Below are 57671 nucleotides of genomic sequence, written 5' to 3' on the forward strand. Positions count from 1 at the left end.
TGTTTTATAAAACCCTATTAAATATCACATCACCGTCGTTTTTTAATAGATGGAACTTGGATATCACCTGGATTTAGCAAACACTTTAAATGAATTGCTTATCTGATGACAAAGATCTATGGTTATATCACTGCGTTCCTTAAGAAACATAGGGAATTTAAATATTGATTTTGTGGATGTCGCATTCCATACTACATATTATCTACATAAGGAATTCCTTTCACCCTATGCACCTTAACCAATTAGAAAATTTATTTTGAACGAATGGTGTGGGTCTTAAATTATTGGGACTCCCGTTAATTCCTCTAGAGTATTGAACTCTGATGGTGAATAGCCCGAGATCATTGCAATCTTACTTACCGTTTCGGATAATCAATTGATTAAAATGAAAATCTAATCTTAATTTACTTATGAGTGCATATTTTCTATAGGATGGTGACGTAGTATTGCAGTGTCATTGTTACCTGTCAGCTAGGATTAGTAATGATCACCGTAAACAGCTTATCTTGGCATTAACCTCGACAATATAGAAAGCAGATACCCATATTCAAATACCGGATATTGGCATTTTTTCTTACGTGGCGCATTATTATTTTGCGTCACGAGGTATGGCGTTCTATATTCTCGGTGGAAATTACTCCGGTAGTCACTCTCGGTATTTTGTTACCACAGTAGGGGCGTGTACTAGATATTATCATGAAGTCATGAAGCCAAGACTTATTGGCTTTTATAAAATCTCCCTACGCGTAGATGATATATCTTAATTTTAAGAAATTACAAATCGAGATCTTGAAAACATTTCAAAGCGTTATCCAAAGGATGATTCTGAAATAATCTAATTTCCAGGGGGTTGATGTCAATTATAGTCGATGCCGAAGAAACTGAACTCCTCTGATTACAGTTTTGAATTCGCCGAACCAACTAAGAAAATTAGTATTGATTGTTACGTCTTTGTCTCCCTGGTCATATGCCTCAGAAGGCGAAGTACTGCACACCTACCTTGTGAGTGACTTTAGCTTTATCTTTCGCTGTATGAAAAAATAGAACGCTGTATTTTACCGATGAATCTTTTTATATTTCAATGACATTATTTGCGAAATGCAAAGCTTGCTTCTTTCCCATCACTCAATCGTCAGAACATCGTCAAACTCTTCGTAACAATTTCGTAGACATCCGTCGAGAGTTTCGGTGCTCTGGCAATACGAGTAAGTTCCGATTTCATTAATGTTTGGCGTTTTTCATCCATGATTTGCCAACGCGTCAGCGGTTGCAGAATTCTTGCTGCGACTTGTGGATTTACAGGATCGATTTTCAAGACATAATCTACGATTAAACGATAACCCTCCCCATTGGCATCATGGAAACAAACAACATTTGCGCCAAAAACGGCTAGCAAAGAATAGATGTTATTGGGATTTTTAATGTCGAAAGCAGGATGTTGAGTGAGTTTTCTCACCGTCTCGAAGGTCGATGGCAAAGTTGATGAAGCCTGTAAGGAAAACCATTTATTAACAATAAGCGGTTGATTTTTCCATTTCTGATAAAATTCCTTCAATGCTTGGTCACGTTCCTCGCAATCGTGATCGATCAATGCTGATAAAGCACCTACCGAATCTGTCATATTGTCACTATTTTTAAACTGCTCATAAGCCAATCGATAGTACAGTTTATCGTTAATTTCCGTTAAATAACTTAGACAACGATTTTTAAAAGCACGCTTGCCTATATCAGCACAGTGATATTCATACCCTACCAGTTGATTATTTCTATAACTTCTATTTAAATCATCGACAAGCGCCGTAGCTAAAGCTTTTTTACAAACTGACGAACCTTAAAAAGTACTTCAATATCCATTTTTTTAATAAATTGCATTAGATAAGATTCACTAGGTAGCAAAAGTAAAGTCGCTTTATACCAAAGATCTTGATGAGATCCTTGAATAATTTTCTGAAAGCTTTTTATAAAACGATCATCCATTTTTAACGGTTTTTTTTCGTAATAATCATCCACTAGCTTAAACATGAGTCGTTTCGCAAAGAGTTGTCCTGCCTCCCAACGGGAAAAAGGATCACTATCACACTGTAACAAAAACAATAATTCCTCATCTGTATAAGGATAACTTAATAGTACGGGTGCGGAAAAATTACGGAGTAGTGATAAAATCGGTTTATGTTCTACGTTAATAAATAGAAATACGGTTTCTAACTTTTTAATTTCAAGTACTCGCGTGCCCGTCACCGCTCCGTCTTCTCCTTCTAATTGCGTGGGCATATCTTCGCATTTAGGCCCTATAAAACCCATAGATAAAGGAATATGAAACGGTAATTTTTCAGGCTGACCGGGCGTAGGTGGGCACGTTTGCTTTACCGTTAACGTCAGAATTTTTTCTTTTTCATCATAATCGCTATTAACCTCAAGAAAAGGAGTCCCGGCCTGATCGTACCACCGCTTAAACTGTTCAAAGTTTTTTCCGGAAGCGTTTTCTACCACTTGAATAAAATCTTCCGTTGTTACCGCCTGTTCATCATAAAGCGAAAAATAAAGATCTATCGCTTTGTGGAAAGTCTTCGACCCTAATAAAGTCTGTACCATGCGAACGATTTCGGCGCCTTTGTTATAGACTGTAGCTGTATAAAAATTATTGATTTCGATATAAGAACGTAGGCGAACAGGATGCGCCATTGGACCTGCATCTTCTAGAAATTGCACATTACGCAAAAGATTAACAACGTTAATTCGTGCCACGCCTTTGGAAGTGACATCCTCGTTGAAAGATTGCTCTCTAAATACCGTTAACCCCTCTTTTAAAGTAATTTGGAACCAGTCACGACAAGTCACTCGATTCCCAGACCAATTGTGAAAATATTCATGTCCAATTACTTCTTCAATGCGAATATAATCATCATCGGTTGCTGTGTTTGGATTAGCTAACACATTTTTAGTATTGAAAATATTGAGTCCCTTATTTTCCATTGCTCCCATATTGAAATCGCTAACCGCTACGATCATGTAAATATCGAGATCATACTCACGACCAAATTTCTCTTCATCCCAGCGCATGGATTTTTTCAATGCTGTTAATGCGAACGCTCCTTGGTCTTTAAACCCTTTTTCTAGATAAAGTTGTAGTATCACTTCTTTACCTGAACGTGTGACAAAGCTGTCTTCTAAAACATCAAAATCCCCAGCTACGAGAGCAAATAAATAAGAAGATTTTTTTGAAGGATCTTCCCAGTGTCTCCACTGTCGCTTATGGTCCAATGTTTTTGTTTCAATTAAATTTCCGTTCGATAATAAATAAGGATATTTAGTTTTATCGGCCGTAATAGTAGTGGTATACTTCGCCATGATATCAGGACGATCTAGAAAATACGTAATTCGTCGGAAACCTTCTGCTTCGCACTGCGTGAGAAAATTACCACGTGATTTATAAAGTCCACTGAGTTGGGTATTTTCCTGCGGTTTAATAACAACCTCGGTTTCTAATGAGAATTGATCAGGAACAGCGGGAATAGTTAATGAAAATTTATCGACCGTGTAATTCAATGGTGATAGTTTATCCCCATTGATAATCACATTTTTCAATACCATATCTTCACCATCGAGCGTTAATGGTGCCCTCGTTCTATTCGAGTCTGGATTACGTTGAAGATTAAGAATAGTTTTGACGTATGTTTCTTCTTCGTAAAGGTCAACATAAAGATGAACGGTATCAATCAAAAAATCAGATGGGCGATAATCTTTTAGATGAACGGGTTGCGGCTTTCTCTCACTCATTGTCAAATCTCCAAACGGAAGTTAGTATTCTAGCTCTTGCAAGTTAAACACATCAAGTCCACCTAACTTCTTGTTAATTTCATTCCGTTTTAAACTCCGTTTCCTCGATATTTTTACTTACTCTATCACTTCTTCCTTCTTGAGCTTAAAAATTTTGGTGTTATAATGAACAAATACAGTTTGGTAGAAATTGTTTTTCCACACTACCTACGTTTACACCAAACCAACTAGGAGTACAGACTTGGAAGGAATTGCAACTATGGAAGCTGATATGTCAGTTCCAGAACCTAAAGTTAGACTCGTCAGCACTGATCAGTCCTTTGCATCCAGTATACAACGATCGCTGCAAAATTACTTTGCACAATTAGATGGTGAAGAGCCTGCGGATCTCTACAATATGGTCTTAGCTGAAATGGAAGCACCTCTTTTAAGAGCAGTTATGCGCTATACTAATTGGAATCAAAGTAGGGCAGCTAAGCTTTTAGGAATTAGTCGAGGTACGTTACGAAAAAAACTGGCTACCTATCAAATTGAAGATGCATCCCGCCGGCGGTGATGACATCAAATTTCCGGTTAAACGTGCATTAATTAGCACTTCTGACAAAACCGGCATTGTTGAGTTTGCTTCGCAACTCGCAAAGCGTGGTATTGAGATAATAGCCACCCGAGCTACAGCTGCGTTACTTACAAAACATCAAATCCCGGTTATAGATGTCTCGCAGTATACTGGTTTCCCTGAAATTATGGATGGACGCGTAAAAACGCTACATCCAAAAATATATGGTGGTCTATTAGCCTGGAGAGACCTCGATAACGAAGTTCTTCATCAACATGAAATTAAAGTCATCGACCTGCTGGTTGTTAATCTTTACCCTTTTCTAAAAACCATAATGATGCCCTATTGCACGATTGAGCAAGCTGTTAAACAAATCGATGTGGGTGGTCCAAGTATGTTACGAGCTGGCGCAAAAAACTTTGCGGTAGTGACCGTCGTTATCGATCGCGATGATTATTCATTAATTTTAAAAGAGATGGCAATGAATGAAGGATCAACCTTGCTTTCTACTCGCAAGAAACTCGCACAAAAAACATTTGAGCATCTTTCTCATTATGACGCTCAGATTGCGGCTTATCTTTCAGAGAGTCGAAGCGAATCATTCCCATTCCGACTACCACTTATTTTTCAAAAGAAAACCCATCTTCGTTACGGGGAAAATCCGCATCAATCAGCAGCCCTTTATAACATTGTACCGCCTTTATTTTCTAGCCTAACCGAAGCAGAACCGATTCAAGGAAAACCACTCTCATTCAATAATTTTTTAGATGGTGATTGCGCTTATCGTTGTGTTTATGAGGGCATTGAAACGATACCTGCCTGTGTTATCGTCAAACATGCTACTCCTTGCGGCGCCGCTTGCGCTGAGACACAATTAGCCGCCTATGAAAAAGCTTACGCTACGGATCCCCTTTCTGCCTTTGGAGGTATTATTGCTTTTAACACCTCACTTGAAACAAGGACTGCAGAAAAGATCCTGTCACAACAATTTGTGGAAGTGATTATTGCACCTGGTTTTTCCGATGACGCACTAATGTTATTAAAATTAAAATCAAATTTGCGCCTATTAGTCGGAAAACCACTAGAAAAAACAAGACTTAGTTATTCTTTCCATTCTATTAGTGGCGGACTCCTTGTGCAGAAAAATGATATTGCTACATTTTCCCCTGCAATGGTTAATTGTGTTAGCCAACGCCAACCTACAAAAGAAGAATTACAGGATCTCTATTTTTCATGGCAGGTAGTGAAATATGTCAAATCCAACGCGATTGTTTATGTGAGGGATAGGGCTACTTATGGAATTGGAAGCGGTCAAACCAGTCGTGTATTTGCTGCGAAGATTGCCGTGATGAAAGCTGAGGAAGCTGGTTTATCGTTAAAAAATGCTGTAATGGCTTCAGATGCATTTTTCTCTTTTAGTGATGTTATCGAAGTGGCGGCAAAAGCGGGAATTACCGCTGTAATTCAACCTGGTGGTTCTATACGAGACAAAGAAATTATTAAAATTGTCAATGAAGCAGGTATGGCAATGTTATTCACACACCAACGTCACTTCCGGCATTAATGTTCAACATGATATATCCAGAGCAGCTAAGCGCACGGCAGTTAGCGCGGACCAACTAAGTAGCTTAGCCAAACAATTTTTTGCTTAATGGATTATTTATAGAAAACTAGTTGTTATAACTATCTAACTCATAAATACTATCTAATTCATAGATATTAGGGCTTCTTTTCTTAGAGGACTCTAACTGCTACAATTGGTAGTAATGAGCCAGATAGATGAATAGCTGTGTGTAATAATGCGATAAACCTTACGTGTTTATGCTTTTGCCGAGGGGTTTATCTTGGCTCCGGTATTGGTGTAAAATTTCCCCTTATCCCGTGGTAGCCATAGGAGGAATTAATTGAGAGTGCTCGATTGATAGACTGCCCGCAGATGGATTAAATATTAGTGATCAAAGCAATCTTTGATAAATAGGTCCGAAAGCGATATAGGATGGCCTGATCGCATTGGCTCTTGCTAGCTCATAAAGCGAATGCGTGCTGATCCCTAATCGTAAGCCAGCTTCATGAATAGCTGAAACATCAGTCGTCTCTAAATCCTCCTGTCCTAAATGAACACCGTAAGCGCCTGCTTCAATGGCGAGTTGCCAATAATCATTAATGAATAATTTGGCTTGATATTCTCGTGCTAGACGAATACTTTCTATTATAGTTTCTCTATTTAATGTACGAATATTTGAGATAATTGAGTCATAATATTTCGTTACTATCTAATATAACACCAGATTTTCCAGATTTTTGGGAATGCAAATTTTAATAAGCGTCGTAAGCAATTTATTTCTCACCCTTATTCCCGATCGGCAAATGAGTCGAAGCAATATCCACCAGCTGATGTAAGAAGGAAAAGACGGTTTTTTTGGCATTTTGGATTTTGTCACTGCTGAGATCACTGATACGTTTTTTGCTCCTGAAGCTAAAATAGCTTCTAATCGTTTCAAATTAATTCCTCCTATGGCTACCACGGGATAAGGGGAAATTTTACACCAATACCGGAGCCAAGATAAACCCCTCGGCAAAAGCATAGGCTTGGAAGTCGTTTGATAAATAGGTCCGAAAGCGATATAGGATGGCCTGATCGCATTGGCTCTTGCTAGCTCATAAAGCGAATGCGTGCTGATCCCTAATCGTAAGCCAGCTTCATGAATAGCTGAAACATCAGTCGTCTCTAAATCCTCCTGTCCTAAATGAACACCGTAAGCGCCTGCTTCAATGGCGAGTTGCCAATAATCATTAATGAATAATTTGGCTTGATATTCTCGTGCTAGACGAATACTTTCTATTATAGTTTCTCTAATCACGAATAACTTATCGTTTTTAATTCGTAATTGTATGGTGCGGACACCCCAGGACAATAAATGCTTCACCCATTCAGCAGTATGAACAATTGGATAAAAACTTAATGCACCACAATTTAAAAAAGGAACCCGAGAAATACCTGTTTTTTGCGTTATCCACGGAAAATCGATCGCATTTTGAGGAAATCCATTTCGTCCCAGTAATATATTTGTATTAATTTTAAAATGATTTCGGATTCCCTGCTGAATGTACATTTTTGCTATCACTAACGCGTCATTTAATGAGTAGCCCAACGCAAGAGCGCTGCTAATGGCTGAACTCAATGCACAACCCGTACCACGCACATTGATTCCATTTATTTTAGAATGCACCAACCAAAACTCTTCTTTTCCATTTGTAAAAAAATCATAAGCATCTTCATGATGCAAATGTCCACCTTTAAGCAACACGGCGCCTACACCGTATTTCAACAACTCTCGAGCAGCCTGTGACATCTCTTCTAATGAATCTATTTTTCTATTACTATTAATTAACATTTCAGCTTCAGGAATGTTAGGAGTAAGCAAATCTAGTCGCGGAAAAATCATTTTTATTAATGGGTCAATAATCTCAGACTGATTCAAAGAAACGCCCGAAGTCGAATTTAAAACAGGATCACAAATAACTATTCCACTATATCTTTGTAAATAGGCAGCAATTATCGCAATAGTAGTTTGGGTTCCTAATAAACCCAATTTAACAACCATTGGTGGTAATGTTTTTGTTAACGCTTCAATTTGAGATCGAATAGATTCAGGATCGCAATAGCTGACTTTAAAAACAGACTTTGCATTTTGCGCGGTAACGGCAGTTAAAATAGTGGCCGCATGCACATCAAAATCGCGGCAAACTAAGATATCAGCCTGACAGCCTGAACCACTAGAACAGTCAGACCCGCCGATTGACCACACAACAGGTTTTTTATTCATGTTTTTCTATCAAAAAAGGTTTATTTAGTAGTGGTGTTGTTGCTTTTGCAATATTTCTAGGTTCGATCATCCCAGCTTTATAAGCGAGACGACCTGCTTGGATGGCATGAGCAAATCCTTTCGCCATTGAAATAGGATCGCAGGCCAATGCTACGGCAGAATTTAATAATACTGCGTCAAATCCCATTTCCATGACTTTCGTCGCATGCGATGGTCTGCCAATACCTGCGTCGATAATCAATGGGATATCAGGGAATCTTTCTCGTAAAAGGCGCAATGCGTAAGAATTGGCTAACCCACGTGCACTTCCGATAGGAGCGGCCCACGGCATTAAAATGCGACAACCTACATCTACCAGACGTTGACATAAAATCATATCTTCCGTACAATATGGCAATACTTCAAATCCTTCTTTAGTCAGAAGGTCAGCAGCTCTGACAAGTTCAAACGGGTTCGGTTGTAAGGTGTATTCATCTCCGATAATTTCCAATTTAATCAAACTGGTATTAAACAATTCCCTGGCTGCTTGTGCTGTCATTACTGCTTCTTTCATAGAGAAGCACCCTGCCGTGTTTGGTAACAGATAACAATTCAGCGATTGCAATAACTCCCAAAAATAATTCTTTTTTGTGTAGATAATTGTCGACGCAACGATACAGTGATTACTTCAGTTTTTGATGCGTTAATAGCCTCACACATGATTTTTGGAGAAGGATATTGTGCAGTACCTAAAAGTAATCGCGAATTCAATTGGATTTCACCAATAGTCCACATTTAACCTCCACACATAGCAGTAATTACTTCAATTCGGTCACCTGGTTGAATGACAATTTTTTCATAATTGGTGTTATTGATTATTGTTTCATTAACCGCTACCACAAATGCGCCGGTGAAATTTGCTTCAGATAATAATGTTTTCAAAGTCATTTCTGATGAAATCATCTGATGTTTCCCATTCAAAAAAATATCAATCATTTCAATTCTCTATTTTAGCCTCTTCATAACCTCATCGACTATAGCAGGCGCTAATAAAAAACCATGACGATATAAACCGTTGATAGCTATTAAACCTGGTTCGTAATGAATACGCGGCAGATTATCAGATAATGCTGGACGTAAAGCCGTCACTGTTTCTAAAATTCTTGCCTCTGCAAATCCAGGATGGATGCTATAAGCTGCAGACAATAATTCTAAGCATGTTCGCACTGAAATAGGAGAATCATCCTCTGATTCAATTTCGCTGGAACCGATAAGGTAACTATGGTTTGGACGTGGAACAATGTAAACATTGTAACGAGGATGAAGCAACCGAATGGGGTGATTCAAATTAACATCCGGCGCATAGATATAAATTAATTCCCCTCGCACCGAACGTAAATCATCAAATCGATCACTAGCTCCAACACCACGACAATCAAATACACAGTCAAACGAATACTGACTTCCCTTTATAGAAACGCGATAGGGAATTATTTCTTCTACGAATGTTTTCTCATACCACTGTACATTTAAATCTTTGGCCAAGGCTCTTAAAAGTGCGCGGGAATCTAAATGAGCTTCTTGTGGTAAAAAATACCCTTCTATAAAATTTAATTCTGGTTCTAATTGTTGAAGAGTGGATCGAGATAATTGCTTAATATAAGGTACTTGTATTTTATGGTATATTTTCTTCTTCCAATGTTCTTTCTCCATCTTATCACGGGAATGAACGATCACGATGCTTCCCTTCTGGCGAAAGTAAACGGACTGTGACAGTAAGGATAGCCACAACGGCCATTGTTTTAAAGAATATATTCCTAGATCAAAAATAATTCGGTTCGATATTTCACATTCGGCTAGAGGCGATAACATGCCCGCGGCTGCATATGCTGCACTTTTCCGGCCGTCTTTCCCACCTTTATCAAATAGGGTAACACGCCAACCCGCGCGATCTAATTGCCAAGCTAACAAACGTCCTATCAATCCAGCGCCAACAATCCCAGCTTGCATCTTCACATACCAGTGTTTGAATGCTCTATTCTTAATGAGTCACGAACATCTTGACTAATTTTATAAGCACAAAATTTAGGACCACATAATGAACAAAAATGCGCGTGTTTTGCAGCTGCTTTCGGTAATGTTTCATCATGAAAGGCGCACGCTGTTTCCGGATCTAAAGCTAAATTGAATTGATCTTCCCAGCGAAATTCAAATCGTGCGTGTGATAATAAATCATCACGAAACCGTGATGCTGGGTGTCCTTTAGCTAAATCCGCAGCATGCGCCGCAATTTTGTAAGCAATCAAGGCTTCTTTGACATCGTTTTTGTTTGGTAATCCAAGATGTTCTTTAGGTGTAACGTAACATAAAAGCGCACAACCTTGCCATCCAATCATAGCCGCACCAATACTGCTAGCAATATGGTCATAACCGGGAGCGATATCTGTGGTCAATGGTCCTAGTGTATAAAAAGGTGCTTCCTGACAATAATCCATTTGTTTGGTCATATTTTCCTGAATAAGGTGTAAAGGAATATGTCCTGGCCCTTCATTCATCACCTGTACATCGTATTGCCAAGCAATACGATTCAATTCGCCTTGAGTTTTCAACTCTGCAAATTGGGCTTCGTCGTTCGCATCAGCGATAGAACCTGGACGCAATCCATCACCCAAAGAAAAGCTAACATCATAAGTACCCATAATTTCACATATTTCTCTGAAATGCGTATAAAGAAAATTTTCTTGTCGATGTAGCAGACACCATTTTGCCATGATAGAACCTCCACGAGAAACGATGCCAGTGACTCGCTTTTCAGTGAGAGGGATAAACTGCCGTAAAACACCCGCATGGATGGTAAAATAATCAACACCTTGTTCTGCCTGAGAAATTAATACTTCCCGAAAGATATCCCAACTAAGTTCCGAAATGTTCCCATCTACTTTTTCTAATGCTTCGTAAATAGGAACAGTGCCAATAGGTACAGGTGAATGCCGCAAAATAAGTTCTCGTGTTTCTTTAATATTTTTCCCCGTTGATAAGTCCATAACAGTATCAGCGCCCCATCGCACTGCCCAAATTAATTTTTCTACTTCTTCTTCGATAGAAGAACTGATAGCCGAATTACCAATATTCGCATTTACTTTAACCAAAAAATTACGTCCAATAATCATTGGCTCACATTCTAAGTGGTTAATATTGGTGGGGAGAATAGCTCGACCACGCGCAATTTCTTCGCGCACAAATTCAGGCGTTATTCGATAAGGAAGTCGTGCTCCGAAAGCAATTCCTTGTAGACGTTGCTCACGTTCTTGATTAGATTTAACATTCATTTCTTGTTGTTGATTTTCTCGAATAGCTGCATATTCCATTTCTGGCGTAATCACGCCCTGTTTTGCAAAAGCTAATTGTGTCATTGTTTGGCGGTTCTTAATCCAAGGGGCGCGTAACGGAGGAAGCCCGTGAGGCACTTTTATCGTCATTGTAGGATCCGTATAAGGTCCTGATGTGTCATATAACGTTAATGAGTCTCCGTTTGTCAATTGAATTTCACGCATGCCAACACGAATATCGGGAAAATGTTGGCCATGACAATAAATTTTTTTCGAGGCAGGGTAAAAAACCATCGTACTCTCCTTCTAACGCACGCAGAAAGAAAGAACGATGCAATTGCATTCCTTTTCTCTTCACAGGCGTTATATTTCTCAGATTTAAAGGACTCGATTACAAATCGTTTCAATTTATCGCCCCCCGCGAGGGCGATGAGAAGAATATATACGACGAACTCTTTAGAAAGCAAGTAAAATGTACAAATAGGATAAAATGCATTCAATCGTCATTTCCAAAACAAAACTACAAGTATCTAGCGATTCTTATTGCACAAGCTTAAAATAGAACCATTTGACCTTCAACTTACAAAGAAACAAACGAAGACAACTATCATGAACGTACTCATTGTTGGTAATGGTGGGCGGGAGCATGCGTTGGCATGGAAATTGGCTCGATCTTCTCACGTTAAAAAAATTTGGGTGGCACCTGGAAACGCAGGGACGGCACTTGAAAGTAAAACCCAGAATATTGCCATTAACGTTACCGACATCAGGGCATTGATTATATTTGCTAAAAAAACGGTATCGATTTAACGCTTATTGGTCCTGAAGCCCCCTTAGGTGCGGGTATTGTTGATCGATTTTATCAAGAAAATTTAAATATTTTTGGACCTACTCAAGCTGCTGCTCAATTAGAAACTTCCAAAAGTTTCTGTAAATCTTTTATGCAGCGTCATCATATTCCTACCGCGCGATTTTCCACATTTAAAAATAAAGATGCAGCGCTAATGTATACCAAACAGCAATCTTTTCCACTCGTTATTAAAGCAAGTGGTTTAGCGGCTGGAAAAGGCGTGGTTATCGCGGAATCGTTAAGTGAAGCGAAAGAGACTATTATTGCGATGATGGAGGACAAGCAGTTCGGCACTGCGGGACAGGAAATTGTTATTGAAGAATTTTTAACGGGAGAAGAACTCAGTTTTATCACCATGATTGATGGTGAACATATTTTACCACTGGCCAGCTCGCAAGATTATAAGCGACGTGATGACGATGACCGCGGTCCCAACACAGGTGGTATGGGTGCCTATTCTCCGGTCCCTCTGTTATCTGAGGCCTTAGAAGCAAAAATAATGACAACGATTATTCGTCCTGCTATCGCAGGATTAAAATTACAAAGCATTAATTATATTGGATTTTTATATGCTGGAGTAATGATTACAAAAGATAATGAACCAAAAGTATTAGAATTTAATGTGCGACTAGGTGATCCAGAGACCCAACCACTTATGATGCGTTTGCGTTCTGATTTAAGCGAATTAATTTTATCAGCGATTTTTAGTAAGCTAGACTGCGTAAAAAGTGTTTGGGATTCCCGCGCAGCCTTAACAGTGGTAATGACAGCAGGGGGTTATCCTAATCATTATGAAAAAGGAGATATTATCGAAGGATTAAATCAATCATCAGATATCGATGTCAAAATTTTTCATGCAGGGACGCGGAAAAACAAACATGCCATTGTTACCGACGGAGGGCGAGTGCTTTCCATCACTGCGCTAGGAAGCGACTTACGTGAAGCACAAAAAAGGCCTATCAAACAGCTAAGCAGATTAATTGGCCAAATTGTTATTATAGGATGGATATTGGCTATCGAGCTATTCTCAACCAACGATTAAAAAAGGGTCTTTCAGTGATCCAGAAGTAATAAAGGAATCATGATGCTCCTCCTATTGCAGACCAACTCCAATTAGGTCGGCAGTAGTATATGTGGAGCAGTACTGTATCTTAGTAACGCATCAATTTGGGAGTCTGTAATTACAGTCTAGTTCGGAAAACTCAAAACAGAAATTCATGATATTTCACGATATCATTTAGTTCGATGAAACAAAGGGATTGCTTGATTTGTCGATCACGGGCGTACTATCACTATAATAGATTACTCGAATAAATCTACTCGATCATCATCGCCCGAGATTCGTTCGATCGAATTCTTGTTGCGAATCTGCTAGTACCTCTTCCTCAACTATAGATAAAACTTTAAGGTAGTATTCGGAGCTTATGAGGTTGTTTAGTTTTGGGGTTTCTAGTGATTTTCCACTATAAGGGAAACTTACAAGTAAACATACTGCCTTTACTAAGTTCGCTCTCGATATGCAAATCTCCATGATGACGCATTAATACATGTTTGACGATGGCTAAACCAAGACCTGTTCCGCCGCTTTCGCGTGAGCGCGCTTTGTCGACGCGATAAAATCGTTCAGTGATTCTGGGAATGTGTTCTTTGGCGATTCCAATACCTGTATCTAAAACGTTAAATACGGCATAATTGTCATCTTTGAACCATTTTACAGTAATACAGCCTTTAGCCGGTGTGTATTTTACAGCATTAATAATAATGTTGGAAAATAAGCTTTTTAATTCTTCTTCAGAGCCATTAATATATAAATTAGGATCGGTTTGCAATTTAATGATATGCTGTTTCTCCCCACTGATTCTTCCCGCATCTGCACATAATGTTTTTAAAATTTCGGCTACATTAATGTGGTCTATTTCCTCCGGCAAATAATCTTCGTTTTCAAGGCGAGAAAGGAATAAAAGATCATCAATAATTGCTTCCATGCGAGCACTATGCTGATTCATTTGATTGAAGATTTTTTGATAGGTTTTCATTCCTTTATCCTTTTTTTCAGCAGTGCTTCTAAATACCCACGGATGACTGTCAATGGTGTGCGAAGTTCGTGAGAAACATTGGCTACGAAATCGCTGCGAATGCGTTCGAGTTGATTAATATGTTCTCTTACCACTTTGGGGAGAATACTTAAATTTAATTTATCATTCTTTTGTATCATGGGTTGAAAATTGATAACCAGCGCCCCTTATAGTTTTTATTAAATAATGATGATCATATTTTTTAATTTGTTGCGCAGTCGTCGTATTTGAACATCTACGGTACGATCGTCAATGTATTTATCTCCACCCCAAATATAAGTAATTAATTGGTCGCGCGTATAAGTTTTATCGGGATGCTTCATAAAAAAATAAAGTGTCTTATATTCCGCAGGAGAAAGCGCAACGGTTTTATTTTGAATGGTGACGATATGTTTTGCTGTATTAATGGTCATATTGCCATATTTAATTTCGTACGACGGTGAAATCAGCAGCCCCCTGCGTAATACAGTTCTGATTCTTGCAATTAACTCATCTGGTGAGAAAGGTTTCGTAATATAATCATCAGCACCTGTCATGAGACCTTTAATTTTATTTTCTTCTTCTGCTTTGGAGGTCAGCATAATAATAGGAATGTCCTGTAAGTCTTCTTTTTGTTTAATCCACTTAATAAATTCTATCCCATTTTTCCCAGGTAGCATCCAATCGAGTAAAATAAGTTGAGGGAGACGATCTGATAGTCGTTGTATCGCTTTACTGACATCCTCTGCATCAATTAACTCAAATTCATCCGGTAATGAAAAGTGAACCATATCCCGAATCGCGGTTTCATCTTCGATGATCAAAAGGGTTATTTTTCTTTTTGACATGCAAGCTACTTGATTTGAGATAAGGGGTCAAGGTTGTTAACATCATGCCGCAATTAACCAAATCGTTTTGTCGATGGTATAAATAATATTTATAAAAGTAAGTCGATTTTAATGATTGTTTTATTAATTGCAATTGATATCGCGATGATACTTAGGTTGATGATGATCTTTGAAAGAGAGAGGAAATTTACTAATTAGTACACTACGAGTTTTAATAGTTAGTGAAAATTTTCAAGCTCCGTGAACACTAAGTGTTTTGCCGGATCGGTTTGTTAGTGACTGAAAGAAAAAGGACTGCAATTTCAATTGATTTAAAGCAAAGACTGTTTACCAAAATCATTATTCAGATTAAAGAAAAGTGGAGCCAATGGTGGTAAAAGAGCATTGGGAATTTCAGTGTTATGCCCGTTAAAAACAATCATTTTGATTATATTTACACCTACTGTCTACTGTACACCCACGCTATGGACACCAATTAAATGAATTAAATAATTAAATTATTAAAGTGGTTTTTTAGAAGCTCTTCATGATCGATGAGAAAATGAAAGTAGATCATCGACAGGTATCTCCATAGCACATAACTATGATGGCGGAGGGCATTCACTTTAGGTTTAATGGTCTTACTTGTTAGCGTGAAAAATTTTGAGAGTCAAAGAAAGAAAGTGATATACCTAAACAAGTAGATTAGGCGTAAGAGTTTTGACAACGCACTACTACGCCCTGACGACTCTGATGAAATTACTTGAATTTATGTGAAATTATTTAGTTCATACATTTGTGAATATATCGATAGAGGAATATTCGCAATTGGAAGTTACTGAAAAATATTTCAGACTGATGAGAAGATTATATCACCATATCGGAGAGGCTTTAGCCCCACACACCGTAATTGACTAATAAGCTCGTTCAATCACATCAGCAATGGTGAAATCGTTTAAGGAGTTTTAATGTTGCAATATGCTTTGTTCCCTCCCACCATTGCATTTCCCCATAATTATTCAGTGCCGGGAAGAGAAAAATTGATGTCGATAGTGTCGATTAGTAAATGATTCCCGTATGACACTCAATTTGCTTGGGTAGAGAGTGTTAGTTCTCTTTTTTTGCGGAGGAGGATTATCTGCTTGTCGTGACGCACGGAATTTCCCAAAAAGTTTTGTCTTCATAAATAGAGCTAAAATCACTGGGTGAATTTCAAATTCGAACCCAGCCTATTGTTAATTATTTAATTAAAAGAGCGAATGAATTTGTAAGGCAAGCTATCGCTGCTGCAGCCAAATTGAAAAGATCTTTGTGAGATCAGCTTTTCAGATCGTTTATAATTTTTGGAGATTCTTTTATATATTTTTGAAAAGTCGCAAGAAAGACGAAAAAATACCCTATTTAAAAGTCTAAAGATAGTAAAGTTTTTTGATACTTTTATGAAATAAAATATCTGATCTAAAATAATTGTTGCTTATTTTCACGAATTGTATCAGAACATCCTGTAAGTAAATATTAATTCGGAATCAACCGCATTGGTTCTAACCAAGTCATCATAGAAATCCTGTTGCTAATGACTTAATGTCCTACGGAATGAAGGGAAAGAAAAGAAAAAGCGTCAACTATACTGTGATTAAATACCCTAATAATTAACTGCGTATAGCCCTGTAATAAATCCTCTGATATTTGTGCGGACCTTGATTTCTTTATCGGGGTGAGAGGATTTGAACCTCTAGCCACTACCTCCCGAAGGCAGTGCTCTACCAAGTTGAGCTACACCCCGATTTCATAAAAATCGTTAAGTCACTTTCATATTAGAAAACTACTGAGCAAAAAGAAGTTTACTGAATGGTTGCGGGTATCGCAATTAATAACGTCGGTATATCACAAAGTTTGTTAAAGCTTCCAAAGCATCCCTATAAATGGAAAGAGGAAGCACTTGCAAATAGGTTCGTGCTTTTTCTGCCTCTTTAATTGCACATTGTTTCGTATATTTTCGAGCTTTCGTTTCATCAATGATTTGCATGATGGTTTTGAAATCGTCCAGACCACCTTTTCTAATTGCTTTCCGAATGAGCTTTGCTTGTGCTGGCTTGGTTTTTTGTTTGGCATAAATCAACGGTAGCGTGGCTTTCCCTTCTGCTAAGTCGTCTCCGACGTTTTTATCTAGTTCAGAGGCATCTTCACTATAGTCTAGGAGATCGTCAATAATTTGATAAGCAAGGCCGAGATGTAAACCAAACGCGGCCATAGCTTTTCGTAAAGGTTCCTCTTTTGTTCCGATAATAGCTCCAATTTCGGTGCCTGCCGAAAATAATTGCGCTGTTTTTCGGCGAATAACCTCATAATAAGTAGTTTCATCAATATCGGGATCATTCTGGTTCATTAATTGCCATACCTCCCCTTCGGCGATCTGATTAGTGGTATTAACTAAAACCTTCATGACTGGAATATTGTTACGTCTTGCTAGAATTTGAAATGCGCGAGAATATAAAAAATCTCCTACAAGCACACTCGCTTGATTACCCCAAATAGCATTTGCCGTTTTTTCGCCGCGGCGTAAATCGGATTTATCGATGACGTCATCATGAAGCAGGGTAGCAGTGTGAATAAATTCAACGATCGCGGCGAGTTCCTGGTGTTCGACACCTTTTCTGTAACCACAGGCATGGGCTGTCAGGAGAACCACTAATGGGCGTAATCGTTTCCCGCCACTTTGCACAATATGGTGAGTGATGATTTGAACTAGGGGGATATGTGAGGAAAGCTCGCTTAAAATAAGCGCATCTACCGCCTGAAAGTCATTTTCCACTGGCTGGCTGAGGTTTTCAACAGTGGGGAACATTGAGAAGACAGTTTCAGTTGTTTTCATAACTTACCCATGCTATGGAGAGGTTGTAGGAACTGTTAAGTATCACGTTTCCACTTGTCATATATCGAAAGATTTCGTAGAATATGCGCTATTGTGTTGTTCGTAAAGGTTTGCTATGTATGCGATCATTAAAACTGGTGGGAAACAATACCGTGTTACCGAAGGGCAGATTCTAAGGATAGAAAAATTGGTAGATGACGTTGGTCAGTCCGTGAAATTTAACAATGTATTGATGGTGTCTGCCAATGATGGGTTGCATTTTGGCTCTCCCTACATACAAAATACAAATGTAACGGCTCAAATAGTCAATCATGGGCGAGGCTCTAAAGTCGATATTATTAAATTCAAGCGGCGCAAGCACCATCTTAAACGACTAGGACATCGTCAGGATTTTACAGAAATTAAAATTATAAACATTGTATTGAATAAAAAGAAATAAGAGGGGAGGATGGTACATGGCTCACAAGAAAGCCGGTGGTAGTACTCGAAACGGTCGTGATTCAAATCCTAAAATGTTAGGTGTTAAGCGTTTTGGTGGTGAGCATGTGCTTGCTGGGAATATCATTGTGCGACAACGGGGCACTCATTATCATCCAGGTGACAACATCGGTATAGGAGGTGATCATACTTTATATGCCTTGATTGAAGGTAAAGTGAAATTTACTCGAAAAGGGCCAAAAGGACGTAATTTTGTTTCTATTGAGTCAATTGGGGACGATGCTCCTCAGTCTCCATAACTTTTATCATTTTATCTTATCTTCTAAATCTTATCTTGGTTTCTAAATTGTCTGGAAGGGGGCGGGTCGTCAGTTTATTTATGAGAAGTTAAGAATATTATGAAATTTGTTGACGAAGCATCTGTGTGTGTAGAAGGAGGTAATGGTGGCCATGGTTGTCTTAGTTTTCGTCGTGAAAAATTTATTCCTCGTGGAGGGCCGGATGGGGGTGATGGGGGTGATGGGGGTGATATTTACTTCATAGCTAATAAATCAGTGAACACTTTAGTCGAATTCCGTTATCAGCATTTGTTACGAGCTCAAAATGGTCAACCTGGCATGGGCCGCCTTCGTAGCGGGAAAAAAGGTGAAGACTTATTGGTCCCTGTACCTGTAGGTACCATGGTGTATGATAAAGAAACTGATGAGTTGATTGGAGATTTAGTTAAAGACAGAGATAAACTTTGTGTAGCTCGTGGTGGCCGACGTGGATTAGGTAACGCTCATTTCAAAAGTAGTACCAATCGAGCACCACGGAAAACTACAGCCGGCGAAGAAGGGGAACGGCGCGAACTGAAACTGGAATTAAAGCTTTTAGCTAACGTCGGATTGCTAGGATTACCAAATGCTGGTAAATCTACCTTCATCACTGTGGTTTCAAAAGCGACTCCCAAAATCGCGGATTATCCTTTTACTACTCTTTATCCTCATTTGGGTGTGGTGTGTATCGAAAAGTTCCAGAGTTTTGTTATTGCGGATATTCCTGGTTTGATAGAGGGATCTAGAAAAGGAGTTGGATTGGGGATCCAATTTTTAAAGCATTTAGAACGAACTCAGTTACTTTTATATATTATCGATATTGCCCCTTTAGATGGTTCAAATCCCGCAGGAGCTATCAAAGCGATCGTAGATGAACTTAAACAATTCAGTCGAAATTTATTAGAAAAACCTGGATGGTTGGTCTTCAATAAAATTGATTTAGTACTCCAGAATGAGGTAAGCGCACGCTGCCAGGGAATAGTGAGTCAATCAGGATGGTCAGGGCCTGTATATCAGATTTCAGCGATTAGGAAGGAGGGAACAGAGCAGCTTTGCTATGACTTAACGAGGTTCTTAGAAGAAATTCGATGTCAGAATTAAGACCACAATCTACCTAGTAATTCTTACATAGAACAACACGAGAAATAATTAAGTCAAACTTTTTAATTTTTGGTTCAATCGACTCTTTAATCGAGCTGCCTTATTGAGATGAATTGTGCGTCGAGCTGCCGCTTTATCTAAAATGCGTATTGCCTTTTGAAAAGCAATTTGCGCTGCCTGACGATCATTCGTCTGAAGGCTTTTTAGTGTCTTTTTTATGACAGTGCGAACGGCCGAACGCTGACTTGCATTATGCAGTTCGCGTTTTTTGCGTTGTCGCGTGCGTTTTCTTGCTTGCGGCGAGTTTGCCACTGGCTTCTCGAATTTTCTAATAAGGTAAGCCAGTATGCCATTTTTTGGGATGTTTGTCAAATAGAATAAGGCTACGGTATCCTAGCTCTCCCTGGATTAATGTATAAGTTAATGAATATAAGAGAGATCATGAGCCGAAAATTATTTAGATCCACACTGATTGTATCGAGCATGACTTTCATATCTCGCCTTCTCGGTTTTGTCCGAGATGTGGTATTAGCAATTGTCTTTGGCGCCGGACCTGCTTTCGATGCTTTCGTCGTTGCCTTTAAGATTCCTAATTTTATGCGCCGGTTGTTTGGTGAAGGCGCTTTTTCTCAGGCATTTGTTCCCGTATTATCTGAATATCGCTCTACTCGAACAACAGAAGAAGTATGCGAGTTTATTAATTGCATTGCTGGAATCTTAGGGGCCTCCTTGTTGGTGGTTGTAGCACTCGCCGAAATTATCGCGCCGGTAATTATCATGGTCTTTGCGCCGGGATTTGTAAACGATCCTGTTCGCTCAACCTACGCCACCCATATGTTACGCATTACATCTCCTTACTTATTATTAATCGCCCTAACAGCTTTCGCTGGCGCTACCTTAAACACTTTTGGTCGTTTTGCAGTGCCAGCTCTTACGCCGGTGTTGTTAAATATAGTCATGATTGCAGTAGCGTGGTTTTTGGCGCCTTATTCATCCACACCTATTTATGTATTAGCATATGGCGTATTAATAGGTGGTGTATTACAACTAATGATTCAATTCCCTTTTATGTATCGTTTAGGAGTTTTACCGATGCCTCAATGGCATTGGCGCGATCCTGGCACGCTTCGGGTATTAAAGCTAATAGTGCCAGCATTATTTGGTGTTTCAGTTGCTCAAATTAGTTTATTAACTGACAATATTTTCGCTTCATTTTTACCAGCAGGTAGCATATCGTGGTTATATTATTCCGATCGACTGACTTATTTACCTTTGGGTGTTATCGGCGTTGCATTAGCAACGGTCGTCCTACCAAATTTATCGCGCCAACATAGTATAAAATCTCTTGAGGCTTATTCAGCCACATTAGACTGGGCTTTAAAAATGACGATGTTGATTGGTGTGCCAGCTGCAGTTGCTTTATTTATTTTGGCAGGTCCTTTGCTAGCGACATTAATTTATCATGGTGCATTTACAACAAGTGATGTTGTCATGACACGCAAAAGCTTATGTGCATTTTCAGTGGGTCTCCCGGGATTTATGTTAGTTAAAATTTTAGCGTCAGCCTTTTATTCCCGACAAAATATCAAAACACCAGTTAAAATCGCAGCAGTAATGGTAGGGGTTAATCTTATTTTAAATGTGTTGCTAATTCATCCATTGGCGCACGTAGGGCTTGCTTTAGCTACTTCATTGGTATCGTCATTTAATGCAGCTTTATTATTATATTTTTTGTTACGACATTCGATTTATGTGCCAGCAGTTCATTGGAAAAAATTAATTTTCCAATTAATATGCGCCAATGTTGCAATGTTCTTTGTAATTTCGTGTTTTTTAGGAGAAATAAGTCGCTGGTTAGCCTGGTCGATTGGCGAGCGGGTATGGCATCTGACGGTCGTTATTTTATTAGGATTTATTACTTATCTAGTGGTATTAGGCATTTCAGGACTTCGCCTTCGCGATCTTCGGCCGCCTGTTAAAATTGATTGATATTATGGAATTAATACGTGGAAAACATAACTTAGCGGATCGTTTGCGTAGTTGTGTAGCAACGTTAGGTAATTTTGATGGTTTGCATTTAGGGCATCAAGCGCTGCTAGAAAAACTTAAACAACTTGGACAACAATTGAATCTTCCTACTGTCGTCATTATCTTCGAACCACAACCTAAAGAATTTTTTGCAAATCAGAAAGCAGGTGCACGCTTAATGCTCTTTCGTGAAAAATGGTATGCCTTAGCTAAATGGAAAATTGATTATGTACTGTGTTTGCGATTTAATCGAGCGTTAGCAGATTTAACCCCAGATGATTTTGTGAAACAAATTTTGATTGATCAGTTATATGTGAAGGCAGTTATTGTTGGAGACGATTGTCGTTTCGGAGCTAAGCATACAGGTGGTTACCCGGCATTAAAACGATTGGGAGCGCAATACCATTTTACAGCCATTGAAATGTCGCCTTTGCTTTATAAGGGTGAACGTATAAGTAGCACTTGGGTGCGAACAGCCCTACAAGCCGGAAATATATCATTAGCGCAGGCTCTATTAGGGGGCCTTATCAATTATGCGGTAAGGTCATTCTAGGAGAAAAACGAGGTTTTGAATTAGGATTTCCAACGGCGAATATCAATTTGCATCGAGATATTTTGCCGTTTTCAGGTGTTTTTATAGTTCGTGCTTACTTAAATAATAAAAGCTACCCAGGTACAGCAAGCTTAGGCGTCCGCCCCACTTTTGAAGGAACGCATCCGTTATTGGAAGTCTATTTATTTGATTTTTCTCAAAACATTTATGATCGATATTTGAAAGTGGAATTTCTACATAAACTGCGGCCGGAAGAACGCTTTGAAACAATAGACGCTTTGATAGAACAAATGCGCCAGGATGTCCTTAAGGCAAAAGAATATTTTCAAAAAATGGGTGATTGACTGTCCATCGATAGACTGACGAAGAGAATGGACTTACTTCTTCACTAAAATGGCGTATTATAGCTTCATCTGCATGACTCAATTATTGTTGAAGTCAGTTTGGAAATTCTTAAAAAATTACCACGACAGAATAGACTCAGGCGAATACGATGGAAATTAACACGGATAACTTCTGTGTTTATATCAAGCGGCATAGATTCCGTAGAATGTACCCGTTGAAACTCGCCACTTAATTTTTAAGAAAGGAATGAATTAAATGTGTATGGAGATGTTTTAAGAGTGTGTATGCAAGTAAATCAGAATTTAGGTATTCGCGTTACGAATCAAGTCTGGGTTTGATTATCTTAGCAAGTCACCTTTTAAATCAGTCCATTTCTAGGAATAAAACGGTTAAAAGGTTTCAGTAATTAATTTATTGAGTAGCTTGATAAATTTTTGTAGGCAAGGATACACAGAGCTTTCTGAGCCTACTATTCTTCCCTTGTTTAAGGCTACTTATTTTATAGAAGGGTATGTAATGACTAATTACAAAAATACACTCAATCTTCCTCGAACTGATTTTCCGATGCGAGCGAATTTACCTGAGCGAGAACTATTGATGCTATCACGATGGAAACAATCAAATCTTTATCAACAAATCCGAGAGAAGCGAAAAGGTAAGCCGAAATTTATTTTGCATGATGGTCCACCTTATGCCAACGGGTATCCACATTTAGGTACAGCACTCAATAAAACTCTCAAAGACATGGTGATTAAATCAAAAACATTATCGGGTTTTGATGCACTCTTTATTCCTGGATGGGATTGTCATGGATTACCGATTGAGCTTAATGTTGAGAAAAACTTAGGCAAGATGGAACAAGTTCTTTCGGGAAATGATTTTCGTCAGGCCTGTCGTGACTATGCCTCCTCTCAAATTGAATTGCAAAAAGAAAATTTTCAGCGACTAGGAGTGATTGGAGATTGGAAAAACTCTTATCTCACTATGAATTTTCTTTACGAAGCGAATACGGTTCGCGCGCTTAGAAAAATTGTTGCAAAAGGATATTTATTTCGGGGACAAAAGCCTGTGCATTGGTGTACTGCTTGCGGATCGGCGTTGGCTGAAGCGGAGGTAGAATATCGTGATAAAGCCTCTCCTGCAGTGGACGTCGCTTTTGAAGCGGTGGAGGCTGAGAAAGTACGAGCACTTTTTAGCGTTAAAAATGTAAAAACTAGTAGAGTATTAATGCCAATCTGGACAACAACGCCATGGACTTTACTTGCTAATGAAGCGGTAAGTGTTCACCCTGATTTGTATTACACTTTAATTAAATGCGAATTGCGGGATCAACCGACTTATTTAATCTTGGCAAAAGAATTAATCGATAGCGTTATGAGACGTTATAATATTGATAATTATAAAGTGCATGACAATTTAAAAGGAAAATCACTAGAAGGCATTCAATTATACCACCCTTTTCTTGCTCGTACCGTGCCAGTCGTTTTAGGTGAACACGTAACAACTCACACGGGAACAGGTAACGTGCATACAGCGCCTGCGCATGGTTTAGAAGATTATCTTGTAGCTGAAAAATACCATTTGCCTATGAATAATACTGTCGACGCACGTGGACATTTTATTGAAGGAACGTTAGCTGTTGCGGGTCAATTGGTATTTAAAGCCAATGAACCAATTATGATTATGCTGGCTGACAGCGGTCATTTGCTTCATTCAGAAATAATCCGACATAGTTATCCTTATTGTTGGCGACACAAAATGCCAACAATTTTCAGAGCTACTCCGCAATGGTTTATTAGTATGGATAAAAAAGGACTGTGTAAAATGGCATTGAATGCCATTAAAAATTCAAAATGGATTCCAGCGTGGAGGGACGGCCACATTAGTAAAATGATTGCTGACCGACCAGATTGGTGTATTTCACGACAGCGATTATGGGGAATTCCTATTCCTCTATTTATACATAAAAGTTCTGGAGAATTACATCCTGATACGCTAGAGTTAATGGAAAGAGTCGCACAGCTGATTGAAAAAAATAGCGTCGATGCATGGTTTGATATGGATCCTAAAGCGCTATTGGGTAAAGAGGCCGATTATTATGACAAAGTAACCGACGTTTTAGATGTTTGGTTTGACTCCGGTGTGACGCACTTCTGTGTATTGGAAGAGCACTCTGAATTGCACGTGCCAGCAGATCTTTATTTAGAGGGATCTGATCAACATCGTGGCTGGTTTCAATCATCTTTATTAACATCACTTGCTATTCGCGACGAAGCGCCTTATAAAGCAGTATTAACGCACGGTTATGTAGTTGACGGCCAGGGTCGGAAAATGTCGAAATCGATTGGTAACGTTATTTTACCAGCAGAAATCGTAAAAAATATGGGGGCAGATGTATTGCGTTTATGGGTAGCCTCCATGGATTATACAGTAGAAATTAACGTCTCCACGGAAATTTTAAAACGTACTTCAGATGCTTATCGGCGAATTCGCAACACCGCACGGTTTTTTTGTCCAACCTATATGATTTTGATGTGAAGCAACATAAAGTTGCGGCGACACAGCTGATTGCTTTGGATCGATGGGCAATCGTTGTTACAAAACAATTACAGGAGAAAATTATAGTAGCATATGAACATTATAGTTTCCCTATTATCTATCAAGAGATTCATAATTTTTGTACGGTGGAAATGGGGAGTTTTTATTTAGATATCATCAAAGATAGGCTTTATACTGGCAAACCAAACGGCCTACCTCGTCGTTCAGCGCAAACAGCACTGTATTATATTGCAGAAGCTTTTGTACGATGGGTAGCTCCTGTTCTCAGTTTTACGGCAGATGAAGTTTGGCAATTTATGCCAGGCGATCGAGAAGCTTCGGTATTTTTGACGCATTGGTTTTCTGATTTTCCAGCAGTGACGTTATCTCAGGAAGAGGGCCAGCAATGGCAATTGCTTTTACAAGTGCGCGACGAAGTGAATAAAGCGCTAGAGACGGCTCGCGGTGAAGAGAAAATTCGATCGGCATTGATGGCTGAAGTATTAGTATATGCAAATGAAAAAATTTATTCGGTGATTGCAAAATTAGGAGAAGAATTGCGTTTTATTTTAATGACTTCAGAAGTGAAAGTGTTTCCGATGGAAGAAAAGAGTAGGGCAGCTTTTGAGACTAATCTTCCGGGTTTAGAATTGGAAATAAAGGTGGCTCAATCTGAAAAATGTGCCCGATGCTGGCAACGTCGACCATGTGTAGGATATATCGGAGAGCATGCAGACTTATGTGAGCGCTGCGTGAGTAACGCGTTCGGCGATGGGGAAGTACGACACTTTGCCTAAGTGAATTAAGATAATGAAAAAGAAAAAAGCTTCACCGTGGTTGTATCTGAGTGCGTTAATGACTGTTTTCGATCAAGTCACAAAATACGGGATCGTTCACCATTGGGCGATAGGTAAACCTATTAAAATTCTTCCTTTTTTAAACTTTACATTAAATTATAACACCGGTGCTGCATTCAGTTTTTTAGGAGCCGAAGGCGGTTGGCAAATCTATTTTTTCGCAGTATTTTCTTTAACTGTAGTCGTTTTGCTTATTTCTTGGCTAAGTCGAACGCGTCGTTCGGATTATGTAATGGCTATTGGACTTTCTTTAGTGATCGGTGGTGCGTTAGGTAATTTCATCGATCGTGTTTTTTTAGGATATGTCGTCGATTTTATCGATTTTCATATTAAAGACTGGCATTACGCCACCTTCAATTTTGCCGATAGTGTTATTTGTATAGGTGCGTCTTTATTGATGATTTGCATTGTGTTCATGCGAGAATTCCAATAAATTACAAATAGCCTTCTCATCGCTGACTTTTATGACTTGTGGTGCGGCGTCCCTTGCAAAGTCATGCAAGGATATTGTTGTCGCAAGTTGAGGAAGAAGTCTGTATGAGGTAATTTTATTCGCTCAGATGAGCAGTTCAACCGATTAGGTTATAAAAACTCTAATCGGTTGTTATATTTTCCATAGAGTTAACCATTGATATTTCTCTAGAAATAGTTATCATTTCGTCTTATGCATCTGAGCCTAATAGGGGTCGTTAGCTCAGCTGGTAGAGCAGCGGACTTTTAATCCGTTGGTCGACAGTTCGAATCTGTCACGGCCCACTCCAGATATATTACATTGGCGGTCTTCATCATTCACTTTTCTCCTTTTAGGCACTGTAGAATAGATACTGGACATCTATACAGAGTATAGATTATAAATGCGCGGATGTTTTTTGTTCATCATAATGGAACAACAGATTATCTGTGCGTGAAAAATATTGGGAGTTATTTATCTAGAAAATATGATATGAGATATGGTGTATGTGGACTGGTTATTAAAACTACCTCGATCAAGGCGAGGTGCTAATGATTTTGCCCCTGAGAAAATAAGGTAAATCCCCATTGTCCTATGCGTATTTTGGTCATATTGATAGCATTATCATGGAAGTATAGAGCTAAACAACAGGAGGGAAATTCCGATCTATAAGCACGGCATTACTTATTTTAAATCAAAATACTTTTTACTTTTCAGTAATTTTTGCAGCAAGTATTATTAACAGTCACTCATTTTTAAAAAATGATCCCCATAATTTTTTTGGCTCTTTGAAAGTGGCAAAAAGCCATTAGATTGCATATTAGATAATTTTGAAAAATGACCATTTTGAGACAGTAATTCTTGTTGCGACCCGTCTTCAATAATTTTTCCTTTATCAAAAACTAAAATGCGATCAACGTTTGCTAATGTTGAGAGCCGATGGGCAATGATAATAGTTGTCTTTCCTTCCATTAATTTTAAAAGACTATCATGAATTAATTGCTCAGTAATCGTATCCAGTGATGAAGTTGCTTCATCGAGTAATAATATCGGCGCATTTTTTAGCATCGCTCGTGCAATAGCAATGCGTTGACGTTGACCGCCTGATAGTTTAATACCCCGCTCTCCTACTAACGTATTATAACCTTCTTCTAACATCATAATAAAGTCGTGACAGTGGGCTCGTTTAGCCGCTTGAATAATTTCCTCATCACTAGCTTCTAATTTTCCATAACGAATATTCTCCATTAAACTGCGGTGAAACAAACTAGGATCTTGCGGAATCATGGAAATTTGTTCACGTAGAGAATCTTGAGTAACTTCGGCAATATTTTGATGATCGATTAAGATTCTTCCACTTTGGATATCGTAAAACCGTAATAACAAATTTAAAAAGGTAGACTTTCCAGAACCAGAAAAGCCTACAAGACCCACTTTTTGCCCAGTAGGTATAGAAACACTTAATTTTTTAAATATCCATTGATTTTGGCAATAAGTAAAATCTACGTTATTAAATAAAATTTCACCTCGACTAAGCATGAGCGGTTTGGCGTTGGGCTTGTCTGTAATTTCGTGCTGATGTTTAAGTAAACCTATGGCATTACTAATTGTCCCTGATTCTCGAATAAATACTGTTAGCTGATAACTAACGTACCAAACCCATCCCAAAAGCCAAAAAGACTGCATAGAAATTTGTGTGAAATCACCCAATGTTATCCACTCTTTACTCCAACTATATAAAAGAGTAAAAAGCATCCCAAAAACAAGAAATAATCCGCTACCTCCCATTCCCATACGTATGTATTCAACTAACCACATGGCTTCCTGCGACTTCATAATTTCTTCTTTCTGAAAATGCTTAAGATACTGTGATTCAAAACGACCACGAGAAAATAAACGAACATTCATAATATTCATCAATATATCAACCATTTTTCCGCTTAACACCGCCGACGCATCTGAATGTTTTTCCCAACGTTTATTTCCGAAATGAACGAGAAATGATGTCAGACCTAGGTGAAAAATCAACCAAATAAAAATAATCCATGCAAATAGAGGTTTGGTATACCACATCATACCTAATACAATGAACGCTCCCACAGCTGTTGTGATAAACGTAAAGCAAATAATTTCTGTAATGGTCTGGCAGCTTATCGGCAGATCAGCCAATTTTTTTGCAATATTACCAGCAAAATTGCTGGCAAAATAATGGTGTGAATGTAATTTCACATAATTAAAGGTAGCTTCTCGAATATTAGCGCGAAATTGAGGAAAAGTATAAATCGAGACGATTCCTTGCATTCGTAATAAAAATTCATTGAGCAGCCAAAATGCAATAAGTAACATTGAAAAAAACCAGACAGCTCTGAAAATTCCAGCTGGAGCGCCTTGATAATTCTGTACAATATTAATGATACGTTTTAAGAAATAAGGATAAATTGTATCATGAACACTCCAAAAAATAGCTGTTAAAATAAGAAAACTAAACTTTGCTCTCTGTTTTAATAAAAAATGTAGAATGAATTTAAAATTTTTTTTGGAATAACCATCATCAAACAGCCGACTAGTAATTTTGTAAATCACTAAACATATATTCTTGATGGACTAACGTTTTTAATTTAAACAACGAGATTTCAAATAGAGAGGATCGTTCGTCTAAGAACGAAACTTGGAAATATTTTTTATTAGTCATCAAAGAACCAAATTTTGGACATTCTGGATATTGAAGAAGTAAAGAAAACAAAACGGATTCACCAACAACAGAGCTTCTTTCTCTATCAGGACAGCTTAATCCATGCACATTTTGGTATATCATAGTAATATGTATTGATTAACACTTTTTTGATAAAACAAAATTATCTATTAGTCGGACATTGCCCACACGGACGGCTGCAAAACGTCTATTATCACAATCTTCAATATATTCGACACCGATTCCTCTTCGTAGAAGAGCTTCTTTGATTTCATCACATGAAGCATGAGAATGAAAATTCTCAGAGAAATATTTCGCCAATTGATATTCTTCTGGTGTCAACCGACGATTTCGTGAACTCAATGGCAAGCCAAATTCGTTACGAATTGTTTCACAAGCAACGATTTTAGTATTTAAGAAGAATGCTTCTACTAAACCTTTTACTAATTGTAATTGTTGATAATCTTTTTCCCCAAAATAAGCGTTTGTGGGCTTGATCAGTATCAGTAATTTCATTACGATTGTTAGCACACCATCAAAATGGCCAGGTCGAAAGGCAGCTTCTTGGGAATTATTCATCGCATTAATTATTTTATAGGCATAATGATCTGGATAAAGCGCTTCGTAGGTAGGCATGAAAACATAATCGACACCATAATTATTTGCCATAGTAATATCGTGCTCTATCCTGCGTGGATAATTTTTAAAATCATTGCTGTCATTAAATTGAGTGGGATTAACGAATAGACTTAATATGGTTACTGCATTTTCCTGTTTTGATCGCTGTAACAAACTTGCATGCCCGATATGTAAATCGCCCATGGTCGGTACAAAACCAATAGACCCTTCTAAAGTCTTTCTAACAGTCTGCCATTTAACAAGAGAATCTATTACTTTTATCATTTTTTAATCAATAACAATGGGTTTCAATATGGGGATAAACGGTCATTTTTACTTCATTATCAAACAAGTCTAGGGCATTCTTTATGATATCAAATCCATTTAAAAATTTCTTAAGATATTTTGGTTTAAATTGATTATTTATCCCTAGAAGATCATGTAATACAAGCACTTGTCCTGATGTGTGAGGTCCTGCTCCGATTCCAATGGTGGGGATGCTAATTGTGTCAGTAATTATTTTAGCTAATTCACTGGGAACACATTCCAGTACGATGGCAAAGCAGCCTACCTCGGATAATGCTTCAGCGTCCTTTTTTAGTTTTTCAGCAACATCATTATTTTTTCCTTGTACTTTAAATCCACCGAGCGCATGAATAGATTGAGGTGTCAACCCTATGTGCCCCATGACGGGAATTCCAGATTCCACAACATGACGAATTAATTTTGCATTCCCATCGGCGCCTTCTAATTTAATTGCCTGGGCACCAGCTTGCATGATTTTTTCAACAGCGTTCATGCTTGCCGTTAAATCTTTCCTATAGGAACAAAAAGGCATGTCGCCAACAATAAATTTATTAGAAGCCCCTCTTGCTACCGCCTGCACATGCCGCGACATCATCCCTACTGTAGCTGGCAAGGTGTTTTGGTAGCCATACATCACCATCGCCAAACTATCACCGACTAATATACAATCAATATGACTCTGAGAAATAATGTAAGCAGACCAATAATCATAACAGGTTACCATACTAATTTTTTCATTATTTTCTTTCATCAATTGAAAATTGGAAATATTCATTGTTTTCTCTTCAAAAAATTAAGTAAAGGATTGCAGCGAACAGAGTAGCTCGAGTCAGCAAGAATGAGGACGAAGTGACGTGGTTGTAGCATAAATTAAGTCTCTCCTAAAAATGGAAAACTAGAATAACTTCAAAAAGGGCATCAATCAAGATCTGTCATTACCATGCAAGCAGTTTGAAAGGAAAGAATGACTAATTAGTCCTGAATTCTAGTTCTCTGACTTGATAGGAGACGAGAATTCAGGGAGAAAATGATTCATGTTAACGTCTTAGATTCCCACTTTCACGGAATGATGACTGGATAATAAAAAATCGTCAGTAAGTGTTACTTACATAAATTGGTGAGAATGCAAATTCACGCTAGAATAAAAGTGAGGGGATTATATGAAGATCTCAGGTGAATGCGATCTGATCGATTCCCCCTGTATTGGTATTTGCAGTTCTACTGCATTGGGGGATGAAATTTGTATCGGCTGTGGACGAACCTTTGAGGAGGTTTGTCAGTGGAACACGCTGTCTGATGAAGAAAAGATAGCGATTAATCGACGATTACAAAAAGAAAAGAAATAATGTCGCGCATGAGCGATTACGTATCGTGATGGTGCCAGATATACAAAATTGTGCAAAATTATGTTAGAAGTCAATTTAAACGAAAAACTCAGTGAGTTAATAGCTCGATCTGACGCCTTGCAGGATATCTTTGACCTTGGATCTAAAAAAATACGCCTTTTAGAAATCCAGCATGCATTGGAAGACCCAACTGTTTGGAAAAATATTGAGAAAGCCCGATTACTCAATCAGGAACGATCTACTCTTGCAACACTCATTCAACGATGTGATGGTGTGCGGCATGCGATTAATGATGTAATTAAGATGGTCGATTTCATCAAACAGGAAAAAGACACTGGTTTTCTTAAAGAATTGCGTGGCGAGATAGACCGTCTTGAAAATCTCATTATTGAAATGGAATTTCGGCGTATGTTTCATGGGGAAATGGATATACGTAATGCTTATCTTGATATTCAGGCGGGATCAGGGGGTACAGAAGCGCAGGATTGGGCTGAAATGTTGTTGCGAATGTATTTGCGTTGGGGAGATAAACATAAACTTACAGCAATATTACTTGAATCTTCTGCGGGTGGAGTAGCAGGAATTAAAAGCGCCACGATTAAGTTTGAAGGCGATTATGCTTATGGATGGTTGCGCACGGAAACGGGCGTCCATCGCCTTGTACGAAAATCTCCTTTTGATTCTAGCAATCGTCGGCATACTTCATTTGCTTCTGTATTTGTATCCCCTGAGGTTAGCGATGATATTGCTGTCGAAATCAATCCGTTAGACCTACGAATTGATACTTATCGAGCTAGTGGCGCAGGTGGTCAACATGTTAACCGAACCGATTCCGCTGTTCGTATTACACACATACCAACAGGTATTGTGGTTCAATGTCAAAATGATCGTTCTCAGCACAAAAACAAAGCCCAATCTATAAAGCAGCTTAAGGCCAAACTGTATGAGCTCGAAATAATGAAACAACACGAGAAACAAGCGATTCTTGAAGCCTCAAAATCGGATATTACGTGGGGCAGTCAAATTCGGTCGTATGTGTTAGATGCTGCTCGTGTGAAGGATTTGCGGACTGGCGTTCAGACGAGTAATACGCAATCAGTACTGGACGGGGATATTGATTTATTTATTGAGGCCTATTTAAAGCAAGAAAAAGTGTAATTATGTCGCAACTCATTATGTTAAATGAAAGTAAAATTGGGTGGAAATTTTATGCACGCAGGTTGTCCCAGTAGCCAGAAGGAACGGCAAGCAAAGGCTGTCAGCTTTACCTTAATGTAAAAAAATCTTCTTTACTTGAGGCAAAGAAAAGTTAAGTATTCTCATTAAGATTGTATCAACTTCGAAGGAGATTCAGTCATTGCTAGTCTTTGGCCTAACAGCCTTACTGCGCTACCACATACAAAAAGCTGCGATTGAATTCAGGGCGCTATCTGATTTGCTTCATTGAATTTTCTGGTTGAAAGTCTAAAAAGAAAAAAATCCTACAAGTGATAGAGGAACGATTTTTAGGTAAACATAAGAGCACTAAAATAGGATGCAGAGCCGAGAATAATTTAACCATTTGTTCCGAAAAATGATCTAAAAGCAGTTCTAAAGCTTATCATTTTTACGCGGAAATGATAGTCCAGTGAAGGAGTAAGAAGCTAGTTTCTAATTCCTAGATTCCCACCACGGAGATAATAGGTCTTAGACTAAATAGTTCGGTTGCATTATATGGGTGAGAATACCTGTTTACAAGCCGGTGATGGTCTCGAATAACAACTTTTTAAGCTTAGTTATGATACACTTTCTTGGTGGTAATTAAGATGGCACTAAAAGATAAAGATCATCAAAAAGAAAATGAACAAATTACTCAGCGCAAGATAAAACTTGCCAAAATGCGAGAAAATGGGCAGGCCTATCCTAATGATTTTAAGCGAGATAATTTAGCTGCTGACCTCCATGCTGCCTATGAGCAATATGAGAGAGAAACATTAACTACCAAGATCGTTCATGTAAAAATGGCAGGACGCATAATGACACGCCGTCTTATGGGGAAAGCAAGCTTTACGCATATCCAGGATATGAGCGGTCGCATGCAAGTTTATGTCGCGCATAATAATCTGCCAGACGGAATTTATTCATTGTTTAAAACTTGGGATCTCGGCGATATTGTTGGTGTTGAAGGTATTCTTTTCAAAACAAAAACCGGGGAATTATCTGTTAAAGCAGAACAAATTCGCTTGCTGACAAAATCCTTGCGTCCGATGTCAGAAAAATTTCACGGTCTTCATGATCAGGAACAACGCTTCCGTCAACGTTACCTAGATTTAATTGTTAACGAATCTTCACGTCAAATTTTCTTGATTCGCTCGCAACTCATTGCCCAAATCCGTCATTTTCTTGATAACTGCGGATTTATTGAAGTTGAAACCCCCATGATGCAACCATTGCCAGGCGGTGCGGCAGCACGTCCCTTTGAAACGCATCATAACGCTATGAATATGGATTTATTTCTGCGTATTGCTCCTGAACTATATTTAAAGCGTCTAGTTATAGGTGGCTTTGAGAAGGTATATGAGATTAATCGTAACTTTCGTAACGAAGGAATTTCAACTCACCATAATCCGGAATTTACGATGCTTGAGTTCTATCAAGCCTATACTACTTATTATGATTTAATGATGCTGACCGAGGAGATGATTCGCCATTTGGCTGAAAAAATTTTCGGCACGTTGCAGTTAATTTATCAAAAAGTTAAAATTGACTTAAGTAAACCTTTCCGGCGTTTATCTTTGCGCGATGCTATTTTGCAATCTTGTCCTATGATAAAAGCAGATCAAATTGATAATTTCGATAAAGCACGTGCTTTAGCCAATCAATATGGAATTGCAACACCTATACATTATGGATTAGGTAAGATTCAAACGAAATTGTTTGAAAAACTGGTTGAAGAAAAATTGCAGCAACCGGTTTTTATTACGCATTTCCCTAAGGAAGTTTCCCCCTATCACGTACTAATGAAGAAAATGAGTTTGTTACGGATCGTTTTGAATTTTATGTAGGGGGTCGTGAAATTGCGAATGGATTTTCTGAATTAAATGACCCTAGAGATCAGGCAGCCCGTTTTCGTGAACAATTAAAAGCACGTGATGCAGGTGATTTAGAAGCAATGAGTTTCGATGAAGATTACATTACGGCGCTTGAATACGGGCTCCCTCCCACAGCAGGAGAAGGTATTGGCATTGATCGTTTAGTTATGCTATTTACTGACAAAGTATCCATTCGTGATGTGATTTTATTTCCGTTATTGCGATCGAAGTGAAGTAAGATTTGTTATTGTCCCATCTCATCGCTCTTAGCAGCAGCCGTACAGTTTAAACAACCAGTCAATCCTGCAGGACTATGCTAAGAGTACAGGAGAAATTAAATGATATTCCTTCTTGGCATAGGATCAATGAGTAATAAGCTACAGACGAGGAAAGTAGTCATGCCGTAGGGTAAGGAGCTTTTTCCAGATTTTTCAAGTGAAAGTGATTTAAAATAATTTCCTTTTCAAGGGAATGGTCTTGAAGTACAGCTAGTAATTCATATTCAGCGTTCTCATTTTGAGCTGATTCCACCACAATCCCAACAGGTTGGTCATTTTGATTTTTTAGTTCCTCGCCTGGTTCTGGTTTCTTGTTGCCAATTACATGCGCGCGATAAAGATGACGTTTTAATTTGCCAAGATATTCGCTTCGTGCAATAATTTCTTGTCCGGTGTAACAACCTTTATTGAAGGTTACACCGCCCCATTTTTGTAAGTTAATCATTTGAGGGATTAGTACATCGCTAGTTTTAGGATAAATCCAAACCCAGCCCGATTTGATATTTGCCAAGCGCCAGGTATTTTCGTCCATTTCTTTTAGAACTATTTCTGACCCACAGTATTCCACTGCCCTTGTATTATCAGCATTATCAGTAGATGTTAATTCCACTTTTGAAAAAACGGCGTATTTTTTTAAATGAGTAATAGTAGGTTCAATCATAGATTTTGGTAAAAGAAAATAATAATTTTCGTTTCGTTGTAAGATGAAAAAGTTTGCCATCATTCGACCTTTGTGATTACAGCAAGCGCTGAATAAACAACGCGTTTCGTTGATTTCACGCATGTCACAGGTTAATTGTCCTTGAAGGAAGGCAAAGGCATTTTTGCCTGTGATGGCGATGAGACCAAAACAATAAACTGGAATAAAAGCGGAAGATAATGGCATGACGATAGTCTACCGGATTGTAGGTAGATTGTCATCTTATTGTAACTATGGAGATTTCTTGCTTTTTAATTCAAAATCATTAATCATCGTTCTAGGTTGTCAATGATCCTTTTGGCTTCGCTCGTTATATCTATTGCTGCTTTTTGTATGTTAGAGTGTTTCATTTAGGGATCCCTTCCAATTTTCTTGCTATTTTAGGACGTCTTAATATAGGAGTGCCGCTTTTTAAGAAATAGTTTTTGTCTAAGAATTTTATTATGGTAGTGCGGTAACAGAGTGGAAACGATTAGTTATGAGTGGTTTTATTGGGCGTATTTAGTGTTAACACATAGGTGGGTTGACGAAATTCGATGACTGAAGTATAGGGTGGTTGTTTCTACCAAGAAACCTTTTTATAAAAAATTAGGAAATTTAATTTATATCAATGGGGCTTTTCTTCGCGTTTGATGTGTTTCTTCTATCGTCATGATGTTCTTTTTGTATTACGGGCTCATCCATATATACATGAGCCTATCTCATCCATATATACATGAGCCTATTCTATATTCTAAGTGGTCTGAAATCTCTTTTTTAGTCCAGTTGTGTACACGGTTGACAAATTTCTTCATGCTGTAAAAGCCAGCGTTTAATTCCCAGAAGCGAGCCCTTAGTGATACTCCTATATCCCCCTAAATCGTTTGCAGCAACGAGGCGGTGGCATGGAATAATAATAGGAATGGGGTTTTTCCGACAGGCATTGCCAATGGGTTGGGCTTTCGTATTTAGCCATTTGGCTAATTCTGCATAGCTTTGCGTAGTGCCAACTGGGATTTTTTGCAAGGCATCTAATACAGATTGTTGAAAAGGTGTGACATCCAGCGTCAGTGGAAGATCAAACGGAAATTTAGGATCTGCAAAATAACATAATAGCTGTTCCACTGTTTCTTTAGCCACTATCGTTTTAGGTTTGATTATAAGCTCACTATCGTGTAGATAATCAATGCCGAGTAAAAATCGGTCTGGCGCGTGAACACCAATTTTCCCAACCGGCGTTGCAACAGTGGCTTGATAGATAATATCGTCTGACATACAGCAATTAAATTTTTTCTTTAATTTTCGCCTTACGGCCTTCCAGATTACGCAAATAATAAAGTTTAGCACGGCGCACATCACCATGGCGCTTTACATCAACGGAAGCAATTAAGGGACTATAAAGTTGGAAAACCCGTTCTATACCTTCCCCATGCGACACTTTACGAACTGTAAAAGATGAATTTAAACCACGGTTACGTTTAGCAATAACTAATCCTTCAAAAGCCTGAAGACGCTCACGGTTCCCTTCTTTCACTTTCACTTGTACGATCACTGTGTCACCGACACGAAAATTCTGAATTTTTCTATCCTGAATTTGCTCTGCCTCAAGTGCCTGGATAATCTTATTCATGATAATTCCTCAATAAATTCGTCAAGCAACCGCTGCTCATCTTCAGTTAAGGAACGTCTTTGTAGCAGATCTTTGCGCCTTTGCCAAGTCCTTCCAAGAGATTGTTTAAGCCGCCATCTGGCAATAGCAGCATGATTGCCGCTTAAGAGGACCTCAGGGACTGAGCAGCCTGCGATTTTTTCTGGTCTGGTATAATGTGGGAAATCTAGGAAACCTGAAGTGAACGAGTCTTGAGAAGCGGAATCTTCATGACCCAAGGTGCCATGAAGAAGTCGGGTTATTGCATCAATGAAGACCATAGCGGGAAGTTCGCCACCACTGACAATATAGTCACCGATCGACCATTCTTCATCTATTTCAGCTTCAATTATACGCTCATCAATGCCTTCGTAGCGCCCAGCTATGAGCACAAATCGGCTACTGCGAGCTTTTTCTAAGATAACGGATTGCGTTAAGGGTTTTCCTTGAGGACTTAAGTAAATTACTTCTGTGGTTTGTCCTAATGCCAATTTCGCGGCCGTCAAGGCTGCCTGAAGCGGTTCAAATTTCATAACCATCCCTGGGCCACCGCCATAAGGTCGATCATCCACGGTACGACGTGGATCAGAGGTATAATCTCTTGGGTTCCAAAAGAAAGCTTCAGTAAGCGGTATTCCAGGGCGCGACCAACCACACCGTACTTTAGAAACTTAAACATTTCAGGAAAAAGGGTAATGAGGCCAATTTGCATATTAAAAATCTGCCCCCCAATCAACTATAATACTATTTTCTTCCACGTTAACAGATTTAATTACTTTTGAGATGTAAGGAATTGCCCGTTCATGGTATCTATCTTTCACGATTAGGACATCGTTTGCAGTTGTCTCAATCAGCGAGGTAACAGTTCCGAAATTAAGGCCATCGATAGAAATAACGCGCAAACCAATTAAATCAAACCAATAATACTCACCCTCTTTTAAAGAGGGCAGAGCCCCACGTTCAATCGCAATAAAACCGTTTGTATAATATTTTACGGTTTCAGGATCTTCTATCCCTTCTAGTTTTACAATCAAAAATGGACCGCATATTTTTCCACTCTGTATGGTAACTATTTGTGATGCGTCGCGGCGCTGGACCTGCCAGATTTTATAATCTAGCAAGTTTTCAATAGGATCGGTAAAAGAAACAACTTTTATCCAGCCACGGACACCATGAGGCTTAGTAAAGCGTCCCATAATGACTTTGTTGGGCATAAAAGCGCGTATCTCTCTAGCCACAAGGCACTTCTTCCACCTTTGCCTTTTCGATATTAGCTGCTTTATCTTGTACTTTTTGAGCCTCTGTAGACTGGCACTCAGACTGAAGATACCTGAGCTTACCTTTCCCTAAGATATTTTTTTAGCTTTTTCAGAGGATTTTTCGAGCTTTTTAATCAAATGTTGTACACGCAAAGTAGCTTGCGCTCCTTGGCTGAGCCAATAGACCATGCGCTCTTTTTCCACTTGTAGTATGACATTACAGCCCTTAGCCACAGGATTGTAACAACCTATGCGTTCAATAAACCGACCATCGCGCGGCCGGCGACAATCGGCTACCACAATCTGATAGAATGGATTTTTTTCTGCCTCTGCGGGCAAGACGAATAACTACCATGTAGCTACCTGCATTCGTTGAATGGCAAGCATTTTATGTGAATTAGAGGTTAGATGCAATAGGAAAATTTAAACAGATTTATCGTAATTACTTAGGAGTAAAGTGGTTAAATAAGTCATTGGGGAGCTGACCTTGCATTTGCTTAAGTCTTTTATTCACTTTTTCACCTTTCATGCGCTTTACCATCTTTTGCATCTGATCGAATTGTTTTAAGAGCTTATTGACGTCTTGAAGTGTGGTTCCTGAACCGTTGGAGATACGACGCTTGCGAGAGCCATTAATTAGTGTAGGAAAACGACGTTCTTTTAGTGTCATTGATTGTATAATAGCCTGCATCTTTACCAGTAATTTATCATCGAAAATCACAGCTGCTCCTTTAGGAAGTTGGGCTATTCTGGGGAATTTACCTAATAATGATTGTAAACCGCCCATTTTCTTCATCTGCTGTAATTGCGTCAAGAAATCATCGAAGTTAAAATTCTTACCTTTTTTCAATTTTTTCGCAATTTTTTCCGCCTTTTTTTGTCAACTTTACGTTTGGCTTCTTCAACCAGGCTAACAATATCACCCATCCCCAAAATACGCGACGCCATACGCTCAGGATAGAATGGTTCGAGGTCGTCCATTTTTTCACCTACACCCATAAATTTAATAGGCTTTTCCGTAATCATGCGCATCGAGAGGGCAACGCCACCGCGGGCATCGCCCTCTGTTTTTGTCAAGATCACACCGGTTAAAGGCAAGGAGTCACTAAATAATTTTGCCACGTTAACTGCGTCTTGACCCATCATACTATCTACCACTAATAGCATTTCAGTGGGATCTACGGTGTCGCTAATCGCTTTCATTTCTTGCATTAATTCGTCGTTGATATGTAAACGGCCAGCTGTGTCCAGAATCAGCACATCGATGAATTGCTTGTTAGCGTATTTTAAAGCGGCAGTGGCAATATCTGTCGGTTTTTGATGTGTTTGTGTTCTGAAAAATTGAGCATTTGCTTGTTGAGCCAAAGTTTCGAGTTGGTTGATGGCTGCTGGACGATAAATGTCTGCAGAAGCAACCAACACTGATTTTTTACGAGTTTCTTGCAACCATAGCGCCAATTTGGCGACGGTAGTGGTCTTACCTGAACCTTGTAAACCAGCTACAACGATGACGATAGGCAATTTGGCATTAAGATTAATATCGGATTCCTTATCGCCAAGAATGTGGGTCAGTTCGTCTTGAATCTTCTTGATTAAAGCGTCACCTGGACGAATGTTCCAAGTAACTTCTTGTCCGACAGCTTTTTCCCGGACCCGATCAATAAAATTATTGATGACCACTAAAGCAACATCCGCTTCTAAAAGCGCAGAGCGAATGTCATGCAATGTCGATTGAATATTTTCTTCTGTCAACCGCCCTAAGCCACGGATCTTGTTAATGCTAGTTGTTAAACGATGAGCTAGGTTATCAAACATGTGAAAAGTATAGCAAATATGTTACGCTCGATCATGTGAATATTTTGACGTTGTCTGGGACAGTTGTCTTTCACTTTTTATCCTGTTGTTAGTTTTTCTTGGGTGTTTGGTTGTTGAAACAACGACCATATGTGCTTGTTTATTTGCTGTCAATCGTTACTGTCTGTTGTCCTAGTGACGGTGGGGTTTCATAAGTGATTTAGCTGTTAAAGAACGTTTTTCGTGTCATCGTCCCAATGAGTTTTCGAAAAATTACGGACTTACCCCAATGTAAAAAATGGTCTCTTGAAGATATTTTAGCGCTATCGAAGTGAGCGATTTTACGACGCCATTAATTTATCCATCGGAGAAGGGGTGGACGTGTACAGCACAGGCTCTATTTACCATGGACATGATCTTTGTTGGTCGCCGAGTAAGCTTTGGTTCTGCTAGATGGTCAAATCAATGTACGTGATTTACATCATTTTACTCAGGGAATTTTTCAACGGAAAGCCAAATGTTGGCGGTTTAATCATCTGTCATTTAGAAAGCATCCCCCCGTTTCAGGGCGGGTGTTCGATTTATTGCATAGATAAATGGATCTCGGAATAATGATCCTGGAGTTATTAGTTACTTTATTGCTTTTGCTGGTTTTTATTTACTTTTTCCTGTATGGCACATCTTTATAAGTGGTGTATTTCGCTAATTAATATCAGCTAGTTAACGTGTAGAGCAACAATTGAAGGAGGATAACTGATAACATTGTGTGGTACAATGGTAATGATGGCAACATTGCGATGTGAGTTGGAAGGGCAGATCGTGTAAGTATCAAACACAAAAGTGCCTGTGTGTTTTTATAGAAAATATCCATCAGAATTACCGTCTTTTAGTGCAACATTAAATAAACCTATTTGACCGTTGAAGTATTAAAAGCAAGGTGGTTAGCCAGGGACTTTTTATTTTCTCCTCGTCAAAAAAAACACAGTGAGTTTGGTGCGACTCAGGGTGGTTTTTCAGCTTGATCATGATATAATTGCCCAGTTTATTGTAAGAACGGTTGATGAAGAAGATACGAATCATCCTATTGGGAATGCCAGGGGCCGGTAAAGGCACGCAGGCAGAGTTCATCTCTGACTCATTGGGTATTCCAAAGATTTCAACCGGAGAGATACTGCGTTTAGCAATCAAAGCCGAAACGCCATTTACAAAGCCATCCCTAGGAGATGATGTAAAGAAGATAATAGAAAACGGGGGTCTGGTATCAGATGCAATTATGATTGCGCTGATAAAAAAGCGAGTTAATCATCCAGATTGTAAAAATGGTTTTTTGCTTGATGGATTTCCGCGAACGACTATACAAGCAGAAGCATTACGTGCTGCGTGCATTAAAATCGATGCAGTAATTGATATTGAAGTACCAGAAGAAGAAATCATTTCCCGTATGACAGGTCGGCTTATTCATCCCGCTTCAGGACGGACTTATCACCGACTTTATAATCCTCCCAAATCGCCTAATAAGGACGATGTGACAGGTGAGCCGCTAATACAGCGTATTGATGATCATGAAGAAACAGCTCATAAACGATTAGCTGTTTATCGGGAGCAGACCAGTCCGTTAAGCGATTATTACGCAGAGTGGGGCAAATCCTGTGATCCTAATCTCCGAAAATATCATCGTATTTCTGGTTTAGGGAGTGTGGATGAAGTTCGTGATCGCATTTTAAAGATAATTGGAATTGGTAAAGAAGTTTTTAATTGAGTCTCATGAGAATTGACACAAGATAATTTTTATGATATTTTTCCCTGACATGATTCAGTTGTTGTCGATTTCTGCGCTGGATTAGTGCCGTTGCCTGCAGAGAAGATTTGTAAAAGATGGTTAGTTATTGCGACTTGATTATTACGACATTATCTTTGGTATAGATGTCAATATTGGAAAAGAAAACACTTACTGAAGATCTGTTATCTCTGTTCCCGATATGATGGTTTTATGAGGTCGAGTTTCAAATAGACTTAACACGGACAGTCTGCTCGTTTTTTCCAAAAATTTATCTTAACGTTACGTTTTTTGAAAGTCTCAATTTTTTAGCTTTAGTAGCAGCTACTTCGAGTGTAGCTTCCTTTCGGAGTGTAATCAAGTTTACAAGCCACATCTTATATTTTTCTTTTCGCTTTTACCGGTATTGTTCCTCTCTAATTTTAGATTTGGATGACAAAAAACATATTTTTCACAGAAAATAAACATGTTTAAAGAATTAAGTATATTTTTTGTCAAAATAGTAAGGGATCGGAAATGGAAAAATATGAAGGGAAATTGCATAATATAGTAGTTATGGATGACTATCATGAAAGATTTCGCGGAAATTTATCTTAGTTGGAATACTAATAGGTGAATTTTAGATCTTGAGTTAGGTAAGATTCATCATTGTTACATGACACCAATTTGGTAGAGGATAGGGGGAGGTAGAATGAAAATTTTTGGAATTCATTGTGGTTATATTGAATTAAGCCGTAGTGATATGTATAGCAGTGCATTTCTCAATAGCACGTAATTAAAAATTCAGCAGGATTTGTATGCTTGAGCATAATCTTATCTTTTCTATTTTTCTTATTTTCACAGGCGCGGCTATTTTATCCACCTTTGCCTTAGTAACACGCCAATCGATGCTGGTAGCCTATATTTTGCTAGGCATTTTGTTTGGGCCGTGGGGATTAAGGCTCATTGATAATGTAGACATGCTTCGCACGGTCAGCGATGTAGGTATCATATTTTTACTGTTCCTTTTAGGATTGAATCTGCCACCGCAAAAATTGATCACCATGTTTAAAGAAATCAAATGGATTGGGTTAATTAGTTCATTAGTCTTTACGACGATTGGCTATCTGGTGACTTATTTTTTGGGTATTTATGGATGGAATGCCTAGTGGTTGGTAGTGCAATGATGTTTTCTAGCACCATCATTGGCATCAAATTGTTACCTACGACGATTTTGCATCATCAACATACCGGTGAGGTGATGATTAGTGTTTTGTTGTTGCAAGACTTGATTGCCATTGCCGTCTTGTTTTTGCTACATGGCATGGGACACGGAGGACACGTATTGATTGATGTTGCGTTACTAATATTTGGATTCCCCGCGACTCTAATTTTTGCTTATTTATTTCATCGCTTTGTCTTGTTTCCTTTGTTTTCGAAATTTAATCGCGTTAAAGAATATCTGTTTTTATTAGCCATTGGCTGGTGTTTAAGCATGGCTGAATTAGCCTCTGTGTTAGGATTGTCGGCTGAGATTGGCGCTTTTATAGCGGGGGTTAGTCTCGCCTCACGGCTTCCGGTATCAGTTTATATTTCTGAAAGCTTGAAGCCCGTTCGGGATTTCTTTTTGGTATTATTTTTCTTTTCTGTAGGAGCAACGTTTAACTTACGGTTCTTACCAGATGTTATTATCCCCTCGCTAATTTTGCTAGTGTTATTGATGATGACAAAGCCCATCATTTATCGAGTATTATTGCGATGGATGGGCGAATCGAAACAGGTAGCTTGGGAAGTAGGGATACGATTGGCCCAAATCAGTGAATTTTCGTTGATTATTGCTTATGTAGCATTAGCCAACCATTTAATCAGTGATAAAGCAGCTTATTTAATCGAAGCAACGACAATATTATCGTTTGTCATATCCTCCTATTGGGTAGTCATGCAATATCCAACACCAATGGCTGTATCTGACCGTTTACGACGGGATTGAACTGCTCCGAGGCTTTTGGAACAAAAACATGACTTTTACTCTGCCATTGTTTATGTTCAGCTATTAGGATGGTTTTATTTTGAAAGTTATTCAAAGTACCATGATTGGTTTGAACGTTTCCCGATTTCGCTGGGACTTAATATTGGGTACCAGGATTATTATTCTTCTACTACTATGCTATTTAAGTGGTTTGTAATATGTCATTTATTGACTATCGTAGAGATATTTAACTATCACCCTATCCCTTTTAATAGTATTTCATGAATATACGTTCTTTAATCAGGGAAATGAGATTCAGCCGACTACAACTCAGATATTTACACACATCTATCAGCGTTTTGCTATATTTTTTCGTTTTGATTTTGATGTTAGTGATGAGGAGTTTGAAATGCTTTGGCGATCAGACAAGACAGGTTACTGTTTTCGAACGTAACGCTGTGTGTAAAAGATTATGGATATTGATTAGCTGCTTTTACTAACCCTGAATTTGTGGTATCAACATTGTATTCATAGACAAAGCAACCACGCACCCGTGAAGCCAGTGGACAAGATGAGGTTTAACAACATGCAGATGATAGGAAAATCAAACTGTTATCTCACGAAAACAAGGCTATTAGTTATTTAAATTTGATTAATCGTGTGTTGTGGTATTGTAGTGTAGTTATATTATTTATAACTAGCTTAGGCTTGATCATTTTAAAATGTAAAGTAGGCAGTAGATTATGACTGGAAAAAACCTGAATTCTCAGGATGTGGATCCCGTGGAAACCCAGGAGTGGAAAGAAGCACTTGATTCTGTCATGCAATACGAGAGCATTGAAAGAGCAGCATTCATTTTAAATCAGCTACTGGGGCATGCTAGAAAGCTTGGCATTTCTATCCCTGCTGGTATTCAAACGCCTTATGTTAACACGCTACCTGACAAAGCAAAAATGAAATTATCTGAAGATGAAGTGAAGGTGATGGAACGCCTCACTAATTTCATGCGTTGGAATGCACTAGCTATGGTAATGCGAGCTGGACGCAAAAAGGCAGGATTAGGTGGACACCTTTCTAGTTATGCCTCTATCGCAACATTATATGAAGTGGGTTTAAATTATTTTTTTCGAGCAGACGATTTAGTATTTTTTCAAGGCCACTCTTCAGAAGGTATTTACGCACGAGCTTTTCTTGAAGGCCGTTTAAATGAACAAGATTTAATTCACTTTCGTCAAGAAGCTTTTACCAAGGGGATATCTTCCTATCCCCATCCTCATTTAATGCCCTATTTTTGGCAGTTCCCCACAGTTTCTATGGGATTGGGACCTTTAATGGCCATTTATCAAGCACAAATGCTGAAATATTTACATTATCGTGAATTGGAAGATACTGCCAATCGGAAAGTCTGGGCATTTTGTGGTGATGGCGAAACTGGTGAACCGGAAACGTTGGGTGCTTTATTAGTCGCCAGTCGAGAAAAATTAAATAATCTGATTTTTATCATTAATTGTAATTTGCAACGTCTTGATGGACCGGTTTCAGGTAACGGGAAAATTATTCAAGAACTCGAGGGTGTTTTTCGTGGTTCTGGGTGGCGAGTAATTAAGGTCATTTGGGGTCGGAAATGGGAGCAGTTATTTGAAAAAGATAAATCTGGTTTGCTGTTAAAACGCGTTAATGAAATGGTTGATGGAGAGTATCAGGCTTGCTGTTCTAAGGATGGTGCCTATATGCGCAAGCATTTATTTGGTAAATACCCAGACTTATTGGAACTCGTTTCGGATATGAGCGATGATGATTTAAAGCGACTCACTGACGGCGGTCACGATCCACAGAAGGTATATGCAGCTTATGCCGAAGCGATGAAAGACACTGGCCAACCTACGGTGATTCTTGCTAAGACGGTTAAAGGATACGGATATGGAAAAGAAGGTGAATCGCAAAATATTGCTCATAACCTAGAAGAAATTAGCGAAGAAGGATTGAAAATTTTCTGCAAGCGTTTTGAGCTACCCTTATCTGATAAGCAATTAAGCAATCTTGAATTTTATAAGCCAGCAGATGATAGTTCTGAATTACGTTATTTGCTTGAACAACGTAAAAAACTAGGAGGCTTGTTACCTGTACGAGAGGGAACTTTTGAGCCATTGAAAGTGCCAGATTTAAATCTTTTTGAGCCCATTTTAAATGGCACAGACAGCCGCACTATTTCGACTTGCGCTGTTTTCTCTCGGATTATGGGATTACTGCTGAGAGATGAAAATATTAAAGATCATATTCTTCCTATCGTGGCTGATGAGGCACGTACGCTGGGATTGGAAGGTTTGTTTCGTCAGACTGGTATTTACGCAGTAGAAGGGCAAAAATATACGCCAGAAGATCAGCAAAAACTGATTTCTTACCGAGAAGATAAAAGGGGTCAATTACTGCAACAGGGCATTTCAGAAGCTGGCGCGATGGCTAGTTGGATTGCAGCAGCAACCTCGTTCGCTAACAATCGTTGTCCTCTAATTCCAATTTATACGTACTATGCCATGTTTGGTTACCAACGTGTAGGTGATTTGGTATGGGCTGCGGCTGATATGCAAAGTCGTGGTTTTATTTTCGGAGGATTGGCAGGTAGAACCACTTTAGCAGGCGAAGGATTACAACATCAGGATTCTCACAATTTGTTGATGTTCGGTTTTGTGCCAACGTGTCGTTCTTATGATCCTACCTTTGGTTATGAATTAGCGGTGATTATTCAAGACGGTTTGCGTCGTATGTATCAAGATAAAGAAAACGTTTTTTATTATATCACATTGATGAATGAAAATTATGAGCACCCGGCAATTCCAAAAGGCGTTGAAAAAGGCATTGTGAAAGGGATGTATTTGTTTAAACGAGGTAATGAAAGATTATCAAAGCGTGTACAATTGTTAGGAGCAGGCGCTATTTTGCGAGAAATTATCGCCGCTTCTGAAATTTTGGGAAAACAATTTAATGTTGCAGCTGATATATGGAGTGTACCCAGCTTTAATTTACTACGTCATGATATTGAATCGATAGATCGCTATAATCGTTTACACCCTGAAGTACCAGCAAAACAAAGTTATGTCGAAGCATGTTTAAAAGATCAAAAAGGGCCAGTAATCGCTGCAACAGATTATGTGAAATTACAAGCTGAGCAAATTCGTAAAGCTATTAAGGGACCTTACTATGTGTTAGGTACTGATGGTTTTGGTCGCAGTGATACACGACCTATACTACGTGATTTCTTTGAGGTGGATGCTAAAATGGTGGTTTATACCGCATTGAAAGCTTTAATGGACCAAGGTGAATTTAAAAAAGATCAGCTTATTAAAGCAATGAAAAAATTAGGTATTGAACCTGATCGTCCCGATCCTTGGACATTGTAAAAACTCATTTCTGTTAGATTGATCGTGGAATGCAGGATGAAAGGGGTATTATTCTGCGAGGGAGTACCTTCTCACCAGATTGAAGCGACAAAAAAGAAAAGCTCTAGAATTGGTAGGATTTGGGATCAGAATAGAATAAAAAGGGGAAAACTGTGACAAATCGTATCGAACAAATTGCTGTACCTAATCTTGGTGGAGTGACTGAAGTTAGTGTTGTTGAAATTTTGGTTAAACCTGGTGACAGCATTGTAAAAGAAGAAAGTTTGATCACTTTAGAAGCCAATAAAACTTCGATGGATATTCCATCGCCATTAGCAGGGAAAATTAAAGATATTCAAGTTAAAGTGGGCGACAGGCTTGAAGAAGGCGATAAAATTTTAACTATCGAAGCGAAGGAAGAAGAAACATCTAAAAAAGAAACACTCACCAGAGAATCAGAAAAATCAGAGAAAAAAGCACTTAAAACAAAAGACTTCGAAAAAAAAATATCAGAAGGTTTTGGAATCACCATTCATGCTGGACCTGCTGTTCGCCGTATCGCTCACGAGTTTGGCATAGATTTAACAAAGATAAAGGGCACTGGGCAAAAAGACCGTCTTTTGAAAGAAGATGTGCAGCAGTTTATAAAGCAGCAATTGAAAATGTCTATCGAAAAAAAGGTGCTGAGAAAATGAGATTCCCCTCAGCTCCTGTCATTGATTTTTCTAAGTTTGGGGCTTTTGAAGAAAAACCACTGTCTAAAATTAAAAAAGCCACGAGTATCAATTTGAGTCGTAATTGGATGACGATTCCTCATGTTACCCAATTTGGAGAAGCTGATATCACTGAGCTAGAAGCATTTCGTCAAAGTCAAAAAGAATACGCCGCTAAACAAAATGTGCGATTAACGCTACTCGTTTTTATCATTAAAGTAGTAATTAATGCACTGAAAGAATTTCCACATTTTAATTCTTCATTAGATCATTCTAGTAATAATTTAATTTTAAAGAAATATTTTCACATTGGCATAGCAGTAGATACACGAGAAGGATTAGTGGTGCCAGTAATTCGTGATGCAGATAAAAAGGGATTACTTGAATTGGCTAAAGAATTGAGGAGAATTAGCGAGAAAGCACGTACGAATGGATTGAGTTTTAATGATATTCAAGGAGGTTGTTTCAGTATATCGAGTTTAGGTGGTATTGGCGGTACAGCATTCACACCTATCATCAATGTGCCGGAGGTAGCAATTTTAGGAATTTCTGAAATGCAATGGAAACCTATTTGCGATAAAACGGGTGATTGCAAGACGCGATTAATGTTGCCGTTGAGTCTATCTTACGATCACCGTGTTATCGATGGGGCAGAGGCCGCCCGTTTTGTTGTTTATTTAGCAACACTTTTATCTGATATAAGAATGTTATTATTGTAACTATCATTTGTAGTTTGATTATAGGAAGACGGATGAGCGTAACATAGTCCTGATGATACAATCAGAGTTCTAATAAAACTGAGAGGAAAAATGGAAAAAGAAATTGAAACTGAAGTCGTTGTGCTAGGTAGTGGCCCGGGCGGTTACACTGCTGCATTTCGTGCGGCGGATCTGGGCAAAAAGGTGTTATTAGTCGAACGATACGAGACCCTTGGCGGTATATGTTTGAATGTCGGTTGTATTCCTTCAAAAGCATTGTTGCACATAGCAAAAGTGATAGGCGATGTTAATGACATTGTTTCGTTAGGGATCAGTTTTAGTAAACCAAAATTAGATATAAAAAAAATTCGAGGTTGGAAAGAAAGTGTTATAAAGAAATTAACGGGTGGCCTTAAGATGATGGCCAAACAACGAAAAGTGGAGCTTTGCACTGGCTTTGGAAAATTTACTGGCATCAATGAAATTACTGTTGCAAAAAAGAGAAAACAGTAATCCGTTTTGAGAAAGCGATTATTGCTGTTGGTTCTTCACCCATTAAATTACCATTTCTTCCTGAAGACCCTCGCATTATAGATTCAACAGGAGCATTAGAACTAGAAAATATCAAGATGCATTTGTTAGTTCTTGGAGGGGTATCATCGGCTTAGAAATGGCAACGATTTACCATGCATTGGGTGCGAAAATCAGTATTGTGGAAAGGATGGATCAAATTATTTCGGGAGGAGCAGATGCTGATATTGTTCAGCCCCTACATCAGCGCATTAAAAACTTCTACGAAGCTGTTTTATTAAAAACTAGTGTTACTAAAGTGGAAGCAAAAAAAATGGACTTTATGTGACATTTGAAGGTGAAAATGCGCCTACAGAACCTCAGAAATATGATTGTATTTTAGTGGCTGTGGGACGTACGCCGAATGGGAAATTGATCGATGCAGAAAAAGCAGGCGTGAAAGTAGATGGGCGAGGTTATATTTCGGTTGATAAACAAATGCGTACAAATGTTCCGCACATTTACGCAATTGGTGATGTAGTAGGTCAGCCCATGTTAGCGCATAAAGCGACTTATGAAGGACGTTTAGCTGCTGAAGTCATTGCGGATGAAAAAAAACATTATAATGATGCCCGTTGTATTCCAGCCGTAGCTTATACGGATCCTGAAGTTGCTTGGGTTGGGGTAACTGAAAATAAAGCCAAAAAAGAAGGCATAAAATATAAAAAAGGAGTATTGCCCTGGGTAGTGAGTGGTCGTGCCTTGTCGCTTAATCGTAGTGGGGGTTTTACAAAACTATTATTTGATGAAAACGGCATGGTGATAGGAGGCGGTATTGTAGGCGTCAATGCCGGAGATTTGATTTCCGAGGTAGCTTTAGCTATTGAAATGGGTTGTGACGCCGAAGACCTGGCTTTAACCATCCATCCACACCCAACGTTATCAGAAACAGTGATGATGGCTTGCGAAATGTATAAAGGGACCATTACTGATTTAATACCGATTAAAGAATAAACTACCTACGGCTTGTTCATTATCGCTTGCATCCCGTGATCAAGCCGAAGGAACGTGAAGTTTGTTATATTTCATGTTCTTTTCAGCGTAATACCATACTTCGATTTACTCCACACTGTTTTTAATCTTAACAGTTTCACTATTTCATTAACCGCGTTTCCCAATCATTATAACATCATCAAATAGCTGTTTATTTTTCAATAAAGCGTTTAGCAAGAAAATTTCTGTAAAGAATTTTTGACGAAATTTCAGCTACATTATTAAATGGCCAATAGGGCTTTTATAAGGGAATAAATAACGAATGTCTGTTAAATTTAATTGGATTATAATGACGCACATTGTTCAATAGCATATTGGAAAGCTATCCTGAATCCTTTGGAATTTAAAATCCTCAACCGTAGATGTGGTTCCCTATTTGGTGATTCTAAATAGCCAAAAGGTTAGGTACTCCTAAATGAAGATAGTACTCAATATTTTCTAGGTTCCTGGCTCAAAACCGTTTAAGATAGGTTCTCTTGTGATAAAAGAGTCTTTTGTTATCGATAGATGTGCTGTGGAAAAATCTTTATCTGCTGCTGCAAGAACTTATGATGGTAGCGCTAAGATTCCCAATCTTATTGCAGATCGCCTGCTGGATCGGCTCGATTTTATTCGCCTTAAGCCTACGTGGATAATGGATTTTGGTATGCGAACGGGTTATACGATGCGGCATCTTAAGAAGCGATATAATACGGCAAGTATAGTAGGTATAGAATCCTCCTTGCCGATGCTTTTACAAGGAAGAAATGGAGTGGTAGGAGAATATACGTCATTGCCATTTGCAGATTGTTCGATAGATCTAATTTTTTCTAATTTAACTTTTCACTGGTCTGTGAATCTTCAACAAACTTTAGGAGAATGCCGGCGAGTTTTGAAACCTAAGGGATTATTATTATTTAGTACAATGGGGCCAGAGACATTGAAAGAATTGCGGGAGAGCTTTTCAGATGGAAGGTGGCACGTACATGCATTTTATGATATGCATGATATTGGCGATACCCTAACCCATTTAAGTTTTGTAGATCCAGTTATGGATATGCAGCAACTTACTGTGCATTATTCTTCTATTTTTCAATTACTGAAAGATTTAAAGTTAATAGGTGCACATAATGCGGCTAAAGGTCGTTGTAAAGGATTAACAGGAAAAATGCATTGGCAGTGCATGCTGAAATCTTACGAAGACCAACGTAACGAAAATGGTGCTTTGCCGGTTACGCTAGAAGTTATTTATGGTCATGCTTTTGGTGCTGAGCTTAACCAATTCGAAGGTCAGCAAGGAGAGATTTTCATTCCAATCGATAGAATTAAAGCGAGGAGTGAAAAAAGTAGTCTGTCATATCTTGCATTAATCATCATTATTGGATTTAAAATCAAAAGACATTAATGTTTCTTTTCCTGATTGATTTGTTAAAATCTTTACTTTCTGCTCTGCTGTTTCAAGCGCTTTTTGGCATTCACGAATCAATCTTACCCCTTTTTCAAAGCTTTTAAGCGATTCCTCGAGAGGAAGGTTTCCCCGCTCCATTTGTTCGATAAGTGCAGTTAAGTGATCTAGCGACTTTTCAAAGTTGAAATCTTCTGTTTTTTTGCAGGGCATAAATTTCCTCTTAATGCTGTTGTCTTCACCTGCATCAGCTAATATATCATGGATTCGCGAGATATTTTTGCATTAACAAATAACTTAATTTTCTGATGGATTGAGCTAAAATAAAATCATCTTTTAACTCACAGCGGATGCGAATATTTTCTAAAAGTTGATAACAGCAAAGAACGATTCTAACGCTCCTCTACCTCCAGGAAATAGATTTCGCCCACCTCACCCTTGTGTTATAATTGTTATATATTGATTTAGGAGCCGACACGGGGGTTACCCAATCTGCCCAGCTGATCAACAGCGTATTTTATAATTTTAATAGCGATAACGAATAATGGCCCATTGCAATACTATCATCATAACAATACTGTTTAATCTCTTATTTTAAGAAAAGGTTTATTCTCACGATAGCATTAGCTGTGTTTTGTAAAATTTTTTCTTATTCCGGTTGCACCTAAATCCATTATTTCTCTCGAAAGGGCAGATCTTGCATGATGTCTTCATTTGTAATTTCAATCTTAGAAGCAATACTCATAGTTAGTCTCTCTTATATAGGAACATCCCTGCACTAAAAACGTTGAGTGAGAATTGTTTCTGTGCATTATAATCCATCGAAGTATATTGAGGAGGTATCGTCAAAAAACAGAAGCTGATGTCATAGTAGATTACCTTTAAACGTTCTTTCTGTATGTTCGCGAGATTGCTATGGGATCAATTTGAGAGTAACAGTCATACCGAACAAAAGCATGTTGAGCTTCATAAACTGAATTGTTAACTGTTTTTCTAAAACAAAAACCTGACGCTGATATGTATTATTAAATTATTTTAATCAATCTATTCCTGAAAATTGTAGAAATTATGATACTTGTTTTACATCATCCACAAACTTACGGTGCCTAAAAAGCACTCTCTTGTATTTGCTATATACGAGAGCTGTTGGTTTAATTATGAGATGATTCGCTACGACTAGAGTGCAATTATTTATCAAATTTATCAATAAAGTAGCATTAGTAGGATTTAGTCAACCTGAATAGTATAGTGTTTTTCGTCTTCGCTTAGAGAATCTTAAACGGGATATAGCTGATCATTATATTTGGTGATATCTCTAAAACGCAATAGAAAATAGAATATTGAACTTCATTACGACAAAATACTTTTTGATAAATTGTGTCAGTTACGTAAAAAATTTACCATGGAGCCCATTGCGATTTTCAGTAACATATCATTGGTTGAAATGGCAGTTTATTTGTCTACAAATGAGAATGAATTTTTTGTGATTAACAGCATTGAACAGAGAAAATTGACAACCTATGAGAATTTGTTTCTTCAAGTGATTAATGAATATAAATCGCTATAATAAGAAAAATAAGCTTTCTTTTTTAAAAAATTTCCTTACAATTTTAAAGACCTTCATTTCTTAAAAGGAAAAGATTATGGCAACAAAAAAAAGAACTTCTTCTCGGACAAAATTAACTACCCAAAAACCGAAATTGAAAACAGCAAAAATGACTGTTGTCAAAGAGCGTATGACTAAATCGCAGATTTTAGCTCATTTAGCTGAAGCCACTGAACTTACCAAAAAACAAGTAGGGTTAGTTCTTGAAACGTTGATTGGCTTGAGTCAAGCTCACCTTAAGAAGGGCGGTGCGGGTGAATTTGTAATCCCCGGGCTCGCAAAATGTATGGTTAAGCGCAAACCAGCAACAAAAGCACGGAAAGGAATCAATCCATTTACGGGTGAAGCGATGGTGTTTAAAGCAAAGCCTGCTAGAAATGTCGTAAAAATTCGTCCTTTAAAGCAACTTAAAGAAATGGTTGAATAAGGAAAAGGAGATAGAAATGCGAAAACCACCAGCAAAATCAACTGCCCTCAAAAAGGCTGAGATGGCAGTGAAGAAACTGAAAGTACGCTTAAAAAAGGCTGAGGCAAAAGTTAAAAAAGAATTAGCTAATGCTAAGAAGTCAAAAAATAAAGTTGAAAAAACAACGAAAAAAGTGCGACGCTCAACAAAAAAAGATTACCATCATTAAAAACAGGAGCGAAACGTAAAAGCCCACAGAAGATTATAAAGACTCGCCAAAAACTAGGACGTCCATCTAAAATGGAAATAATGTAAGCCCTCACTCGTCGGCTGAGTCACTTTGCTCAGCTGACGTTTTAGTGAGTCGAAGCCAATTATCCAATCCTCCTTTTAAATGATAGACCTTTTGAAATCCTTTTCGTTCGAAGAAAGTGATAGCGATTTGGCTTCGAATACCTTTTTGGCAGTAAACGATTATCATTTTATTCCTATCTTTCTGCTTGAATCCATCAATAGCATGGGGTAAGTCAGACAAGGGCAGATTAATGGCATTGCTAATATGTCCTTGTTGCCATTCATCCGATTCTCGTACATCTATAAACAACACGTCATTAGAAAGTTTTAAGGAGGTTGGATCAATGGTTTTAATCTCTGCGCTATTCTCATCAGGGCACAGGGGTTGATAGTTAATTAGTTCAATTTTTTCGGGACAACGGCACTCACAATTTTGACGAACAGGAATGCTGAAGATCGAAACTGACATAGTTAACGAATTGAGTTGCCAGAGTTTTCCGATCAGAGGATAAAATTGGTGTTTAGTAGGAACGTCTTGGAGGATGTACTTGATGGCTTCTAATGCCTGTATGCTTCCAATTATGCCAGGCAGTGCGCCGATAACCCCAACCTCTGTGCAATTATATATAGTATTTACTGGGCGACCATCCTTCTGTGCAGGGAAAAGGCATCGATAACACGGTCCACTATTCACGTTGAAAATAGCCACCTGTCCTTCAAATTCGCTGATTGCACCATAGACGACGGGCTTGGCGAGTTTTACAGCATAATCGCTGATGAGATATTTCGTTGATAGATTATCTGTGCTGTCGATAATAATGTCGTATTTTTTAAATAGAGAAGACGCATTTTGATTATTTAATTGTTCTTGATACACTTGATAATCAATACTTGAGTTTATATGGTATAGCGATTGTTTAGCACACTCTGCTTTTGACTTAGAAACATCTTCTTCTTTGAAAAGAATTTGCCTTTGTAAATTTGACCAATCGACTGTATCAAAATCGATAATACCGATTGTGCCTATACCAGCTGCTGACAAATAAAGAAGTGTCGGACATCCCAAGCCTCCTGCGCCAATACACAGGACACGGGCTTTTTCAGTGCTTTTTGACCTGCTTCTCCAATTATGGCTATATGACGTATATAACGTTGATAATTGTTCATTGTTTACTGATTATACGTCAGACAACCTTAGATACGAAATGCAACAGAACTACAATTGTGAAGATACCTTATAGTGAAGCGGTTTTATGAGATTAAAGAGAAATAGCAGATTTTTATCTGTTTTTATTCTACGGTTTTGCAGCAGCAGAACAGCAAGCTTATGTCAATGCGGCATATCATTTAACAACTTACAAAATGCCTCTAAGAAAACCACAACAAATATTGGTTAAGAGTTTTATTTGTCGAATTTCTTAATACAGGGATGTCACAACATATCTCCAAGTAAGATCTGTCGTCTTTAAATGAAAGAAAATGTTACAATGCTAAATTAATTGAAACTGACAGCAGCTCTTCTTGCAACATTTTTGGAGTATGCTAGTGAATCAGCGAAGTCAATTTCTAGCTGCAACTAGTTGATATCTTAAAAACAAACTCAATAAGGAGCGATCAAAATGGCTAATGAAGTAGGCCAAAAAGCTACCGATTTTAAACTACCTACTGATGAAGGTAAATTCTTATCACTTAAAGTTTTAGAAGGCAAGAAAGTTATTTTGTATTTTTATCCGAAGGATAATACGCCTGGTTGTACAAAGGAAGCCTGCGCTTTTCGGGATAGTTGGTCTAATTTAGAAAAAATTGGTGCTACAGTAATTGGTATTTCAAGAGATAGCGTTAATTCGCATCAGGCTTTTAAATCAAAATACAACTTACCATTTACCCTATTATCAGATAAGGAGAGCAATGTGTGCGAACGTTATGGCGTTTTGATAGATAAAAGTCTATTTGGGAAAAAATATAAAAGCATTGAACGTACCACTTTTTTGATTAATGAAGCAGGAATTATTTCAGCAGTTTGGCGGAAAGTTAAGGTGAATGGTCATGTAGCAGAAGTCCTTAAAAAATTAATCTCTTAATTAGTTTCAATTAAAGAGAAGAGCTATAGAGCTTGATAAAATTTTCCTTTAAATTGTTTTTTACTCGTCTGGAGGTAAACTGGACAGTTACCCTTATTTAAACCTATGAGGTTCTTCATTGTAAAACTGGCAGAATAAATTAATTTTAAGACTAGGATAACTGTGCTTTAACGTTTTTGTCGCTTGCACTGTAATATCCGGAATCTGCCCTATTGTAAAGTGTGGTTATCTGGTAGGTTTGGAATAATAATATCTCTTTTTTAAGAGTTGAAGATTATGGAGTTAACGGATAATGTTTTGAATTTCTCATGTTAATACTAAGAATCTGCCATTTTTCTAGCTCTTTCAAAGTTAACAGCATGCTAATCAAATAAATACTATCGACTATAGTGGGTTCTTTCTACTATAAGTAGTTGATTATAGTAGCAAGTTAACCCACTATAGTCGTGGGAATAATCTACAGGAAAAGCATTTCTCAAAAACGATCCCGATAAATTTTAATTACTAAAATTTTAATTACTATTAAATTGAAGTAAAATGTCTTGCATTTTTAAATTTCATCAAAAAAACCTAACTTAACCGAAGAGAAGCTAAAATTACCGTATTAATAGTATTAATAAGATAGTATTAATAAGACGATAAATAAGAAAAAACGAATATTTGGTTTTCCATTGCAATAAATTCGCTCTCGCTTTTGTGTAACGGAACGGCTGTTCTTGATTGAGAAACAAAAGTAGCATGATCTCTCCTTCATCGTTTAGCAGCGAGGAAGATAATCTTTTCTAATATTTAAGTGTTTTTTGTTTTTCTCGAGTGGCGCTATTATGAATAGCAAAACAATTTAATTTATATTCTTTGCATAATTTTCTGTAGTCATTATTTTATCTTATCTTATTGTTTATTTTCCTAGGGTGCATTAATATATTCTTTTCTTTTAAAAGAAAGGTGACATTTCTTCATCTAATCTTCATCTAACAGATCAATATATTGTTAAAAATATTATTTATTAAATACCTGAAAGTATACTTTACTATAAAACAAAACCAGACTAAAATAAAAAATAATCACTTTAATTCATTTATTTTTGCTCGTTACAAGAATAATTGAGATTAAATTTCTTACTAAAAGATTAAAATCTTAAGTTGTCTGTACTCTTAGAAGAGATAAAGATTATTTGAGAGCGTCATAATAAGATAATTGGATCCAATTATCTTATTATGACGCTCTCAAATAATCTTTATCTCTTCTAAGAGTACAGACAACTCATTATAAAAAAATAAATTTTCGGATTAAAATGTTTCATGATTATTCTCTCTTTTTATTGTAAATAGGCTTTATAATAATTTATCCCCCTAAGACAATTAACTATTATAAAATAAAAGATAAGTGAAGAAGAAAAGATTCAAGCCTTGTGTACAGACAAATCTCGTTTTT

The 57671-nt window shown here is 38.1% G+C and carries 34 protein-coding genes, 2 tRNA genes and 16 pseudogenes (1 of these 52 running past the window's edge); 27 read left to right on the forward strand and 25 right to left on the reverse strand.

The window, feature by feature from the left end:
* Window positions 1–21, forward strand: partial view of a bifunctional 2-polyprenyl-6-hydroxyphenol methylase/3-demethylubiquinol 3-O-methyltransferase UbiG gene (gene ubiG / locus LG660_RS00720; RefSeq protein WP_258267758.1) — the end only. 681 nt of this gene lie to the left of the window's left edge; the window shows 21 of its 702 coding nt (coding positions 682–702); its start codon lies off the left edge, out of view; the stop codon is at window positions 19–21.
* Window positions 22–1132: 1111 nt separating this feature from the next.
* Here the strand turns inward: ubiG and pepN are convergent.
* A pseudogene (gene pepN / locus LG660_RS00730) lies at window positions 1133–3777 on the reverse strand (aminopeptidase N).
* 259 nt (window positions 3778–4036) lie between these two features.
* On the opposite strand from pepN, the gene fis reads away from it, so the two are divergent.
* From fis to LG660_RS00745, 3 genes and pseudogenes are all read left to right on the forward strand, one after another.
* Window positions 4037–4333, forward strand: coding sequence for a DNA-binding transcriptional regulator Fis (gene fis / locus LG660_RS00735; protein ID WP_373566692.1), 297 nt, complete (start codon window positions 4037–4039; stop codon window positions 4331–4333).
* Window positions 4314–5897: a bifunctional phosphoribosylaminoimidazolecarboxamide formyltransferase/IMP cyclohydrolase gene (gene purH, locus LG660_RS00740; protein ID WP_258267499.1), complete on the forward strand. Its 1584-nt coding sequence runs from the start codon at window positions 4314–4316 to the stop codon at window positions 5895–5897. The genes fis and purH overlap by 20 nt, the downstream gene beginning before the upstream one ends.
* Before the next feature lie 269 nt (window positions 5898–6166).
* Window positions 6167–6238, forward strand: a pseudogene (locus LG660_RS00745) (hypothetical protein); the annotation flags it as partial.
* Window positions 6239–6300: 62 nt separating this feature from the next.
* On the opposite strand, the pseudogene LG660_RS00750 reads toward LG660_RS00745, so the two are convergent.
* The 6 genes and pseudogenes from LG660_RS00750 to thiC all read right to left on the reverse strand — a co-directional run.
* Window positions 6301–6555: pseudogene (locus tag LG660_RS00750) on the reverse strand (thiamine phosphate synthase); the annotation flags it as partial.
* 51 nt (window positions 6556–6606) lie between these two features.
* Window positions 6607–8160, reverse strand: coding sequence for a bifunctional hydroxymethylpyrimidine kinase/phosphomethylpyrimidine kinase (gene thiD / locus LG660_RS00755; protein WP_258267500.1), 1554 nt, complete (start codon window positions 8158–8160; stop codon window positions 6607–6609).
* A pseudogene (locus LG660_RS00760) lies at window positions 8153–8934 on the reverse strand (thiazole synthase). The gene thiD and the pseudogene LG660_RS00760 overlap by 8 nt, the downstream one beginning before the upstream one ends.
* Window positions 8935–9135, reverse strand: a complete 201-nt coding sequence (gene thiS / locus LG660_RS00765; RefSeq protein ID WP_258267501.1) for a sulfur carrier protein ThiS — start codon at window positions 9133–9135, stop codon at window positions 8935–8937. It lies immediately after the preceding pseudogene.
* A gap of 9 nt (window positions 9136–9144) precedes the next feature.
* Window positions 9145–10149, reverse strand: coding sequence for a glycine oxidase ThiO (gene thiO, locus LG660_RS00770; RefSeq protein ID WP_258267502.1), 1005 nt, complete (start codon window positions 10147–10149; stop codon window positions 9145–9147).
* A gap of 2 nt (window positions 10150–10151) precedes the next feature.
* The gene (gene thiC / locus LG660_RS00775; RefSeq protein ID WP_258267503.1) at window positions 10152–11762 is read right to left on the reverse strand and encodes a phosphomethylpyrimidine synthase ThiC; all 1611 of its coding nucleotides are present in this window, start codon (window positions 11760–11762) and stop codon (window positions 10152–10154) included.
* Window positions 11763–12077: 315 nt separating this feature from the next.
* Between thiC and purD the strand changes: the two are divergent.
* A pseudogene (purD, locus tag LG660_RS00780) lies at window positions 12078–13389 on the forward strand (phosphoribosylamine--glycine ligase).
* Between the two features lie 392 nt (window positions 13390–13781).
* Here the strand turns inward: purD and LG660_RS00785 are convergent.
* From LG660_RS00785 to LG660_RS00800, 4 genes and pseudogenes are all read right to left on the reverse strand, one after another.
* Window positions 13782–14533 (reverse strand): annotated as a pseudogene (locus LG660_RS00785) (ATP-binding protein).
* Window positions 14517–15220: pseudogene (locus LG660_RS00790) on the reverse strand (response regulator). Before LG660_RS00790 ends, LG660_RS00785 begins: the two co-directional pseudogenes overlap by 17 nt.
* Before the next feature lie 1688 nt (window positions 15221–16908).
* A tRNA-Pro gene (locus LG660_RS00795) sits at window positions 16909–16982 on the reverse strand.
* 84 nt (window positions 16983–17066) lie between these two features.
* Entirely contained in the window at window positions 17067–18044 is a 978-nt protein-coding gene (locus LG660_RS00800) for a polyprenyl synthetase family protein (RefSeq protein WP_258267761.1), read from the reverse strand.
* Window positions 18045–18186: 142 nt separating this feature from the next.
* Here LG660_RS00800 and rplU point away from each other — a divergent pair, with 142 nt between their 5' ends.
* The 3 genes from rplU to cgtA all read left to right on the forward strand — a co-directional run bounded on the left by rplU (window position 18187) and on the right by cgtA (window position 19927).
* A complete protein-coding gene (gene rplU / locus LG660_RS00805; protein ID WP_258267504.1) occupies window positions 18187–18510 on the forward strand; it encodes a 50S ribosomal protein L21 in 324 nt (107 codons plus the stop codon).
* A 16-nt stretch (window positions 18511–18526) separates the two neighbouring features.
* A complete protein-coding gene (gene rpmA / locus LG660_RS00810) occupies window positions 18527–18808 on the forward strand; it encodes a 50S ribosomal protein L27 (protein WP_258267505.1) in 282 nt (93 codons plus the stop codon).
* Window positions 18809–18907: 99 nt separating this feature from the next.
* Window positions 18908–19927 carry an Obg family GTPase CgtA gene (gene cgtA / locus LG660_RS00815; protein WP_258267506.1) on the forward strand — a complete coding sequence of 340 codons (1020 nt, stop codon included), beginning with the start codon at window positions 18908–18910 and terminating at the stop codon, window positions 19925–19927.
* A gap of 48 nt (window positions 19928–19975) precedes the next feature.
* Here the strand turns inward: cgtA and rpsT are convergent, their stop codons facing one another.
* The gene (gene rpsT, locus LG660_RS00820; protein WP_258267507.1) at window positions 19976–20239 is read right to left on the reverse strand and encodes a 30S ribosomal protein S20; all 264 of its coding nucleotides are present in this window, start codon (window positions 20237–20239) and stop codon (window positions 19976–19978) included.
* Window positions 20240–20368: 129 nt separating this feature from the next.
* On the opposite strand from rpsT, the gene murJ reads away from it, so the two are divergent.
* The 6 genes and pseudogenes from murJ (at window position 20369) to LG660_RS00850 (ending at window position 27004) form a co-directional block, all read left to right on the forward strand.
* Window positions 20369–21916, forward strand: a complete 1548-nt coding sequence (murJ, locus tag LG660_RS00825; protein WP_258267508.1) for a murein biosynthesis integral membrane protein MurJ — start codon at window positions 20369–20371, stop codon at window positions 21914–21916.
* Entirely contained in the window at window positions 21909–22508 is a 600-nt protein-coding gene (locus tag LG660_RS00830; protein WP_258267509.1) for an adenylyltransferase/cytidyltransferase family protein, read from the forward strand. Before murJ ends, LG660_RS00830 begins: the two co-directional genes overlap by 8 nt.
* Window positions 22418–22852 (forward strand): riboflavin kinase, encoded by a 435-nt coding sequence (locus tag LG660_RS00835; protein ID WP_258267510.1) that lies wholly within the window; start codon window positions 22418–22420, stop codon window positions 22850–22852. Before LG660_RS00830 ends, LG660_RS00835 begins: the two co-directional genes overlap by 91 nt.
* Before the next feature lie 517 nt (window positions 22853–23369).
* Window positions 23370–26188 (forward strand): annotated as a pseudogene (gene ileS, locus LG660_RS00840) (isoleucine--tRNA ligase).
* Window positions 26189–26201: 13 nt separating this feature from the next.
* Complete coding sequence (gene lspA, locus LG660_RS00845; protein ID WP_258267511.1) at window positions 26202–26681, forward strand: signal peptidase II; 480 nt, start codon at window positions 26202–26204, stop codon at window positions 26679–26681.
* 250 nt (window positions 26682–26931) lie between these two features.
* Window positions 26932–27004, forward strand: a tRNA-Lys gene (locus LG660_RS00850).
* 433 nt (window positions 27005–27437) lie between these two features.
* Here the strand turns inward: LG660_RS00850 and LG660_RS00855 are convergent.
* The 3 genes from LG660_RS00855 to panB all read right to left on the reverse strand — a co-directional run bounded on the left by LG660_RS00855 (window position 27438) and on the right by panB (window position 31090).
* Window positions 27438–29282, reverse strand: coding sequence for an ABC transporter ATP-binding protein (locus LG660_RS00855; RefSeq protein WP_258267512.1), 1845 nt, complete (start codon window positions 29280–29282; stop codon window positions 27438–27440).
* Between the two features lie 247 nt (window positions 29283–29529).
* Window positions 29530–30294 carry a pantoate--beta-alanine ligase gene (gene panC / locus LG660_RS00860; protein ID WP_258267513.1) on the reverse strand — a complete coding sequence of 255 codons (765 nt, stop codon included), beginning with the start codon at window positions 30292–30294 and terminating at the stop codon, window positions 29530–29532.
* A gap of 7 nt (window positions 30295–30301) precedes the next feature.
* Window positions 30302–31090: a 3-methyl-2-oxobutanoate hydroxymethyltransferase gene (gene panB, locus LG660_RS00865; protein WP_258267514.1), complete on the reverse strand. Its 789-nt coding sequence runs from the start codon at window positions 31088–31090 to the stop codon at window positions 30302–30304.
* Window positions 31091–31475: 385 nt separating this feature from the next.
* Here panB and LG660_RS00870 point away from each other — a divergent pair, with 385 nt between their 5' ends.
* From LG660_RS00870 to lysS, 3 genes and pseudogenes are all read left to right on the forward strand, one after another.
* Window positions 31476–31661 (forward strand): DUF1289 domain-containing protein, encoded by a 186-nt coding sequence (locus LG660_RS00870; RefSeq protein ID WP_258267515.1) that lies wholly within the window; start codon window positions 31476–31478, stop codon window positions 31659–31661.
* A 60-nt stretch (window positions 31662–31721) separates the two neighbouring features.
* Window positions 31722–32819, forward strand: coding sequence for a peptide chain release factor 2 (prfB, locus tag LG660_RS00875; RefSeq protein ID WP_258267516.1), 1098 nt, complete (start codon window positions 31722–31724; stop codon window positions 32817–32819).
* Between the two features lie 647 nt (window positions 32820–33466).
* Window positions 33467–34965, forward strand: a pseudogene (gene lysS / locus LG660_RS00880) (lysine--tRNA ligase).
* 163 nt (window positions 34966–35128) lie between these two features.
* Here lysS and ygfZ read toward each other — a convergent pair.
* From ygfZ to ffh, 7 genes and pseudogenes are all read right to left on the reverse strand, one after another.
* Window positions 35129–35896: a CAF17-like 4Fe-4S cluster assembly/insertion protein YgfZ gene (ygfZ, locus tag LG660_RS00885; RefSeq protein ID WP_258267517.1), complete on the reverse strand. Its 768-nt coding sequence runs from the start codon at window positions 35894–35896 to the stop codon at window positions 35129–35131.
* 570 nt (window positions 35897–36466) lie between these two features.
* Complete coding sequence (locus LG660_RS00890) at window positions 36467–36964, reverse strand: methylated-DNA--[protein]-cysteine S-methyltransferase (RefSeq protein ID WP_258267518.1); 498 nt, start codon at window positions 36962–36964, stop codon at window positions 36467–36469.
* 7 nt (window positions 36965–36971) lie between these two features.
* Complete coding sequence (rplS, locus tag LG660_RS00895) at window positions 36972–37319, reverse strand: 50S ribosomal protein L19 (RefSeq protein ID WP_258267519.1); 348 nt, start codon at window positions 37317–37319, stop codon at window positions 36972–36974.
* Window positions 37316–38049, reverse strand: a pseudogene (trmD, locus tag LG660_RS00900) (tRNA (guanosine(37)-N1)-methyltransferase TrmD). Before trmD ends, rplS begins: the two are co-directional and overlap by 4 nt.
* Window position 38050: 1 nt before the next feature.
* The gene (gene rimM, locus LG660_RS00905; protein ID WP_309137061.1) at window positions 38051–38551 is read right to left on the reverse strand and encodes a ribosome maturation factor RimM; all 501 of its coding nucleotides are present in this window, start codon (window positions 38549–38551) and stop codon (window positions 38051–38053) included.
* Window positions 38552–38683: 132 nt separating this feature from the next.
* A pseudogene (rpsP, locus tag LG660_RS00910) lies at window positions 38684–38951 on the reverse strand (30S ribosomal protein S16).
* 87 nt (window positions 38952–39038) lie between these two features.
* A pseudogene (ffh, locus tag LG660_RS00915) lies at window positions 39039–40411 on the reverse strand (signal recognition particle protein).
* A gap of 1039 nt (window positions 40412–41450) precedes the next feature.
* On the opposite strand from ffh, the gene adk reads away from it, so the two are divergent.
* The 6 genes and pseudogenes from adk to LG660_RS00945 all read left to right on the forward strand — a co-directional run bounded on the left by adk (window position 41451) and on the right by LG660_RS00945 (window position 51850).
* Complete coding sequence (gene adk, locus LG660_RS00920) at window positions 41451–42149, forward strand: adenylate kinase (RefSeq protein ID WP_258267521.1); 699 nt, start codon at window positions 41451–41453, stop codon at window positions 42147–42149.
* A gap of 905 nt (window positions 42150–43054) precedes the next feature.
* Window positions 43055–44136, forward strand: a pseudogene (locus LG660_RS00925) (cation:proton antiporter domain-containing protein).
* Between the two features lie 722 nt (window positions 44137–44858).
* Complete coding sequence (aceE, locus tag LG660_RS00930) at window positions 44859–47513, forward strand: pyruvate dehydrogenase (acetyl-transferring), homodimeric type (protein ID WP_258267522.1); 2655 nt, start codon at window positions 44859–44861, stop codon at window positions 47511–47513.
* Between the two features lie 152 nt (window positions 47514–47665).
* A pseudogene (locus LG660_RS00935) lies at window positions 47666–48924 on the forward strand (2-oxo acid dehydrogenase subunit E2).
* Between the two features lie 90 nt (window positions 48925–49014).
* Window positions 49015–50427 (forward strand): annotated as a pseudogene (lpdA, locus tag LG660_RS00940) (dihydrolipoyl dehydrogenase).
* Window positions 50428–50944: 517 nt separating this feature from the next.
* On the forward strand, window positions 50945–51850 hold the full coding sequence (locus LG660_RS00945; RefSeq protein WP_258267523.1) for a methyltransferase domain-containing protein: 906 nt from the start codon (window positions 50945–50947) through the stop codon (window positions 51848–51850).
* On the opposite strand, the gene LG660_RS00950 is transcribed toward LG660_RS00945, so the two are convergent.
* Window positions 51812–52063, reverse strand: coding sequence for an exodeoxyribonuclease VII small subunit (locus LG660_RS00950; RefSeq protein ID WP_258267524.1), 252 nt, complete (start codon window positions 52061–52063; stop codon window positions 51812–51814). The two genes, LG660_RS00945 and LG660_RS00950, sit on opposite strands and share 39 nt — an antisense overlap.
* Window positions 52064–53225: 1162 nt before the next feature.
* Here LG660_RS00950 and LG660_RS04380 point away from each other — a divergent pair.
* The 3 genes from LG660_RS04380 to LG660_RS00960 all read left to right on the forward strand — a co-directional run bounded on the left by LG660_RS04380 (window position 53226) and on the right by LG660_RS00960 (window position 54091).
* Entirely contained in the window at window positions 53226–53417 is a 192-nt protein-coding gene (locus LG660_RS04380; RefSeq protein WP_373566693.1) for an HRDC domain-containing protein, read from the forward strand.
* 76 nt (window positions 53418–53493) lie between these two features.
* On the forward strand, window positions 53494–53883 hold the full coding sequence (locus LG660_RS00955) for an HU family DNA-binding protein (RefSeq protein WP_258267525.1): 390 nt from the start codon (window positions 53494–53496) through the stop codon (window positions 53881–53883).
* A 16-nt stretch (window positions 53884–53899) separates the two neighbouring features.
* Complete coding sequence (locus LG660_RS00960) at window positions 53900–54091, forward strand: hypothetical protein (protein ID WP_258267526.1); 192 nt, start codon at window positions 53900–53902, stop codon at window positions 54089–54091.
* Window positions 54092–54181: 90 nt separating this feature from the next.
* On the opposite strand, the gene LG660_RS00965 is transcribed toward LG660_RS00960, so the two are convergent.
* Together LG660_RS00965 and LG660_RS00970 are read right to left on the reverse strand one after the other, a co-directional pair.
* Complete coding sequence (locus LG660_RS00965) at window positions 54182–54469, reverse strand: rhodanese-like domain-containing protein (protein ID WP_258267762.1); 288 nt, start codon at window positions 54467–54469, stop codon at window positions 54182–54184.
* Between the two features lie 117 nt (window positions 54470–54586).
* Window positions 54587–55252, reverse strand: a pseudogene (locus tag LG660_RS00970) (HesA/MoeB/ThiF family protein); the annotation flags it as partial.
* A gap of 523 nt (window positions 55253–55775) precedes the next feature.
* On the opposite strand from LG660_RS00970, the gene bcp reads away from it, so the two are divergent.
* Window positions 55776–56237, forward strand: a complete 462-nt coding sequence (gene bcp, locus LG660_RS00975) for a thioredoxin-dependent thiol peroxidase (RefSeq protein WP_258267527.1) — start codon at window positions 55776–55778, stop codon at window positions 56235–56237.
* Window positions 56238–57671 lie beyond the last annotated feature (1434 nt).

This window comes from Coxiella-like endosymbiont (genome assembly GCF_024730665.1).
Lineage (GTDB): Bacteria > Pseudomonadota > Gammaproteobacteria > Coxiellales > Coxiellaceae > Coxiella.

Excerpts from the sequence above, each read along its gene's own strand:
- fis (WP_373566692.1), top strand. The coding sequence starts at position 4,037 with ATGGAAGCTGATATGTCAGTTCCAGAACCTAAAGTTAGACTCGTCAGC.
- purH (WP_258267499.1), top strand. The coding sequence starts at position 4,314 with ATGCATCCCGCCGGCGGTGATGACATCAAATTTCCGGTTAAACGTGCA.
- thiD (WP_258267500.1), bottom strand. The coding sequence starts at position 8,160 with ATGAATAAAAAACCTGTTGTGTGGTCAATCGGCGGGTCTGACTGTTCT.
- thiS (WP_258267501.1), bottom strand. The coding sequence starts at position 9,135 with ATGATTGATATTTTTTTGAATGGGAAACATCAGATGATTTCATCAGAA.
- thiO (WP_258267502.1), bottom strand. The coding sequence starts at position 10,149 with ATGCAAGCTGGGATTGTTGGCGCTGGATTGATAGGACGTTTGTTAGCT.
- thiC (WP_258267503.1), bottom strand. The coding sequence starts at position 11,762 with ATGGTTTTTTACCCTGCCTCGAAAAAAATTTATTGTCATGGCCAACAT.
- LG660_RS00800 (WP_258267761.1), bottom strand. The coding sequence starts at position 18,044 with ATGTTCCCCACTGTTGAAAACCTCAGCCAGCCAGTGGAAAATGACTTT.
- rplU (WP_258267504.1), top strand. The coding sequence starts at position 18,187 with ATGTATGCGATCATTAAAACTGGTGGGAAACAATACCGTGTTACCGAA.
- rpmA (WP_258267505.1), top strand. The coding sequence starts at position 18,527 with ATGGCTCACAAGAAAGCCGGTGGTAGTACTCGAAACGGTCGTGATTCA.
- cgtA (WP_258267506.1), top strand. The coding sequence starts at position 18,908 with ATGAAATTTGTTGACGAAGCATCTGTGTGTGTAGAAGGAGGTAATGGT.
- murJ (WP_258267508.1), top strand. The coding sequence starts at position 20,369 with ATGAGCCGAAAATTATTTAGATCCACACTGATTGTATCGAGCATGACT.
- lspA (WP_258267511.1), top strand. The coding sequence starts at position 26,202 with ATGAAAAAGAAAAAAGCTTCACCGTGGTTGTATCTGAGTGCGTTAATG.
- panC (WP_258267513.1), bottom strand. The coding sequence starts at position 30,294 with ATGATAAAAGTAATAGATTCTCTTGTTAAATGGCAGACTGTTAGAAAG.
- panB (WP_258267514.1), bottom strand. The coding sequence starts at position 31,090 with ATGAATATTTCCAATTTTCAATTGATGAAAGAAAATAATGAAAAAATT.
- LG660_RS00870 (WP_258267515.1), top strand. The coding sequence starts at position 31,476 with ATGAAGATCTCAGGTGAATGCGATCTGATCGATTCCCCCTGTATTGGT.
- prfB (WP_258267516.1), top strand. The coding sequence starts at position 31,722 with ATGTTAGAAGTCAATTTAAACGAAAAACTCAGTGAGTTAATAGCTCGA.
- ygfZ (WP_258267517.1), bottom strand. The coding sequence starts at position 35,896 with ATGCCATTATCTTCCGCTTTTATTCCAGTTTATTGTTTTGGTCTCATC.
- LG660_RS00890 (WP_258267518.1), bottom strand. The coding sequence starts at position 36,964 with ATGTCAGACGATATTATCTATCAAGCCACTGTTGCAACGCCGGTTGGG.
- rplS (WP_258267519.1), bottom strand. The coding sequence starts at position 37,319 with ATGAATAAGATTATCCAGGCACTTGAGGCAGAGCAAATTCAGGATAGA.
- rimM (WP_309137061.1), bottom strand. The coding sequence starts at position 38,551 with ATGCCCAACAAAGTCATTATGGGACGCTTTACTAAGCCTCATGGTGTC.
- adk (WP_258267521.1), top strand. The coding sequence starts at position 41,451 with ATGAAGAAGATACGAATCATCCTATTGGGAATGCCAGGGGCCGGTAAA.
- aceE (WP_258267522.1), top strand. The coding sequence starts at position 44,859 with ATGACTGGAAAAAACCTGAATTCTCAGGATGTGGATCCCGTGGAAACC.
- LG660_RS00950 (WP_258267524.1), bottom strand. The coding sequence starts at position 52,063 with ATGCCCTGCAAAAAAACAGAAGATTTCAACTTTGAAAAGTCGCTAGAT.
- LG660_RS00955 (WP_258267525.1), top strand. The coding sequence starts at position 53,494 with ATGGCAACAAAAAAAAGAACTTCTTCTCGGACAAAATTAACTACCCAA.
- LG660_RS00960 (WP_258267526.1), top strand. The coding sequence starts at position 53,900 with ATGCGAAAACCACCAGCAAAATCAACTGCCCTCAAAAAGGCTGAGATG.
- bcp (WP_258267527.1), top strand. The coding sequence starts at position 55,776 with ATGGCTAATGAAGTAGGCCAAAAAGCTACCGATTTTAAACTACCTACT.